Raw genomic sequence first — 52,092 nt, forward strand, 5'->3', positions numbered from 1 at the left:
TCATTTAGTACTAGGAAGTAGAGCTCACTGATCGGATGGCCCCATTCCTCTATATTGTCAGCGGTGCCGTACTTTTGGGCTTTGCGACGACGCTCTCGTTCCGCAAGAGGGTAAATGCGAAGCTCTGGGTTCTGGATGCGTTTGACCAGTGATAGCCACGGGGCTTTGGATAACATCTCATGGAAAACCATAAACGCAAGTCTAAGAAAGTGGCTTTTTCAAATGTTTTTAATCTGTCACGAAAGAACAATTTAAAGTAAATCCCGATTGCTCCCAAAGCGGGCTTTCAGAAGCTGATCCATTATGGGGAAGACGACTCGCAAGTATGGAGCAATCATAAAGGAAACCTTTATTTTCAGTTAATTAAATCTGAAAAAGCACTTGCTACTGGTGACCGTTTTTTCAAAACTCATCCACTCATTTACGGATTTAAGAGCTTAGGAAGGCTAAGCTAAACATTAAAAAATTATCGAGGAGATGTTATGGAACTTTGGATATGGTTGTGCGGCTTACTATTGACGGTAGCGGCTGTAGGTGGCGTCTTCTGGTACGCAGGGCGGGAGAAGTAGAACTAAGCGTTATCTGACTTATCCAACTCTTGCTTGAGCTGAGTGATGAGAGCTTGTTTTTCCTTTTCATTAAGCTGTTCTATTAGGCAAGCCAGCTCAGCTGAACTATCAGAGTCAGAGAAGAAAAATGCAACAGGTACACCAAGCTCCTGAGCAAGCTTTTGTAGCGTACCGATATCGGGCATATGACGCCCTTTTTCATAATGATTCATACGGCCACTCGCTGAACTTGGGTCCATGCCCAAACGGATACCAAGCTCCCTCTGGCTGATACCAACGCGATTTCTTGCCTGTTTAAGGCGCTGTGGAAATGGATTTGTTTTAGACAAGTGAGAATCATCATCAACCTACGATGCTTAGATTTTCTAAGTTTTAATTATACCTGTATACTTAGGAAAACTAAGCACAAGATGGAGACTAAGATGAAAACACTAAAAAAGTTCGCACTATTTTGCGTTTTTTGTCTTGGTGCGTTAGTGACTGTATATCAAAGCTGGGGTGTGATGTTGATGGTCTTCCCAAGCGTTATTTGGCTACATAAGTCTCTGGATGTTATCCACAAAAATAAGTACATCGCGTTGTTATTTTGGTTTGTACTCTTTTATATAAACTGGCTATTAGCTAGTGCCGCCGCCCTCACCTATTTCTTCATTCATGTCTGGCATTTGCACCAACAGAACATTTCGCTCAATAACTCGTCTTGTACCAAGCGAGCGCCTCGACACATCAACCCAAGCACTGGTTTGTTGATGAAGAACAGGCACTTTGATATCGCAGGTAATGCTTATGGTTGGAGTGACGATTAAGATGAGAAAGATCCTTCACTTCTTAAAATGTCTACCGGGTATGCTGATGATCCTTGTTGGGTTAATGATCGTCGATCCATTTTGGCAACAAGTTGTGATCACCTTTCCCATTGTTTATTGGCTCAAACGTTATCTTCTACTTATTCACAGCTTTCGTCCTCTCTCACTGATAGTTTGGTTCGGATTTGTTTATGTTGACTGGAAGCTTGCCTCGATTAGCTGGATTTCTTATATCGCATCCATAGTGATAAGTACTTGTATGGAAACTGATATGCCAATGATTAGGCCTGTAAAAAATAGACCCAACAAAAAGAAAGAACCTAGCCTATCAAGGCCATTTGCAGGATTAAGATATCAAATACTAAAGGATGATGACTAAATGAACGAAAATCTGCTATCAACAACATTAATGTCAGCGTGCATAGTACTTGTTGGCTGTGCAACAACATCAAACCCAAGCGTTTATGATGAAGGGCACAGTAAAGCTTTCAATATCGCTCAAGCTGGCGGCTTGTACGGGGTAAAAGATCACATTATTCCACGAGAGGAATATGAATCTCTGAAGTTAACTACTAGCACTGCCATCAACACCCAGCTCTTCACCTCGTCGCTCGGAGCCAATATGGATTTAAGTTCCGGACTGGGATTGGGTTTATTAACTTCAGTATTAGAGCAACCTGGAACCGCTTCACGTAATAGCATCATTGCCTGGATGCCACAAAATGAAGCCAATTCAGCTAAAGAAGCACAAGCTAAGCTAGTCAAGAAGATGAAAGATGCCATGGAAAGCACCTTGAAAGAAATGGGATTAGCTTATGAGGCCACTAACGGCAACTCGGATAGAAAAGTTGAATTTTACTTTCACAGCACCGATTTCGGCTGCCCAGAGTATCAACAAGGCATGACCAACCAAGATCTCTGTTATATCGCCACTGAAATTTTTGAGCCTCGCGAAACAATAGCACCTTCATTCACTAGCTCAGCACAAAAAACTTATGCTTTCGAATCTAATCATAAAGTGTATTACCATCGTTTCCGAATAACCCCTGGGCGTGATAGCAATGTTCCGACGGACCAGATGTATGCTTCTATCAGCAGTCAGTTACCTCAATGGGTGTACCTATACATTTCATCTGGACATATTCAGATCGAAGACACTACTGTGAAAGCACCATATTTACTGGAACGCGGTAAAGCACATCTGTTTATCCATCCAGAAAAAAGCTAATAATCAACTAAGTGAAAGCAAGGTGGAAACACGTTTCCCACCATTCCCACTTTTCCCATCCTGATCTATGATGGAAGTCATCTTGGGAAGTAAGTATTTGACCATAAATTGCAATTTGGTCCCCAATCGGTCCCCAATCGGTCCCCAAGACGTCGCGCGAGGCCAGCTATTATGGGAAACTTCACTTTCTGTATCGGGAAGTAAATAATCGAACGCGCGGTGCTGAGCTTAACTCACACCGCGTTTCTTTTTGTACGGCAAGCCATCCATGAGCTTTAGCCGTCGCATTCAATAAGGAAGAAGTATGATCCACATTATTACAGGCAGCACGTTAGGTGGCGCAGAATACGTAGGGGATCACCTGAGTGATCTACTCAACGAGAATGGATTTGAAACAACGATCCACAACCAGCCTTCCCTCAGTGATATCGAAAATCAAGGTACGTGGTTGGTGATCACCTCTACACATGGAGCTGGTGAGTATCCTGATAATATCCAACCTTTTATCGCAGCATTACAAAATACACCGCCAAAAATGACTGATGTAAAATTTGCGGTGATTGCGATTGGTGACTCTAGCTACGATACGTTCTGTGCCGCTGGTCAACACGCTTATGATTTATTAGAGGATATTGGTGCAACCCCTCTCGCAGATTGCTTTAAAATCGATGTACTGAGCCATGATGTACCAGAAGACGCCGCAGAGATGTGGTTAAAAGAGAATATCGAACGTTTTTAAACTCACGACTTTCCCTTCAACAGAGTCGAAATTCGGCTCTGTTTTCTCCCATTTGAATAACTCCCACCAAATTATTTTGTTTAACCGCTCAAAAACCAACCAAACAGACTGTGGATAACTACAATAAGATCCAGTGATTTTCCTTTAGTTATCCCAATAACAACTTTGATCAATTTTACCCCCTGTGTATAACCACCACTTTTGATCCCAGGTAATCCTCGATCTGATCCAATCATGATCACAAGATATGATCCAAAGAAGATCCATGATCTTGTTGATCATTTTTAGGTTATCCACAGAAACGGTCGATCCTAATAGTAGATCTAATAAAAGATCATATATATAGATCTTATATATATTTATCTTGAAGCTTAAAACGGATAAAACGAGAAAACGTTTTTCTCTCTGGCATAAAGCAGGTAAAATACGGCTCCTTTATCTGTCCATTAAATCCCTTTGAATACCTGAGGTCAGTTCATGCTTTATCACGAAAACTTTGACGTCATTGTTGTCGGTGGCGGACACGCAGGAACGGAAGCCGCGCTCGCATCTGCACGCACAGGACAAAAAACGCTTCTCCTTACCCATAACATCGATACATTAGGCCAGATGTCTTGTAATCCGGCGATCGGTGGTATTGGTAAAGGTCACTTAGTAAAAGAAGTAGATGCTATGGGCGGTTTGATGGCTGAAGCCATCGACCATGCAGGTATTCAGTTTCGTACACTAAATGCCTCCAAAGGTCCTGCAGTACGAGCAACTCGAGCTCAAGCCGATCGCGCTCTGTACAAAGCGTACGTTCGTAATGCATTAGAAAATGCGCCTAACTTAACGTTGTTCCAGCAATCAGTTGATGATCTGATTGTTGAACAAGATCGCGCAGTTGGTGTGGTAACTCAAATGGGACTTCGCTTCCATGCGAAAGCCGTTGTGCTAACCGTGGGTACCTTCCTTGGTGGTAAGATCCACATAGGTATGGAAAGCTCGTCTGGTGGTCGTGCCGGGGATCCACCATCGATCGCATTAGCGGATCGACTGCGTGAACTGCCGTTCCGTGTGGATCGTTTAAAAACAGGTACTCCACCGCGCATTGATGCTCGTACTGTTGATTTTTCAGTGCTAGAAGCTCAGCACGGTGATAACCCAACGCCTGTATTCTCGTTCATGGGCAAACGTGAACAGCATCCGCGTCAGATTCCATGTTTCATCACCCACACCAATGAACAAACTCACGATGTGATCCGTAGTAACTTGGATCGCAGTCCAATGTACGCAGGTGTGATTGAAGGTATTGGTCCGCGTTACTGTCCGTCTATTGAAGACAAAGTGATGCGTTTCGCTGACAAAAACAGCCACCAAATCTTCATTGAGCCAGAAGGCCTAACCACGCACGAGTTATACCCTAATGGTATCTCGACCAGCTTGCCATTTGATGTGCAAGTACAAATCGTGCGCTCAATGAAAGGGTTTGAAAATGCACACATCGTTCGCCCAGGTTATGCGATTGAATATGATTTCTTCGATCCACGTGATTTGAAGCAAACGTACGAGACGAAGTTCATCCATGGTTTGTTCTTTGCTGGCCAGATTAATGGCACGACTGGCTACGAAGAAGCCGCAGCGCAAGGCTTGATGGCCGGTCTAAATGCAAGCTTGTTTAGCCAAGACAAAGAAGGCTGGAGCCCACGTCGTGACCAAGCTTACATGGGCGTGTTGATTGACGACTTATCGACCATGGGTACCAAAGAGCCGTACCGCATGTTCACTTCTCGTGCGGAATACCGCCTGCTACTTCGTGAAGATAACGCCGATTTACGTTTAACGGAAAAAGCGCGCGAGCTAGGCTTGATTGATGATGTTCGTTGGGCTCGCTTTAACGAGAAAATCAACAATATGGAAACGGAGCGTCAGCGTTTGAAAGCAACGTGGATGAATCCGAAGTCAGAGGGTGTTGATGAGCTGAACAAGCTGCTGAAAACCCCAATGGCCCGTGAAGCGAGTGGTGAGGATCTTCTGCGTCGTCCAGAGATCACTTATTCGCAACTGACGCAACTTGAAGCGTTTGCTCCTGCACTTGAAGATCAGCAAGCGGCTGAGCAAGTTGAAATTCAAGTGAAATACGATGGTTACATCAAGCGTCAGCAGGAAGAGATCGAAAAATCACTGCGTCACGAAAATACCAAGTTACCTGCTGATTTGGATTACCGCGATGTAAAAGGTTTATCAAACGAAGTCGTTGCTAAACTGAGCGAGGCCAAACCAGAGAGCATCGGTATTGCATCACGCATTTCTGGTATTACGCCTGCTGCAATTTCTATTCTACTTGTTCACTTGAAAAAGCATGGTTTGCTGAAGAAAGGTGAGGAAGAATAATGAGCGCATTGCGAACAAAGCTGGATTCACTGATCGCGAAAACCGATTTGGAAGTGTCAGAACAGCAACGAGAGCAGTTAGTTGGTTATGTCGAACTGCTCGACAAATGGAACAAAGCGTACAATTTAACATCGGTACGTGATCCGCTTGATATGTTAGTGAAACATATTCTTGATAGTATCGTTGTAAGCGCACACCTGCCCGGTGAGCGCTTCATTGATGTTGGTACTGGTCCGGGGTTACCGGGCATCCCTTTGGCAATAATGAACCCTGAGAAAACCTTCTTTTTGCTCGACAGTCTTGGCAAACGCATTCGTTTTATCAAGCAAGTCGTGCACACATTAGGGCTGAAAAACGTGACACCAATTCAAAGTCGCGTCGAAGAATTCCAACCTGAAGAAAAATTTGATGGCGTTTTGAGTCGAGCTTTTGCTTCAATGACAGACATGGTGGAATGGTGCCACCATTTGCCGAAACAAGAGCACGGGGTGTTTCTAGCGCTGAAAGGACAGCACCCTAAAGATGAAATGGATCAGCTTCCTGAATGGTGCAGTGTGACAGAGATCATATCTTTGGCTGTTCCTGAGTTGGAAGGTGATCGTCATCTAGTAATCTTATCGCGCAAGGAAAATTAGCGAGGTAATCGTGGGTAAAATTGTAGCAATCGCCAACCAGAAAGGTGGGGTCGGCAAAACAACAACGTGCATTAACTTAGCGGCTTCGATGGCGGCAACAAAGCGCAAGGTTTTGGTGATCGATCTCGACCCGCAAGGCAATGCTACGATGGCCAGTGGCGTGGATAAGTATATGGTCGATGCCACCGCATACGATCTTTTGGTCGAAGATACACCGTTCGATCAAGTCGTTTGTACCCAAACAACAGGGAAGTATGATTTGATCGCGGCGAACGGAGACGTAACCGCGGCAGAAATCAAATTGATGGAAGTTTTCGCTCGTGAAGTGCGTCTAAAAAATGCATTGTCGTCAGTTCGCGATAACTATGATTTCATCTTTATTGATTGTCCTCCTTCTCTAAACCTTCTTACAATCAATGCGATGGCGGCAGCTGACTCTGTGCTGGTGCCGATGCAATGTGAATACTTTGCGTTAGAAGGTTTAACTGCTCTTATGGATACAATCAGCAAGTTAGCGGCTGTTGTGAATGAAAACCTAAAAATCGAAGGTTTATTGCGTACCATGTACGACCCACGCAACCGCTTATCGAATGAAGTATCCGATCAACTTAAAAAACACTTTGGGAATAAAGTTTACCGTACTGTCATTCCGCGTAATGTTCGTTTGGCTGAAGCGCCAAGTCACGGTAAGCCAGCAATGTACTACGATAAGTACTCCGCAGGTGCCAAAGCGTATCTTGCTCTAGCGGGCGAAATGCTCCGCCGCGAAGAAATCCCAGTTTAACTCTAACCTAAGGAATTCAATCCCATGTCTAAGCGTGGTCTCGGAAAAGGACTGGATGCGTTATTGTCGACCAGTTCGTTTGCTCGTGAAAAACAGCATATTGCATCGCATAGCCAAGAATTATCGGCAGACGGTGAGTTAACCGATTTAGCGATTGGTCAATTGCAGCCGGGCGTATACCAACCGCGTAAAGATATGGCGCCTGAAGCGCTAGAAGAACTAGCGGCTTCGATTCAATCACAAGGCATTATTCAACCAATCGTGGTTCGCCAGGTCGAAAATGGTCAGTTTGAGATCATCGCAGGTGAGCGCCGCTGGCGTGCTGCAAGGCAGGCGGGTTTAAAACGCGTGCCGTGTTTGGTGAAAAAAGTTGAAGATCGTGCCGCCATCGCCATGGCGTTGATTGAAAACATTCAACGTGAAGACTTGAATGTGATTGAGGAAGCCCAAGCGCTTGAACGTCTACAAGATGAATTCACGCTGACACATCAGCAAGTGGCCGATGTGATTGGTAAATCAAGAACGACGGTCAGTAACCTATTACGTCTGAATCAGTTGGAAGTTGATGTAAAAGGTCTGGTTGCAGATAAAAAATTGGAAATGGGTCATGCTCGAGCTCTGTTAGCGTTAGAAGGCGAACAGCAAGTCGAAGTAGCTCAACAAGTGGCTAAGAAGCAAATGACTGTTCGCCAAACCGAACAGTTAGTAAAAAAGTGCTTAGCCCCACAAAATGAGCAAAAAGGGCAACAAGAGGATACCGAAGCCGAGCAAATGTCGCATAAATTGAGTCAGCTGCTTGATGCAAAAGTTTCTCTTACCCGTTCTGCAAACGGAAAAGCGAAATTGACGATAAGTCTTGATGAGCCTCACAAATTGGACCAACTAATTGCCAAGCTTGAGGCCTAGATGAGATAATTGATTTAGGTCAATTAATCTAATTAATCGAATTTTGTGCGAAAGTTGTCGTTTTGTAAACAAAACTGTAAGTTTTTGATGCAATCGAATTGCTTTACGTTGAACTGAACGTATAATTTTCGCCAATTTCCCAGCACAGAGAGTTAAGTGCGAAGTGGATATTACTAGAGGTACGAATACATGGTAGCTGCGTTAGCTAGACCAGGACGAGAGCTCGCAAGGCAATTGTTAATGATCCAGTCTGGCGCGGTTATTTTTGTGGCAGCAGGAATGGCGGTAGCCATAAATCCTGACTGGGGATTTTCAGCGCTGATTGGCGGAGGCATTTTTGTTGTTGCCAATGCAGTATTCGCGCTGTGTGCTTTCATGTTTAGTGGAGCTCGCGCTGCCAAGCGCATCGCTGCTTCCTTCTATACGGGTGAAGTACTGAAAATTCTCATCACGGTTGCACTGTTCTATGTTGCCTACATGTATATGCAGGTGGAACTTGTTCCCCTCAAACTAACCTATTTGCTGGTACTAGGTATTAATATCTGTGCACCAGTGCTATTCATTAACAACAAAAAATAGGATGAGTTATGGCTGCGCCAGGTGAAGCGCTAACATCGTCCGGTTACATTGCCCACCACCTTTCTAACCTATCGCTATACAAGTTGGGTTTAGTAGGGTCGGAGACAAGTTTCTGGAACGTACATATCGATAGCCTGTTTTTTTCTTGGTTTACTGGTTTAATTTTCCTCGGAATTTTTTACAAAGTAGCAAAGAGAACAACAGCGGGTGTACCGGGTAAGCTTCAGTGTGCTGTAGAAATGATCGTTGAATTTGTCGCCGATAACGTCAAAGACACGTTCCATGGACGCAACCCACTGATCGCGCCTTTAGCACTGACTATCTTTTGTTGGGTATTTTTGATGAACGTGATGGACTTAGTTCCTATCGACTTCTTACCATACCCAGCAGAGCATTGGCTAGGTATTCCTTACCTTAAGGTTGTACCGTCTGCTGATGTGAATATCACCATGGCTATGGCTCTAGGCGTTTTTGCATTGATGATTTACTACAGCATCAAAGTAAAAGGTCTAGGTGGATTCGCAAAAGAACTTGCACTACATCCATTCAATCACCCACTGATGATTCCGTTTAACCTACTAATTGAAGTGGTATCGCTATTAGCGAAACCTCTATCACTTGGTATGCGTCTATTCGGTAACATGTTCGCGGGTGAGGTTGTATTCATTCTTTGTGCGGCAATGCTACCATGGTACTTACAATGGATGGGTTCACTACCGTGGGCAATCTTCCATATCTTGGTTATTACGATTCAAGCCTTCGTATTCATGATGTTGACAATTGTTTACCTGTCAATGGCACACGAAGATCCTGATCATTAATTTTTTTAAAGCTTTTTATTTGGGCACTAAGCCAACAACTATAAATTGGAGATAGTAATGGAAACTTTACTGAGCTTTTCTGCAATCGCCGTAGGTATTATCGTCGGTCTTGCTTCTCTTGGTACAGCGATTGGTTTCGCACTGCTAGGTGGTAAATTCCTAGAAGGTGCTGCACGTCAACCAGAAATGGCTCCTATGCTACAAGTTAAGATGTTCATCATCGCGGGTCTACTTGATGCGGTTCCAATGATCGGTATCGTAATCGCGCTACTATTCACTTTCGCAAACCCATTCGTTGGTCAACTAGGTTAATCACCTTTAACTCGGGACGGGCGATTATCGCTTGTCACTGATTAACACTAAGTCCAAATAGAGGGGTAGCTGTTGTGAACATAAACGCAACTCTGCTAGGTCAAGCAATCTCGTTCGCACTATTTGTGTGGTTCTGCATGAAGTATGTATGGCCACCATTGATGCAAGCGATCGAAGAGCGTCAGAAGAAAATTGCTGATGGTCTTCAAGCAGCAGAACGTGCTGCGAAAGACTTGGATCTAGCACAAGCCAACGCTTCTGATCAATTGAAAGAAGCGAAGCGCACAGCAACTGAGATCATCGAACAAGCGAACAAACGTAAGTCTCAAATTCTTGATGAAGCTCGCGAGGAAGCTCAGGCAGAACGCCAGAAAATCCTAGCGCAAGCAGAAGCAGAACTTGAAGCTGAACGCAATCGTGCACGCGATGAGCTGCGCAAACAAGTTGCTACTCTGGCTGTAGCTGGTGCTGAGAAAATCCTTGAGCGTTCTATCGATAAAGATGCGCAAAAAGATATTCTCGACAACATTACTGCAAAACTTTAAGTCTGGGGGCGCATATGTCTGATTTGACTACTATCGCACGCCCCTATGCTAAAGCAGCCTTCGACTTTGCTTTAGAGAAAGACCAGTTGGACCAATGGGGCCAAATGTTATCTTTTGCTGCTGAAGTGGCCAAAAACGAACAAATGAACGAACTACTAACGGGTTCGGTTTCTGCTGACAAAATGGCAGAAATTTTTGTTGCAGTTTGCGGCGAACAAGTTGATGCGCACGGTCAAAACCTTTTGAAGGTAATGGCTGAGAATGGTCGTTTAGCGGCCCTTCCTGATGTTTGCACGGAGTTTTTTACTCTGAAAAAAGAACATGAGAAAGAAATTGATGTTGAAGTAATTTCAGCAACAGAGCTTTCTGATGAACAACTTGCAAACATTGGCAGCAAACTTGAAAAGCGTCTTGAACGCAAAGTGAAGCTGAATTGCAGTGTAGATGAGACCCTACTTGGTGGGGTTATTATTCGAGCCGGAGACCTAGTCATCGATGACTCAGCGCGTGGTCGTTTGAACCGCCTGAGCGATGCATTGCAGTCTTAATGGGGATTGGAGCATGCAACTTAATTCCACGGAAATTAGCGATCTGATCAAACAACGTATCGAATCTTTCGAAGTTGTTAGTGAAGCTCGCAACGAGGGTACTATCGTATCGGTAAGCGATGGTATCATCCGCATCCACGGCCTAGCGGACGTGATGCAAGGTGAAATGATTGAATTACCGGGTGGCCGTTATGCACTGGCACTTAACCTTGAGCGTGACTCGGTTGGTGCGGTTGTAATGGGCCCATATGCTGACCTTAAGGAAGGCATGAAAGTTACAGGTACTGGCCGCATTCTTGAAGTGCCAGTTGGTCCAGAACTACTAGGCCGCGTAGTAAATACGCTGGGTGAGCCTATCGATGGTAAAGGTCCAATCGAAGCGAAAATGACTTCGCCTGTAGAAGTGATCGCACCAGGTGTAATCGACCGTAAATCGGTAGACCAACCTGTGCAAACTGGTTATAAGTCAGTTGACTCAATGATCCCAATCGGTCGTGGTCAGCGTGAGCTTATCATCGGTGACCGTCAGATTGGTAAAACAGCACTGGCGATCGACGCGATCATCAACCAGAAAGACTCTGGTATTTTCTCTATCTACGTAGCAATCGGTCAGAAAGCATCGACTATCGCTAACGTTGTTCGCAAACTAGAAGAGCACGGCGCACTACAAAATACTATCGTTGTAGTTGCATCAGCTTCTGAATCTGCAGCGCTTCAATACCTAGCGCCTTACGCAGGTTGTGCGATGGGTGAATACTTCCGCGATCGCGGTGAAGACGCACTGATTGTTTACGATGATCTATCTAAGCAAGCGGTAGCTTACCGTCAGATCTCTCTACTACTTAAACGTCCACCAGGCCGTGAGGCATTCCCAGGTGACGTATTCTACTTACACTCGCGTCTACTAGAGCGTGCAGCTCGTGTAAACGAAGAGTACGTAGAGCGTTTCACTAACGGTGAAGTGAAAGGTAAGACTGGTTCTTTGACTGCTCTTCCTATCATCGAAACTCAAGCAGGTGACGTTTCAGCATTCGTACCGACTAACGTAATCTCGATTACCGATGGTCAGATCTTCCTACAAACTGAGCTATTCAACGCTGGTGTTCGTCCTGCTGTTGACCCTGGTATCTCAGTATCTCGTGTAGGTGGTTCAGCTCAGACGAAAATCATCAAGAAACTATCAGGTGGTATCCGTACAGCACTAGCTGCATACCGTGAACTAGCGGCATTTGCTCAGTTCTCTTCTGACCTTGATGACGCAACGAAGAAACAGCTAGACCATGGTCAAAAAGTTACAGAACTAATGAAGCAGAAGCAGTACGCTCCAATGTCTGTATTTGACCAAGCCCTAACTATCTTCGCGGCAGAGCGCGGTTACCTTGATGATGTAGAACTTAACAAAGTTCTAGATTTCGAGGCGGCTCTACTATCGTACGCTCGCGGTCAATACGCTGAACTAGCAGCTGAGATCGACAAGTCTGGCGCTTACAACGATGAAATCGAAGCTCAGTTGAAGAAACTGACTGACGACTTCAAAGCAACCCAAACTTGGTAATTAGGTCGGTGGCAGTTTCTGCCACCAACTAACGGAGAGTAACGATGGCCGGCGCAAAAGAGATACGTAATAAAATCGGTAGTGTTAAAAGCACTCAGAAAATTACGAAAGCGATGGAAATGGTAGCAGCTTCAAAAATGCGTCGTTCTCAAGATGCAATGGAAGCTTCTCGTCCATACGCTGAAACAATGCGTAAAGTGATCGGTCATGTGGCTAACGCAAACCTAGAGTACCGTCATCCGTACCTAGAAGAGCGTGAAGCTAAACGTGTTGGTTACATCATCGTTTCGACAGACCGTGGTCTGTGTGGTGGTTTGAACATTAACGTGTTCAAAAAAGCCGTTACAGACATGCAAGCATGGAGAGAGAAAGGTGCTGAGATTGAGCTAGCCGTTGTTGGCTCAAAAGCAACAGCTTTCTTTAAACATGGTGGCGCAAAAGTTGCGGCACAGGTTTCTGGTCTTGGAGATAATCCAAGCCTACAAGACCTAATCGGCTCTGTTGGCGTAATGCTGAAGAAATACGATGAAGGTGAACTGGACCGTCTATATGTAGTATTCAACAAGTTTGTAAATACTATGGTTCAGCAACCAACGATCGATCAATTGCTACCTTTGCCTAAATCGGACAGCGAAGAGATGCAGCGTGAGCATTCATGGGACTACATCTATGAGCCTGAACCAAAACCTCTACTGGATACGCTATTAGTGCGTTACGTAGAGTCTCAGGTATACCAAGGTGTGGTTGAGAACCTTGCTTGTGAGCAAGCGGCTCGAATGATTGCGATGAAGGCTGCAACGGATAACGCAACCAGTTTGATTGACGATTTGGAACTTGTGTACAACAAAGCCCGTCAGGCTGCGATTACACAAGAACTATCAGAAATCGTTGGTGGTGCAGCTGCGGTTTAAGCTTAGGTAAAACGAAATAGTTTAGAGGATTAACGATGGCTACAGGTAAGATCGTACAGATCATCGGTGCGGTAGTCGACGTAGAGTTCCCACAGAGCAATGTACCTAGTGTATATGACGCTCTAAACGTAACGGACTCAAAAGAGCGTCTAGTTCTTGAAGTTCAACAACAGCTAGGCGGTGGCGTAGTTCGTTGTATCGTAATGGGTAGCTCTGATGGTTTACGTCGTGGAGTAGAAGTGGTTAACACTGGCGCTCCAATTTCAGTACCAGTAGGTACTAAAACTCTAGGTCGTATCATGAACGTCCTAGGTGACGCGATTGACGAGCGTGGTGAAGTGGGTGCGGAAGAGGTTTACTCTATCCACCGTAGTGCACCAAGCTACGAAGAGCAATCAAACGAAATTGCACTTCTAGAAACGGGCGTTAAAGTAATCGACCTAATTTGTCCATTCGCTAAGGGTGGTAAAATCGGTCTATTCGGTGGTGCTGGTGTAGGTAAGACCGTTAACATGATGGAACTTATCAACAACATCGCACTACAGCACTCAGGTCTATCAGTATTTGCTGGTGTTGGTGAGCGTACTCGTGAAGGTAACGATTTCTACTACGAGATGCAGGAAGCGGGCGTTGTAAACGTTGAGAAGCCTGAAGAATCAAAAGTAGCGATGGTTTACGGTCAGATGAACGAGCCACCAGGTAACCGTCTACGTGTTGCACTGACTGGTCTAACAATGGCAGAGCGTTTCCGTGACGAAGGTCGTGACGTACTACTGTTCATTGATAACATCTACCGTTACACACTTGCAGGTACAGAGGTATCAGCACTACTAGGTCGTATGCCTTCTGCGGTAGGTTACCAGCCAACTCTTGCAGAAGAGATGGGTGTACTTCAGGAGCGTATCACGTCAACGAAATCAGGTTCTATCACGTCTGTACAGGCGGTATACGTACCAGCGGATGACTTGACTGACCCGTCTCCAGCAACAACGTTCGCGCACTTGGATGCAACGGTTGTACTTAACCGTAACATCGCTGCAATGGGTCTATACCCTGCGATCGACCCGCTAGATTCAACATCTCGTATGCTTGATCCACTAGTCGTTGGTCAAGATCACTACGAAGTTGCTCGTGGTGTTCAGCAGACTCTTCAGCGCTACAAAGAGCTGAAAGATATCATTGCTATCCTAGGTATGGACGAGCTATCTGAAGAAGATAAGCAAGTTGTATCTCGTGCACGTAAGATTGAGCGTTTCCTAACTCAGCCTTACCACGTAGCAGAAGTATTTACAGGTGACCCTGGTATTTACGTACCTCTAAAAGAGACTCTACGTGGCTTTAAAGGTCTACTAGCTGGTGAATACGACGACATTCCTGAGCAGGCATTTATGTACTGCGGTAGCATCGACGATGCTATTGAGAATGCGAAGAAGCTATAAGGCTAACTAGGAGGCGATATGGCAGCAATAACCTTTCACCTAGACGTAGTAAGCGCTGAGAAGAAAATCTTCTCTGGTCGTGTTGAAACGTTTCAGGTGACCGGTAGCGAAGGTGAACTTGGTATTTTCCATGGTCACACACCGCTGCTGACCGCTATCAAGCCTGGTATGGTGCGTATTGTGAAACAGCACGGCCACGAAGAAATTATTTATGTTTCTGGTGGTATGGTAGAGATTCAGCCTGGTACAGCGACTGTACTAGCTGATACAGCTATCCGTGGTGAAGAGCTAGACGCAGCGAAGGCAGAAGAAGCCAAACGCCGCGCTGAGGAGCAAATCCAGAATCAGCATGGTGACATGGACTTCGCACAAGCGGCCAGTGAACTGGCTAAAGCCATTGCTCAGCTACGAGTTATCGAGCTGACAAAAAAGCGTCGCTAAGCTCAATTAGCAACGTTGCATGAAAAAAGGCGGCCAATTGGTCGCCTTTTTGATTAATTTTAGTTGGAAATTTACATCCCACCATTAACTAATCCTTCCAAGGTGTTTAAAATAACGGCCAATTAACATAAAACGTCAATAGGTTATCAATGAAATTCAGTGCTGTGATTCTTGCAGCGGGTAAAGGTACCCGTATGCATTCGAACATGCCTAAAGTGCTACACACTTTGGCAGGCAAGCCAATGGCAAAACATGTGATTGATACATGTACAGGTCTAGGTGCACAAAATATCCACTTGGTCTTTGGTCACGGTGGTGATCAAATGCAAACCACTCTTGCAGAAGAGCCTGTAAATTGGGTGCTTCAAGCGGAGCAGTTAGGGACAGGTCATGCGGTTGATCAAGCGTCTCCGAAGTTTGAAGACGATGAAAAAGTACTGGTGCTTTACGGTGATGTTCCACTGATTTCAGCTGAAACGATTGAAAACCTATTAGATGCACAGCCAACAGGCGGTATTGCACTACTAACAGTGATTCTAGATAACCCGACAGGCTACGGTCGTATTATCCGTAAGAATGGTCCTGTTGTGGCGATCGTTGAGCAAAAAGATGCAACAGAAGAACAAAAACAAATTAAAGAGATCAACACTGGCGTGATGGTTGCGACTGGTGGGGATCTTAAGCGTTGGTTGTCTGGCTTAAACAACAACAACGCACAAGGCGAATACTACCTAACTGACGTTATTGCAGCTGCACACGATGAAGGTCGTGCCGTTGAGGCAGTACACCCAGTCAATGCCATTGAGGTGGAAGGGGTCAATGACCGCGCACAGCTTGCTCGTCTAGAGCGTGCTTTCCAGTCAATGCAAGCTCAGAAGCTGCTAGAGCAAGGTGTCATGCTACGCGATCCAGCACGCTTTGATTTGCGTGGTGAGTTACAGTGCGGTATGGACTGTGAAATCGACGTGAATGTTATCGTCGAAGGTAAAGTTTCACTGGGTGATAACGTGGTTATCGGTGCGGGTTGTGTACTGAAAGATTGTGAAATCGACGACAACACCATCGTTCGCCCTTACAGTGTGATTGAAGGTGCAACGGTTGGTGAAGAATGTACGGTTGGTCCATTTACTCGCCTTCGTCCTGGTGCTGAAATGCGTAACGATTCCCATGTGGGTAACTTCGTTGAAGTGAAAAATGCGCGCATCGGAGAAGGTTCAAAAGCGAACCACCTAACTTACTTAGGTGATGCAGAGATCGGCCAACGTACTAACATCGGTGCAGGTACTATCACTTGTAACTACGATGGTGCGAACAAGTTTAAAACCATCATCGGTAATGATGTTTTTGTTGGTTCTGATAGCCAGCTGGTGGCGCCTGTCACTATCGCTGATGGCGCAACCATCGGTGCTGGCACGACACTAACAAAAGATGTTGAAGAAGGTGAGTTAGTAATTACTCGCGTCAAAGAACGCAAAATTACTGGCTGGCAGCGTCCTGTAAAACAGAAATAAGCATTACCTACACTCTGTCTCTATATTGTCAAAGCCGCTCAACAAGAGCGGCTTTGTTGTTTCTAGCTAAGGCTTCATCGCTAGTAGCTAGGAATGGCAATACGTTTTTCGAGCCAACGAACGGCTTGAGATACAAATAGGATGAGTAACAAGTACTCCAAAACGAGGAAGGTATAAATCTCTAAGGGTAAGTACTCATTCACCACCAGCTCATTAGCACGGCGAGTGAGATCGCTTAAACCAATCACGCTGACTAAAGAACTCATCTTGAGGATGTAGACAAATTGATTGCCCAGTGGTGGGAGAATTTGCCGAAATGCTTGGGGAAGAATTACCAAGCGCATCTTTTGCCAATAGCTTAAGCCCAAAGATTCAGCCGCTTCATGTTGGCCACGGCTGATAGCTTGTATCCCACCGCGAAACACTTCCGCCATAAACGCACTCTCAGCGATAGTCAGTGCAATAACACCCGCCCAAAAGTGATTGAGTGAGACATCCAATAGTGTAGGCATGCCGTAATACACCCAAAGTAGTAAGACTAAAACTGGCACTGAACGGATCACCTCGACATAAATACGGTTTATCCACTTCAGAGAGGCAGAGTCCGACAGAGCGGGTAAGGCAACGATCAGGCCCAAGCTCATCGCAAATAACATACTGAGGAGTGATACCTGAATGGTGTCATTAAACCCAGCGATTAAAAACTTTAGATTGGTGAGCCCTTGATCCGTCGAAGGGTCAAGTACATACCAGCCCCATTGATAATCAGAACAACCAGTGAGTAATAGCAGTGAAAACAGCCATAGAGTTCGAAACGTCACATTTACTCCCTGAATTAACTAAAAAACTTCCTTTGTTACTGCTATGTTATCAGTAGAGCTCTAATAAAGGTTAATTATTAAACCGTATAAGGTCATTATTTTTAAGGGAATAAAAATGAGAAAGATTTTACTAGTGCTAGGAATGTGTTTGCTTGCTGCGACTCAAGTCGCTCACGCTGAAAGCCGTCTTCAATCCATTTTAGACAATGGCGTACTCCGAGTTGGAACGACGGGAGATTGGAATCCGATGACGATGAAAGACCCCGCGACAAACAGTTATCGTGGCTTCGATATCGATGTAACAACAGAACTTGCTAAAGATCTCGGTGTAAAAGTGGAGTATGTGCCCACGGATTGGAAGACGCTAGTTAATGGCATTACCGCCAACAAATACGATATTACTGGCAGCGCATCTCTGAACATGTCGCGCGCGAAAGTAGCTGGATACAGCCAGCCGTATTTCTACCTTGCCTTTGTACCTGTGGTGCAAAAGAAAGATCTCGCCAAATTTTCTGATTGGGCGGATTTTAATAAACCAGAAGTAAAAGTCGCAGCGACGTTAGGTACGGTACAAGAAAAAATGGTGAAAGAGTTCTTCCCGTCTGCTCAGCATATTGTTATTGAAGCGCCAGCGCGCGACTTCCAAGAACTACTAGCTCGCAGGGCCGATGTATCGGTGACGTCCAATGTGGAAGCAGCGACGTTGGTGGACAAGTTTAAACAGTTGGCGATAGTGCCAGTGACCGCACCGCGTAAACCAACCCCAATTGCTATGCTGTTGCCGCAAGACGATCAAGTATGGATTAATTACATCAATCACTGGGTTGAGTTGAAAAAGACTCAAGGCTTTTTTAAGCAGACTGCCAAGAAGTGGGGGTTGAAAAGCTTATAAACAGAAAGAGCCGCATTGCGCGGCTCTTTTTATTATTTGAACGATTAAAGTTCGTCTTCACTCACGACTCGGGCGTTGTCAGGAGTCGTAAAGTGCTTGGATAATTCGCGATTCGACAGAATGTATCCCATCCACAGCCCACCCATACAGATGATGATTGCGATGCCAGTAACCATCTGAGCTTGGCTTGCCATTGCGGCTACCAATGCACTTGATAAGCTACTTACACAGATTTGCAGGCTGTTTTGCAGACCTGCTGCTGTTGCAGGGCTCTGTTGTGCGCTGGCCAGTGCACGGTTTACCACGATTGGGTACAGCGCGCCGTTAGCAACGGCAATCAAACAGAATGGCGCAAGAATAGGCCAAATCGATGACAGATCCCACTGTGAAGCAATGAAAATCATTAATGCCGCGACACTAAATAGGCCAATCAGTTGGCGCAGAACCTTTTCATCACCAAATTTTCGAACGCCTACTTTACCTAAGTAGCCACCAGCCATAAACGCGATGGTTTGTGGGATAAAGCTCAAACCAATATCTTTTGCTTCGTAGCCCAGTTGCGCCATGATTTCTGGCATCCCAGTTAGGTAAGCAAAGAATGCAGCTGAAGCCGTCGCAAACATAAACACGTTGCCAAGGTATTTTTTAGAACTCAGCAGCGCTTTGATGTCGGCAGACATACTGGTTTGTTTGATTTCTGCTTTCTCGTCTTTTTGTGCCATGGTCGCAAAGACCAAAAAGACACCAACCAGTGTTAGCGTAATAAAGATACTGTGCCAGCCGAAGTTATCTGCCAACACTACCCCTAATTGAGGTGCTAGTGCTGGTGATAGCGCGACGAGTGGCATGATTGTCGCAAAAATTTGTTGGCTACTGCTTGAGTAGCGTTTAATGACCATAGCCTGCCAGATCACGGCTGGTGCACACACACCGATAGCTTGGATAAAGCGCAGTGTGAGTAGTTGCCATACTTGATCACAGAAAGCCAAACCGAATGACGCGATAGTAAATAGCACCAACCCGGCTGCGAGTGTATTACGATGGCCAAATTTATCGGATGCCAATCCCCACATTAGCTGGCCAATCGCCATACCAACGAGGAATACCGTTAAAGAGAGCGCAATTTGCTCAGGGCCTGTTGCAAAGTCGATTTCCATCGCTTTGAATGCTGGCAGATACATATCGGTAGCAACGAAGCCAAGCATCGATAATGCTGCCAGATAAATGAGCTGTAGTTTTGAGATTTTCATGATTCAACCAGTCAAATTATTTAATCATTTTTTAATCAACATCAGTTGGCGCCAACCCTGATTTATTTACCTTATTATTCTATTTTTCGATTTTGAGAAAATAAAACGCTAAAATTGTTGGTTATCAATCAAATTTTTTGAAAGGTTAAATCATGTTCTCTAAAGCGTCTTTGGAAATGCTGGATACGGTTGCCCGTTTAGGCAGTTTCACCGCTGCGGCTGAGGTATTGCATAAAGTCCCCTCAGCCATCAGCTATGGAGTAAGGCAGGTCGAGCAAGATTTAGATGTGGTGCTGTTTCGACGTTTACCAAGGAAAGTCGAGCTAACTCCAGCGGGTGAACTTTTTATGGCCGAGGCGCGCTCTTTGCTGCGTCAAATGGAAGAGGTGAAAGCACAAACGCGGCGAGCGGCTCAAGGATGGAAAAGCACGTTAAAGCTGACCTTAGATAACGTGGTGAAGTTAGAAAAACTCAAACCTTTGGTGGAAGATTTCTATCGCGAGTTTGAATTTGCTGAATTGCAGATCAATATGGAGGTCTTCAATGGTTCTTGGGAAGCCATAGCACAAGGTCGAGCCGACATTGTCGTTGGCGCGACATCTGCGGTTCCCGTTGGGGGAGATTTTGAAGTCAAAGATATGGGCGTATTAGATTGGGCATTTGTAATGTCACCCGCTCATCCTTGCGTTCGACAACAAGTGCTTACTGAAGCGTTTGTGAGTCAATTTCCGGCGATCTGTCTTGATGATACTTCGAACGTGCTGCCAAAACGCCATACTGGCCATTATCCGCAACAGCGCCGATTATTATTGCCCAATTGGTATAGTGCGATTGAATGTTTAAAAAATGGGGTGGGCGTGGGTTACATGCCACGTCATATTGCAACACCCTTAATCAATGATGGTGTGCTGGTGGAGAAGGTCATGCCGGATGATAAACCGCTCAGTCACTGCTGCTTAGTATGGCGCAAAGATGATAATCATAAATTGATCCAGTGGATGGTGGACTATCTTGGGTCGCCTAATCAGCTACATAAAGATTGGTTACAGTCATAAAAAACACCTCGCATTAGCGAGGTGTTTTCATTGATATGTTTAAAATGTGGCGTTTTATGACAAGAAAAACTTATACGATGGGTTGTCTGTCTCGTCTTTGCATTGATAGCCAAGTTCACGTAAATGTGCAGAAAACTGAGCTAAATCGCTTTCATCTAACTCGAAACCACATAAAACACGTCCGTAGTCAGCGCCGTGGTTACGGTAGTTGAACAAGCTGATATTCCAATGAGTACCGAGTGTGCTTAAGAACTTGAGTAGCGCTCCCGGATATTCTGGGAATTCAAAGCTGTAGAGGCGCTCTTTAAGCGGCTTAGACGGCTTACCACCAATCATGTAGCGCACGTGCAGCTTCGCCATTTCATCATCAGACAAATCAACCACTGGGTAGCCACCATCACGTAAGTCGTGAATGATATGTTCTAGCTCTTCCTGACCGCCTTGCAAACGCACACCGACAAAGATATTTGCCAATGCGTCATCGTTGTAGCGGTAGTTAAACTCCGTTACGGCGCGGCCGCCAATGAGGTTACAGAACTCAAAGAAGGCACCTTGACGCTCAGGAATGGTGACGGCAAGCAAACCTTCACGTTTCTCACCAAGCTCGCAACGCTCAGAAACATAACGTAAGCCATGGAAGTTAGTGTTGGCACCAGACAGCACAGTACCTAAATTCTTACCTTGCAGTTTGTTTTGCTCAGCAAACTTCTTCAAACCCGCCAGAGCAAGCGCGCCAGAAGGCTCTGCAATCGCACGGGTGTCTTCAAAGATGTCTTTTACTGCTGCGCAGATTTCATCGCTAGAGACGGCAATATGGCCATCAATGTACTTTTGGCATAGACGGAAAGTCTCTTCGCCAATGCGTTTTACAGCGACGCCATCGGCAAACATGCTGACTTGGTCTAGTACTACTGGCTCACCAGCATCCAAAGCAGCTTTGAGGCATGACGAATCTTCTGGCTCAACTGCAATCACTTTGATTTCTGGCATGAGCTGCTTCACAAGTACCGCAACACCCGCAGCCAAACCGCCACCACCGACAGGGACGAAAATGTAATCAAGGTGACCATTTTGCTGCAGCATTTCCATGCCGATGGTGCCTTGACCTGCAATCACCAGTGGGTGATCGAAAGGAGGGACAAATGTGTACCCATGCAGATCAGAAAGGCGTTCCGCTTCCGCTTTTGCCTCATCAAAGTTGCTGCCGTGCAGCACTACATTGCCACCGAAGCCACGTACCGCATCGACTTTGATGTCTGGTGTGGTTTTAGGCATCACGATGGTGGTTTTGATGCCTAGCTTAGTACCAGAGAGCGCCATGCCTTGAGCGTGGTTACCTGCCGATGCTGCAATGACACCAGCGGCTTTTTGTGCTTCAGATAAACTCGCCACCATGTTGTATGCACCGCGCAATTTGAACGAGTGTACGGGTTGGCGATCTTCACGCTTGATCTGCACGTTATTCCCGATACGTGCAGATAAACGAGGCATTTCTTGCAGTGGCGTCACTGTTGCTACTTCATAAACAGGTGCGCGAAGGATTTGGCGCAGATAATCTGCGCCAGTTTGGTTCACTTGTTTTTCGGGTTGAGCTTCCATCATTGCTAGCCCTCTAGCTTCGACTTGTCTCGTACTGCACCCTTGTCAGCACTGGTTGCCATACTCGCGTACGCTTTGAGTGCAAATGAAACTTCACGTTGGCGGTCAACTGGTTTCCAGCCTAGTTCGTCTTGTTTTGCACGGCGCTCAGCAAGTTCTTGTTCAGACACTTGGAGTGAAATTGAACGGTTTGGAATATCAATTGCGATTATATCGCCTTCTTTTACCAGGCCAATTGCACCGCCGTTTGCTGCTTCAGGAGAGGCGTGGCCGATAGAAAGACCTGATGTGCCGCCAGAGAAACGGCCGTCAGTCAGAAGTGCACACTCTTTGCCAAGGCCCATCGATTTTAGATAAGTGGTTGGGTAAAGCATTTCTTGCATGCCCGGACCACCTTTAGGGCCTTCGTAACGGATAACAACCACGTCGCCTGCTTTTACTTTGCCACCCAAGATGCCTTCTACGGCGTCTTCTTGGCTTTCGAAAACTACGGCTGGACCAGTGAACTTATGGATGCTCTCATCAACACCAGCTGTCTTAACGATACAACCATCTAATGCGATGTTGCCTGATAGAACGGCTAGGCCACCTTCTTGGCTAAAGGCATGATCGATAGTACGAATACAACCTTCTGCTCGGTCGTCATCAAGGCGATCCCAGCGGCAGTCTTGTGAGAACGCTTGAGTGGTACGAATACCCGCAGGGCCTGCGCGGTAGAACTTAAGTACTTCTTCGTCTTCAGTTTGGATGATGTCGTATTTTGCTAGCTGCTCTTTCATCGAAAGGCCAAGTACGGTGCGCGCATCATTGTGCAGTAGACCTGCTCGGTCTAGCTCACCAAGGATAGCCATTACGCCACCAGCGCGGTGCACGTCTTCCATGTGATATTTCTGGGTAGATGGTGCCACTTTACATAGGTGTGGTACTTGGCGAGATAGGCGATCGATATCTTCCATATCAAAATCGACTTCGCCTTCTTGCGCTGCAGCCAGTAGGTGCAAAATGGTGTTGGTCGAGCCACCCATTGCAATATCCAGTGCCATTGCGTTTTCGAAGGCATCAAACGTAGCGATGTTGCGAGGCAGTGCTGATTCGTCATCTTGCTCGTAGTAACGACGAGTCAGTTCAACGATGCGACGACCTGCATTAAGGAACAGTTGTTCACGGTCAGCGTGCGTTGCCAGCATAGAACCGTTACCTGGTTGAGAAAGCCCCAGTGCTTCCGTTAGACAGTTCATTGAGTTTGCAGTGAACATGCCTGAACACGATCCACACGTTGGACATGCGCTACGTTCGATCTGCTCGCTTTGCTCATCAGACACTTTTGGATCCGCGCCTTGGATCATCGCATCTACAAGGTCTAGTTTGATGATCTGATCAGAAAGCTTGGTTTTACCCGCTTCCATTGGACCACCAGAAACAAAGATAACCGGGATGTTGAGACGCATAGATGCCATCAACATTCCCGGAGTGATTTTGTCACAGTTAGAGATACATACCATGGCATCGGCACAGTGCGCGTTTACCATGTACTCCACAGAGTCTGCGATCAGTTCGCGTGAAGGCAGTGAGTACAGCATGCCGCCGTGACCCATTGCGATACCATCATCAACCGCGATGGTGTTGAATTCTTTTGCGATGCCGCCGGCTTTTTCGATTTCACGCGCTACAAGCTGGCCCATGTCTTTCAGGTGTACGTGACCCGGAACAAATTGAGTAAACGAGTTTACAACGGCGATGATTGGTTTACCGAAGTCTTCTTCTTTCACACCCGTTGCACGCCACAGTGCTCGTGCACCCGCCATGTTACGACCATGTGTGGTGGTAGCTGATCTATATTTTGGCATTTCCTAATCCTTCTTACTTCTGTTCTGGGTACACATAGTCTAACCAGCCCCACTTATCTTCCGTGGTGCCGTCAAATAGGCCAAAGTAGGCTGCTTGTAGTTCTTTAGTGATAGGGCCGCGCTTACCAGTGCCCACTTCAATCTTGTCGATGGTTGCCACTGGTACAATCTCAGCCGCAGTACCTGTCATGAAGACTTCATCGGCAAGGTAAAGGGCTTCACGAGCAATGTTCGCCTCACGTACTTTGTAGCCTTTATCGCGTGCAATTGTCATGATCGAGTCACGAGTGATGCCCGGTAGAATCGCGCTAGTTGCTGGTGGTGTGGTGATTACGCCATCTTTGATAACGAAGATGTTTTCACCAGCCCCTTCCGATAGGTAACCATCTACGCTTAGCGCAATACCTTCGTCGTAACCGTGACGACGCGCTTCACCACCAACCAGTAGTGAAGATAGGTAGTTACCGCCTGCTTTAGCCGCAGTTGGGATGGTGTTTGGCGCAGCGCGGTTCCAGCTTGAAATCATCGCATCGACACCTTTTTCTAGCGCTTCTTCGCCTAAGTAAGAGCCCCAAGGAAATGCTGCAATGATTAGATCCATCTCAGTGCCAACTGGTGGACATACGCCTAAGCCAACATTACCGACAAAACCCAATGGACGAATGTAAGCGCTGTCGAGTTTGTTTTGGCGCAGTGTTTCGCGGGTCGCTTCCATGATTTCTTCTACAGAAAAAGGGATCGGAAAGCGGTAAATCTTGGCAGAATCTTTTAGACGTTGTGCATGCTCACGGTGACGGAAGACAATTGGGCCTTTTGGTGTGTTGTAACAGCGCACGCCTTCAAACACGGATGTACCATAGTGCATTGCGTGAGTCAGAACGTGAACGTTCGCCTCTGCCCATGGAACCATCTCACCATTAAACCAAATGAAATCTGCAGTTTTCGTTGCCATTTGTTGCCTTCCTTATGCACTTACGTGTTGTTGTAAGTTGTGATTTGGCAGTTCATCGTTGCGGATTTTTAGCACCTCAACCTTACGAACGTCCCACAACTTCTCTATTTGATTGATCAAAAACGAGATTGGTCGATCGCTGTCGACGATGATCTCGACGCTGGCTACTTTGCTTTCGTGGTTTTGCGTAGCAGCGACTTGTTTGATCACGAAACCTCGGTGACGAATCACACGTAGAACGCGCTCCAACAGTACCGGTTTGTCATCGGCTTTGATGTCGAGTAAATATCTGTCCATGCGATTGTCTCCTATGTATTTTCCAACATATCACTGTTTGATGCGCCAGGTGGCACCAATGGCCACACGTTTTCTTCTTCATCAATCAAAACGTGAAGCATGTAAGAAGTTTCACTCGCTAGCATCTCTTTGAGAGCAGGTTCGACTTCTTCTTTCTTGGTGATGGTTTTGCCCGGGATATCGAATGCTTTTGCTAACATCACGAAATCTGGGTTGTCATCAAGAATGGTTTCACTGTGGCGACCGTCAAAGAACAATGACTGCCATTGGCGAACCATGCCAAGACGTTGGTTATTAAGAAGGACAATCTTCACTGGAATCTGCCGACGCTTCAGCGTGCCCAATTCCTGAACGTTCATCATAAATGAACCGTCACCTGTAATAAGGATAGACTGATCATCAGGACGTGCGACTGCAGCGCCCATCGCTGCTGGCAAGCCAAAGCCCATGGTGCCAAGGCCAGCAGAAGTGATAAAATTTTGTGGTTCGCGTGGCTGGATATGTTGCGCTGCCCACATCTGATGCTGACCGACGTCGGTCGAGACAATTGAGCTATCTGGCATCATGTCAGACAGTTGTTTAAGCAATAGCGGTGCGTAGATTAACTCGCCTGGGTGGTCGTAACGCCACTTAAAGCCGCTGCGCAGACTTTCACTGTGATGAACCCACGGTGAGATATCTTGAGTCAGCTCTAGCTGAGGAAGAATGGTGTTGATGTCGCCACGTAATGGTGCGTTGGCGTGGCGCAGTTTATGAATCTCCGCAGCATCAATGTCGATGTGAATCACTTTCGCATTTGGTGCAAACGTATCGAGCTTACCCGTCACACGGTCATCAAAACGCGCGCCAACCACGATCAATAGATCGGCTTCTTGAACCACTAGGTTGGCGGCTTTGGTGCCATGCATACCCAACATACCAAGATAGTGGGGATCATGGCGTTCAATGGTACCGAGGCCTTTTAATGTGCTAACTGCAGGCATTGGGTTTAAGCGAAGAAATTCGCGTACTGCATCGGTTGCTTTCGCAAGTTGCACGCCACCACCAACATACAACACTGGGCGAGTAGATGCTGCCAGCACATCTTGCGCACGTTTGATATCTTCAGCGCTGACATCTTCGATTGCTGGTGCTATGTATGGAGGAAGAAGGTCTGTAGGTGCTTGAGCGAGTTGAACGTCTTTGGCGATATCGACAATGACAGGACCCGGACGACCGGTTTTTGCGACCTCAAAGGCTTCGGCAAGTGTCGGAGCTAGATCTTCAATTTCGGTCACGAGATAGCTGTGCTTAGTACAGGCTAGGGACATTCCGATCACATCCATTTCTTGGAATGCATCGGTACCGATATGAGAGCTAGCAACCTGGCCTGTGATGGCAACTAGAGGTACGGAGTCAAGGAAAGCGTCGGCAAGGCCGGTAACAAGGTTAGTGGCTCCTGGGCCAGAAGTTGCCATGCACACAGCAACGTCTTGAGTGGAACGAGCCATCCCGATAGCTGCCATAGCGGCCCCTTGCTCGTGACGGCATAGGATGTGTTCCACCCCACCGTCATACAAAGCATCATAGATTGGCATGATGGCCCCGCCGGGGTAGCCAAAAACGGTTTCGATGCCTTGCTGTCTTAAAGCGGCTACGACAAGTTGTGCACCAGTCATCGTAAACCTCCTTTGCTACGTTGTGGCTCGTAGCGATTGCCATATTTATTGCACTTCATGTGCACTCCCATTCTTCCCGTTAAACTGTCCGAGGGTTAGACAGATGACAACTTGTAGTTGTAAAAAAACCCCCGGACTTTTCAGTGCGGGGGTTTTTTGTAATTTGTGGTTACCTTTCGCCCACAATACCCCGCGCGGTGCCAATAATGACCACGATAATCAGGGCTAGCAGTGCGTTGATATGAGCGAAAAGGTTCATCTGTCTGTCGTTCTTTTTTCGTTAAAAAATGTTGTGTAATGTTCTACGAAATTGTTTGCGTCATTAGTGGTATCACACAATTCCGCTGCATGACAAGCAAAAAGTCATTCTTTTTTCACATTAACTCTCAATTGGGACGCGGTATATAACATAACCAACTAGATAAAACATTTGTTTACAGAGTGTTCAAAAAATTGAGGAACGTATGGGGCTGGCAATCATTCATAGTCGAGCAAGCGTCGGGGTGCAAGCGCCATCGGTTAGTGTAGAAGTTCATATCAGCAACGGCATGCCAGGGTTTACCTTAGTAGGCTTGCCAGAGACAACGGTAAAAGAGTCCAAAGATCGCGTACGCAGTGCGATCATTAATTCTAACTTTCAATTTCCTGCTAAGCGGATCACCGTGAACTTGGCTCCGGCAGATCTACCCAAGGAGGGAGGGCGTTTTGATCTTCCTATTGCATTGGGAATTTTGGCCGCTTCGGAGCAAATCGCGACAGATAAGCTCAAAAACTACGAATTTGTTGGTGAGTTAGCGTTATCTGGTGGTCTGAGACCTGTAAAAGGTGTGCTGCCTGCTGCGCTGGAAGCCAGTAAGATTCAACGTCATTTGGTCGTCCCACATGTGAATGGCGATCAGGCGGCGCTGGTGGGGAAGGAACAACATAAATCGGCCCAATCATTACTGGAAGTATGTGCCGAGCTTTGTGGTCAACATCGACTGAATCTTTTTCAAACGCCTAAGCGAAAAACGATCGAAAAACATGGTCGAGACTTACAAGATATTATTGGCCAACAACAAGGTAAGCGAGCACTGGAGATTGCTGCCGCTGGAAACCACAACTTACTTTTCCTTGGCCCGCCAGGTACTGGAAAAACGATGTTGGCTTCGCGTTTGTGTGACTTATTACCGGAAATGAGTGACGAAGAAGCAATGGAAACCGCTTCGGTGGCATCGTTGACTCAGAGTGAAATTAATGAGCATAACTGGAAGTCGCGTCCGTTTCGTTCGCCGCATCATTCAAGTTCAATGGCGGCATTAGTCGGCGGTGGTTCGGTACCCAGACCAGGGGAGATCTCTTTAGCCCACAACGGGTTATTGTTTCTCGATGAAATGCCCGAATTTGATCGTAAAGTTCTGGACTCGTTACGCGAACCGCTCGAATCTGGAGAGATCATTATCTCTCGAGCGCAAGGTAAAACACGCTTTCCGGCTCGTTTCCAATTAGTCGGAGCCTTGAACCCAAGCCCGACAGGATATTACGAAGGCAATCAAGCGCGCACCAATCCACAAGCTATTTTGCGCTACCTTGGTCGATTATCTGGACCACTGTTAGATCGCTTTGATATGTCTTTAGAAATCCCAGCTTTGCCCAAAGGGACATTAGCAGAAGGTGGTGATCGCGGTGAGCCGACTGCTATCGTAAAAGCGCGTGTGAGCCATGCGCGTAACAATATGCTAAACCGCAGTGGTAAGGTCAATGCACTGCTAGGTAGTCGAGAAATTGAGGCGTTTTGTCCCTTGCATAAGAGTGATGCTGAGTTTCTTGAAACCGCTTTGCATCGTTTAGGGCTCTCGATTCGTGCATATCATCGTATTATCAAAGTGGCGCGAACAATCGCCGATCTGGATGGGGCGGAGCAAATTGAACGAACGCACTTGGCCGAGGCGCTTGGGTATCGAGCGATGGACCGTTTGCTGAAACAGCTTACGGCGCAAGCGGTATAGACAGCAAAGTGTCATCGCAACAAGTGTTGTAAGCACCTTGTTGCGATGAAGGACGTTAGAAGGTGTAGTTGAGACCAAGCGACAATAGGTACTCTTTCTCCTCATAAAACGTGATATTCGAGTCAGTTTGGCTATAGCCGGCTAAAGAAATGAACGACCAGTCTTGCCAGTCAAATACGTTTTGATATTCGTAGGCCGCAAATAGGCTGATGGTGTCGTCATTTCGTGTTTTAGCAAAAGTTTGGCTAGCTGCTTGATAGTCTTTCCATGCATAACCCGCGGTGAGGGCCAATCGATGACGGTTGATAAATTTAAACCAGCTAATGTCAAATCCGTACGAATCAAATGACTCCGCCTTACCGTCGGCATCTTGATTGATGTAGGTGAAAGCGGGTTGCAACATAGATGTTTGGTTGAGTGGAATGCGATAGTCGCCTTTGACATAGTAAAGGTTAGCATCGCGAGCAAGTGAGCGGTCTGTCACTTCCTCCTGCTCGATGTCTTTATCAGCATAAGCAAGATCAAGGTTGAAGTTCTTATCAATCAACCCTTTGATCTGAAAGCGATACGCATTGCCGTCAACATCCGTCTCTTTACGTGCGGTTCCTACTTGATAAGGGTTGCGCCAAGTTTCGCCTTTGAGTACCGTCGGCAGATAGGAAACATCGAGCACGGTGCCAGATTGTAGCTCGTGTTGATAGCCCAACTGAAAAGCGAGTGTACCTACCGCGACATCTGAGCGTGTGGTACCGGCGTAAACTTGGTGGTTGAGTCGGCTACCAAAGGTGTATGTCACACTCCCTAGCGGTGCAGCGATAACGGAACTGTCACTATCGGCACGCTTATCGAGAGAATCGATGGTGTTACTATTTTCTGTATTGAAATTGGATTCTGATGATATGAATCCGGCATTCAGCGAAATTTCACCGCCAAAACCTGCGGTTTCAGCGAGTTGAGCCTGAGCAGAACTGACGACAAAGGCCAAAGGCAAGAGAAGTAGCCTTGGTTTCATTCGTTATCTCCTTGTTGTCGAATGAGTGGTGCACATATTGGTTGCGGTAACAAATCTGACCATTTCCACGCATGTTCCAATGTGGCAAAGGCGCAGTATAATTACACGCTGTTTTATTCTTCACACATTATCACTGTTGTTTGACTATCATGTTGGCATATTTGTTATTTTTTTTTAACGCTTCTTTTGTGATTCTCAATTCTGCGGTTTGTTCACTCGCAATTTGTGTTATCGCAGTATTTAAAATATTGCTTCCTGGCGTAAAGCTAAAAGCGATAGCGACCGTTTGTGCCAATAAGGTGATGTGGTTATGGGCTACCGTTAATGCGTGCATTCTGGCGGTATCTAACCGTGTTGAGTGGGATGTTCAGGGCGGTGAAGCGCTTAAAAAAGACGGGTGGTATCTGCTGATCAGTAATCATCTCAGTTGGACAGATATTGTTGTGCTTTGCTGCGTGTTTAAAGACCGTATTCCCATGCCGAAGTTTTTCCTCAAGCAACAACTGCTGTATGTGCCTTTCATCGGGATGGCGTGTTGGGCGCTCGACATGCCATTTATGCGTCGCTATTCGCGAGAGTATCTGATCCGCAATCCTCATAAGCGAGGTCAAGATTTAGAAACGACACGTCGCTCGTGCGCTAAATTCAAACACACTCCAACCACAGTGGTTAACTATGTCGAAGGAACCCGATTTACCGAAGAAAAGCAGCGTAAGAGTAAAGCAAACTATCAATATTTGCTGCAACCAAAATCGGGCGGGATTGCGTACACGTTAGCGGCGATGGGGGAACAGTTCGAGAGCATTATCGACGTTACGTTGGCGTACCCAGAAAATACGCATAAACCGTTCAAGGATTTATTGATGGGCCGCATGAGCAAGGTGGTTGTGCGTGTAAATGTGTTACCCGTTGATGAAAGAGTGCTTGGTGATTACTTCAACGATAAGCCCTATAAGCGGCAATTTCAACAATGGCTGAGTGATGTGTGGCAAGAAAAAGATCGGTTACTACAAGAGATTTACAAGTAAACAAAAGGGGAGCGACGTGCTCCCCTTTTGATTGATATCGATGTGCTTATTTTAGTGTCAGCAAGTAGTTCACCAGAGAGAAGTACTCATCCATCGTTTTGATGCTTTGTGCTTGAACTAGGTATTTGTTGTTAACGATAACCGCAGGAACGCCGGTTAGACCGCTGTTTTCAAATTGCTTGTCCATACGGCGAACCATTGAATCAACCGCGAAGCCTTTGAATGCAGAATCGAATTTTTTCGCATCTACACCTTCATCAAGGAAGATTTGACGAAGTTCTTCATCATTACGTGGTGCTTTCTTTAGATTGTGGATGCGGTTAAACATCACTGGCACCATTTTGTCTTCCACTTTTAATGCAACCATCGTTGCGTAGGCTTTGCTCATTGATGGGCCCATGTTGCCACCCATGAAAGAAACGTGGTTTTTTAATAGCTTAGTACCTTCTGGTAACTGCTTTTTCAGTTGCTGGATAACAGGTTCAAAGCTATTACAGTGCGGGCAGTAGAAAGAGAAAAACTCCGTCACAAGAGGTTTTTTTGATGCCTCAAGATCCAATACTTTGTAATGTTCACCTTCTTTGAATTGCGCTGCATGTGCCGACAGGCTTAACATCAGCATAGAAAACAGTGCGAACAGTTTTTTCATCGAAATATCTCCATTTTTGAATTTTTGGCCTGACTTACCACTGAGGCATTAAAGACAGCGGTGCTTCTTCTAAAGCGGCGATCTGCTCTTTAAATGCAAGGACCTGACCTTCCCAGTATTTTGGCTCATTAAACCATGGAAAAGCGAGAGGAAATGCAGGGTCATGCCAACGTTTTGCTAGCCATGCCATATAGTGCACCATTCGTAGACCGCGAAGTGGCTCGATTAGTTTCAATTCTGCAGGATTAAAGTCGCAAAACTCTTGGTAAGCCTCTAAAACAATATCCAACTGCATCAGTTTGTCTTGGCGTTCACCGTTCAATAGCATCCATAAGTCTTGTACTGCAGGGCCGTTACGAGCGTCATCCAAATCAACAAACATAGGGCCATCTCGCCACAAAATATTGCCTGGGTGGCAATCGCCATGCAAACGAATCATATTGAAGCCTTCTTGCCAGTGGCTTTCAATTGATTTGATCAGCATATCCAAGTCATTGAAGAAGCTGTTCTCCAAGTGCATTGGAATCATATTGGCGTTTTGCAGAATCTCTCTTGGTTGATACAGGTATTCTTGTAAGCCGATCGTAGGGCGATGTTGGAACGCTTGGCGGCTGCCGACTTTATGGATGCGGCCAAGGAAACGCCCTACACCTTCGAGCTGATCTAAATTGTCAACCTCGTATTGGCGACCACCCACGCTATCAAACAGCGCAAAAGCATAGCCTTGATAGTGATGCAGGGTTTCACCGTTGATGCGCACAGGTGGTGCGACGGGTATCTCATTGCCAATCAGCTCTAAAGTAAAGTCGTGCTCCTCTTGGATCTGTTCATTGCTCCAACGTTCAGGACGGTAAAACTTGACGACATAACGACGACGCTCTTCGTCAGTAAATTGATAAACACGGTTTTCGTAGCTATTGAGGGGAAGAAAGCCTGATTCTGCGCGAACGCCGATGCTTTCTAACGCGTACCACATAAAGTCTGGGGTAAGGGCGTCAAAGTTAAACATACTTTGGGACATATAAACAAAAAGGCTCATTACTGAGCCTTTTTCCGTTAGTCACTGAAGTAGCACTATAGTTTTTTAATAAAACGGCTTTCTACTTCAATGGTGAATTCGTTGCTCTTATCGGTGAGTATAAACTGAATTGTCGTAATCGCAGAGTTTAGCTTGTCAGGATCGGCACCAAGACTCATTGGCAGGTTTAATACCTCACCTGGCTGGACCTGAATTGTCTGCTTACCATACCAGCTTACATCGGATAGCCCTTCAACATCCAACGAGTACTCTTGCACTTGCTGAGTTTTGTTGATCACTTTGAGGGTGTAGGTGTTTTCTACTTCTCCCGAGCTATTAACGCGGAACAGTTGGTTACGGTCGCGAATAACACTCATGCCGGCTGGGTCTACCGCTGCAATTTGGGCAAAGAAAAGACCGACCATGACGAGTAGTACGGCACCATAGCCTAGCAGCTTCGGACGCATGACTTTGGTACTCTTACCCGATAAGCGATGTTCGGTGGTGTAACTAATTAGGCCTTTCTCGTAGCCCATGCGATCCATGGTGTTGTCACACGCATCAATACAGGCGCCACAGTTGATACATTCATACTGCAAGCCGTCACGAATATCGATACCTGTTGGGCACACCTGCACACACAAATCACAATCAATACAATCACCCAAACCAAGCTGCTTTGGATCGGCTTTACGCGGACGTGGGCCACGTTTTTCCCCACGTTTTGCATCGTAGCCAACGATGAAGGTGTCTTTATCAAACATGGCAGACTGGAAGCGCGCGTAAGGACACATGTGAATACACATGATGGAACGCATCCAACCAGCATTACCATAAGTACAAATGGCAAAGAACATTACCCAAAAGACGGGCCAGAAGTTGGCGTTAAAGGTGAAAAAGTCGATAACCAATTGCTTCATTGGTACGAAGTAGCCAACAAAAGTAAAACCAGTGGCGAGTGCAATGGCAAACCAAGCTATATGTTTGACGGCTTTACGCATCGCTAAATTCGCCGTCAGCTTATTGGAGTCTTGTTTACGGCGTTTATTGGCACTACCTTCGAGCTTCTCTTCAAACCAGATATACATGAAGGTCCAGACGGTTTGTGGGCAGAGATAGCCACACCAAACCCGACCTAAGAAGGTGGTAATAAAGAACAACCCAAACGCCGCGATCACAAACAGCAAGGCGAGTAGGGTAAGATCTTGTGGGTACAGGGTGGTACCGAAAAAGTTGAACTGCTGGTTGCCAATATCAAGTAAGATCGCTTGACGTTCACCGTAAGGAATCCACGGTATCAAAGCGAAGAGAAGTAGTAAGAACCAACCACCGTAACGACGTAGTTTCTGGTAAGTCCCTTTGCTTTCGCGTACATAGATGCGATTACTTGGGTTAAACCGATCCCCGTTTCCTTTATGGGTTTTGGGATTATAGGTTTTAGGAGTCACATCTTTGATATCGATCTTGTCCTGACTCATGCACTCATCCTTCTTAGGCTTTTATAATGTACGGCGTCATTTCTATTGATGTCGCTCGATGACATTGCTGCTCGTTCCGTCATAAAGATGACCGAACATAATTATTTTAGTAAATACTGATGAACGGCGATTATACAATCAATAACAATTCCGTTTCTTTAACGCAGTCAATGTTTAACAACAAAAATCAGTACAGTTAACCTGATAATTGGCTGAACAGTTATAACCAATTGTGGGACTAAAAACTTTGGTTATAAAAAAGCGACTCACAGAGAGAGTCGCTTAAAGAATACTGGCTGTTGAGCTGGTTATTTGATGATGCCACGAGCGCGTAGGATCGCCGTTTTAAAATCGTCCTCTTGGTCTTTTTTGAGTCCAGGGATCATTTCATCTTTGCTGCTATTACGCATTTTAAGGTGGTAGATCAGTACATCGTCGGTCAGATCTTCTAGCTTTCCTTTGTAGCCTGCTTCTTTTGCCAGCTTAACGATGAACTGCAAGAGGTTCAGCTCTTGATCTTTATGCCATTCAGGCTCTAGTAGCTCAAGCAGCTCTTCAATGCGATGACACTTCATTTCTTTCTCCACAGAATTTATAGGTGTAATTAGCAGTAAAGGTACCAAATTGCTTTGCGAAGACCAAATAGGAAAAACTATCTCTTTCACTGTAGTTTGTTCTAAGTCTTTGAAGCTTTATGAGTCGCGTGCAAAGAAAAAAGCGCAGCTGGCGCCGCGCTTTTGATTAAGCTGCTTTGATAACTTTGGCCGGAACACTCGACATCATTGCTGTCTTCTCAACCAATGTCATTGCTGGCGCAACTTGCTTTGCCTTTGGTGCAGTAGTAAAGCCACTGCGGCGGCGCATTGCACTAGTATTAGTGTGTGCGAACCTGACTGTTGTTGGGCGCATTAATTTACCTAACTGTCAGGCATATCCATTGCCGATGTAATGGCCTGAATCATTATGAGCTAGGCTCCAACAAGATTGAAGAATCACTCTTCTGGCTCTCGCCAATCCAGTTAATGAGTCAGGAATACCGATATGCATGCATATCAAGTGTAAGATTAGCATCCTTGTAATAATTGGTCGATAGTTGAGCAATTGAATTGTTTAGATTTTGTCATTTTGTCGCGATGTTCGAGGCAATTTTTGTTTGATCCCACGATCAGCAGTAGTAGTATGAGATCTCGATGAAGGAGGTGCCTATGTCATTTTTGAAGAAGACACTTGCCAGTTTTGGGATTGGGAGCGCGAAGGTAGACTCAATCTTAAACCAAGACGTGCTATACCCAGGTCAAAGTGTGGATGTGTCGATCCATGTATATGGTGGTGCGACTGAACAAGCGATCGACAACATTGATTTAAAACTCTGTTGCCGCTACATCGCAGAAGCCCCTGATGACCGTGGTGCGCGAGAAGGACACAGCATGCGCCGAGTACCTCAAACTCATGTGCTTGCTAAGTGGAGTCTCCCTTACGCATTTACCATCCATTCCGGCGAAGAGCGTACCTTCGATGTTAAGCTCGATGTGCCTTGGAACACGCCTGTCACCATTGGTGATGCCAAAGTATGGTTAGAAACTGGCTTAGACGTTGCTGCTGCTTTGGATCCGACTGATAAAGACATCCTCACCGTCCGACCTGATCCACTGATGGATGCGGTACTATCTGCATTTGAAGCGCAAGGTTTACGAATTCGCCAGGTGGAATGCGAGGAAGTGAAAGGATTCGATCTACCATTTGTGCAAGAGTTTGAACTGGTGCCAACCGACGGACCTTACCACGGCGTGTGGCGCGAATTAGAATTTGTTGCCCACCGCAGTGAGCAAGAGCTCAAGTTGTGGTTTGAAGTTGACCGCACACGCAAGGGGCAAGGTGGCATGCTCGCGAGCTTACTGGGTAGTGGCAAACTCAAGCGAGAGCTGACCATTCCTGCCACGACTAAGCCAGATCAAGTTGGCGAACTGGTACTCAATTATCTCGATCAAACTACTGCCGTTCATGAGTCTTAATTTAAGCTTACACGTGTAAGCCTAATGTGCCATACTAGAGCAAATTTCAAACTCTAGTATAGGCGCATTGATGTCCGAGCTGCAGAAACCTCAATACAGTCAACGTGAAGAACTGGCCAATACCATCACCCACGGTATAGGGATGATTTTTGGTATTGTTGGCTTGATACTGCTGTTAGTTAAAGCCATAGACCATCAAGCTGACACTTTAACGCTTACCAGTATGGCGATTTATGGTGCGAGTATTATCGTGCTATTTTTGGCCTCGACGCTCTATCATGCGATCCCTCATCCCAAAGCGAAACGTTGGCTAAAAACCTTCGACCATTGTGCTATTTATCTTTTGATAGCAGGCAGCTATACCCCTTTCTTGTTAGTCAGCTTAAGAACACCTCTAGCATTTGGGTTGATGATCGTTATTTGGAGCATTGCGTTGATCGGCATCATCATGAAAGTTGCGTTCGTCTATCGATTTAAAAAGCTTTCTTTGATGACGTATTTGGTGATGGGATGGTTATCGTTGATTGTGATTTATCAATTAGCTATTAACTTGGATGTCGGCGGACTTACACTGCTTGCCGCTGGTGGAATTGTGTATTCACTGGGGGTGATTTTCTACGTTGCGAAGCGTATTCCCTTTAACCATGCGATCTGGCACGGCTTTGTTTTGGCTGGCTGCGTGTGCCATTTCTTTGCGATTTATTACTTTGTTGAGCCTATCTAGCCGATAGGCTCAACAAAGAATATTAAACACGTATTAGCGAGTTTTTACCTCTAGCACTTTGGCAGAAAACTGGTATTGCTGTGATTGCGGTACAGCCAATTTAATGCTCTTACCTTGTTCCGCTTGCTGTGGTCTCAGGTAGGTATCCGCCATGCGCTTGATGGATTGCCAAACAGTCACGTTTTCTTTTGCCAGTTGCTGACCAGACATATCAAACACTTGCACCTCAACTTCCACTTGAATGACAGATTGAGAGCTTTGGTTAGTGATTGATGTAGGCAAAATAAGCTCACCGCTTTGATAGCTTGCTGAACCAATCAATACATCCACACCTGAATCTGATAGCTGCATGGTTGGCTTTTTGGCGTTTACCACCACGGTCGTGCCAACGGTTTTCGTTACCACTGGAATTGTCGCAATCGCAGGAGCTGCGATTGTTTCAACTACGCTTGCTGTTGTTTGTGTCTCCGTCGCTTGCTGCGCCGGTTTTTTCATGACGTATTCCCAGGTAAAGTCATCGTTCAACTTCACTTCTCGACCATCGGCTAAAGTGATGACCTCGGCGGCGTATGTGGATGAGGCGGCAAGTAGGGTCGCCAGAGTAATCCATGTTTTCATTGTTATACCTTTTAATTAGAGTCTGCTTAGCGGCGCCAAAACGCAGGAAAGAACAGTACAAGAATAGTCAGAATTTCCAAGCGGCCCATTAACATCCCAAAGCTTAAGAGCCATTTGGCAGTATCGGGCAGAGGCGCGAAGTTGCCTGTCGGGCCAATCACACTGCCCATACCAGGGCCAACATTGGCAACGGCGGTGATTGAGCCAGAAATACTGGTCACAGGGTCGAGGCCAAGTGCACTTAAACAACCCGCGATAAAGATAATGGTGATAAAAAACATCAAGCCAAATGCCACCACTGAGCGAACAATATCATCATTCACCGGTCGCTGGTTATAACGCTGTACAAACACCCCTGAAGGGTGAATCAACTTCATCATTTGTTTGTTTAGCAGCGTCATCGCAATTTGGAAGCGGAAGATTTTGATCCCGCCAGACGTTGATCCTGAGCATGCTCCCGCCATCATTAAGAATGCGAAAAGAGTTGTGGGTAATGCGCCCCATGCGGTGAAGTCTTCTAAGCCAAAGCCAGTTGTGGTGACGACAGAGACAATATTAAACATCGACACTCGCAGGGCATCCAAAATGGTGTACCCATCTCGAATCACTAGCCAAGCTGAAATCACTAAGCTTGAGAATACGAACAGGTACGCAAATCCTCTAACTTGAGCGTCGTTAACCAACACATCAATACGGCGTTTACGTAATGCGGCGATAAAGAGCAAAAACGGCAAACCACCTAAGAACATAAAGGTAGTGGCCACCCAATGTGCGCCATTAGAGAAGTGGTTCATTGACCCATCAGATGTAGAGTATCCACCCGTCGATAGCGTAGTAAAGGCATGGTTGATTGCTTCGAACAGGTTCATGCCGGTGATCAAGTAGCCCAAAATACATAGGCCCGTTAGCATCAAATAAACCACTACGATGTTTTTGGCGACCGTTTTCGCTCTTGGACTACTTTTATCCGACCAATCTGATGATTCGGTTTGGAATAGCTTCATACCACCGACATTCAGCATAGGTAACACTGCTACCGCCATCACGATAAAACCAATGCCACCAAGCCACTGTAAAATAGAGCGCCATAGCAAGATGCTCGGCGCCATGTTGTCTAGGCCACTGAGCACCGTTGAGCCCGTCGTGGTGATACCCGACATCGTTTCGAAGTAGGCGTCGGTGAAGCTGATGTGGTTGATAAACACAAATGGCAAGGCGGCAAACGCACTCGCGATGGTCCAAACCAAACTGGTGATGAGGAACATATCGCGTACGCTGAGTTTGAACTTGGCGGTTCGACCTATCGTTAGGCAGATGAAGGCGGCAAGGTGCGTGATCATAACGGCTTGGGCGAAATCGAGGAATCCCCCCGTACCGGTAAAGAAAGCGACCAAAGTCGGCACGTACATAAACAGGGCCAGTTTGGATAAAACCAGCCCGATAACAAACAGTACGGGACGTAAGTTGACCATAGGAAAATCCTAGAGGAAGAATGGACTCGGCTGGAATAGCGCTTCGACGTCTGATACGTATTTTTTGTTGACCAGGAACATCACCACATGGTCATCCTGCTCGATGACCGTACGGTCGTGGGCAATAAGGACTTCTTCGCCACGAACGATAGCACCAATGGTGGTCCCAGGTGGAAGTTTTATATCTCCAATCGCACGTCCAACCACTTTAGATGTACTTTCATCACCGTGAGCGACGGCTTCAATCGCTTCCGCAGCGCCGCGGCGAAGTGAGGACACGTTTACGATATCAGCGCGACGAACGTGCGTTAGCAAGGCTGAAATAGTGGCTTGCTGAGGTGAGATTGCTACATCAATTACGCCGCCTTGTACCAGGTCTACATAAGCGCCACGTTGGATCAGCACCATTACTTTTTTAGCGCCCATGCGTTTTGCTAACATTGCAGACATGATGTTGGTTTCATCTTCGTTGGTCAGCGCGATGAAGACGTCGACTTGGTCGATGTTCTCTTCCGAGAGAAGCTCTTGGTCTGCCGCATCACCGCAGAACACGATGGTGTTTTCTAGTTGCTCAGAGAGCTTTTCTGCACGCTGGTAGTTACGCTCAATCAGCTTCACGCTGTAAGTTGGCTCTAGGCGTTTAGCCAAGCTTGCGCCGATGTTACCCCCGCCAACAATCATGATGCGGCGGTACGGTTTTTCTAGGCGCTGTAGCTCACTCATTACAGAGCGAATGTGGTTGCTTGCAGCGACGAAGAACACTTCATCATCGGCTTCAATAATGGTGGTGCCTTGCGGACGAATCGGACGGCCTTGACGGAAAATAGCCGCCACACGGGTATCGATGTGCGGCATGTGCTCACGCAAAGCAGACAGCGCATTACCCACCAGCGGGCCACCATAGTAGGCTTTCACCGCCACTAGGCTGACTTTCTGTTCAGCAAAGCTCACCACTTGCAGCGCGCCTGGGTATTGGATCAGACGTTCGATGTAGCTCGTAACGAGTTCTTCTGGTGCGATAAGGTGATCAACAGGAATAGCGCCAGATTTAAACAGGGCTTCTTTTTCTGCCAAGTATTCTGGAGAGCGAATACGCGCAACGCGGTTTGGGGTATTGAATAGAGTGAACGCGACCTGACAGGCGGCCATGTTGGTTTCATCAGTGTTGGTTACTGCGACGAGCATATCGGCGTCTTGCGCGCCAGCTTCGTGTAGCACGTCTGGATGGCTCGCATGGCCATTGACCACACGTAGGTCGTATTTGTCCTGCAATTCACGCAGTCGGTCGGCATTATTGTCGACGATGGTGATGTCGTTGTTTTCACCCACTAGGTTTTCTGCCAGTGTGCCGCCAACCTGACCTGCACCAAGAATAATGATCTTCATACTCTTTTCTCGTATCTGAAAAAGGCGATTGAAATCACTTCAATCGCCCTATTTAGCATGCTGTTACGCGTGTGTTTTAGTTAGCACTGCGTAGTAGAAACCATCCATATCTTCTTCGCCTGGTAGAATTTGACGACCAGGCTGGTCGGGATCAGAATCCAGCAGTTGCGCATCCGCGGTACGTGCTAAAAACGCTTTTACTTGCTCCACGTTTTCTTGCGGTGTGATTGAACAAGTCGCGTAAACCATGGTGCCGCCGGGCTTCAGTTGCGTCCACATGGCATCAAAAATTTCACTTTGCAGCTCTGCTAATGCGGCGATGTCGTCTGCACGACGTAGCCATTTGATGTCTGGGTGACGACGAATCACGCCAGTCGCAGAACATGGGGCATCCAGCAAAATGCGATCAAATTGCTCGCCTTGCCACCATTCTTGTGGATTACGCGCATCACCGCAAACCACTTTTGCCTGAAGGTTGAGACGCTTCAGGTTTTCATGCACACGTTTCAAGCGTGTGTCGTCGCAGTCAATCGCGACCACTTCACTGCCCGACGTGCGCTCTAGAATGTGCGCCGTCTTGCCACCTGGCGCTGCACAGCAATCTAAAATCCGTTCGCCGTCTTGTGGTTTTAGGTAGTTGATCGAGAGCTGCGCCGCCGCATCTTGGACCGAAACCCAACCTTTTTCAAAACCAGGTAGCTTCATCACATCACATGGTGCGGCCAATTTTATGGCGTCCATTGCTTCTGTGTGTGGCGTGCTATCAATGTTTTCATTTTTGAGCAGCGCAAGGTATTCATCACGAGTGTGGTGTTGATGGTTCACACGCAGCCACATTGGTGCTTTTTGGTTGTTCGCTTCAACAATGCTTTCCCATTGCTGTGGGTAGGCCTCTTGTAGCAGTTTTAGTAACCAGCTTGGGTGACCGTACTTGCCAGCGTTGTTGCTGACGGCCATTTGGTCGAGTTCTTCTTGGTTGCGCTGGTAGTTACGCAATACAGCGTTAATCAAACCACGCAGACGAGGACCTTTCAGCTCTTTAGTGCCTTCAACCGTTTCACCAACTGCTGCGTGCGCAGGAATGCGCATGAAGCTCAGTTGGTAAATACCAACCAGAATTAGGTGATGGAATACACGTTGTTTGCCTTTGAGGGGCTTATCCATCAACTGGTTTGCGATCATTTCTAGGCGAGGGAGGTAACGTAGCGCACCGTAACAGATCTCTTGTAACAGAGCGTGGTCACGAGGTCGTACCGTTTGTTGAGCCGCTGGAAGAGCGCTTGAAAGTGAGTGGCCCTTGTCGACGACAAGATACAGGACGTTAGCAGCCGCAGCGCGAACATTCATGATGAGTACCTTAAAGTAAAGGAGGGCATCTCTGCCCTCTAAAAGTTCGTATTATTGGGGATGATAACCCCTAATATGGCTTAAACCAGCAGAGTGCCCACTTCAAACCAAGCCGCACGCGAATTCAGAATATCCTGAACTGACATGGCTTTTTTGCCAGGAACTTGCAGTTGCTCTAGCACCAGTACGCCGTTGCCTGTCGCAACATAAATACCGGTTTTATCTGCTTGCACGATGGTGCCGGCTGGCTTGTCACTGGTTTGCTCTGCGACACGGCTTTGCCATACTTTGATGCTGTTTTCTGCCGCCTCAAAGTGGCTCATTGGCCATGGGTTAAATGCACGAACGCAGCGCTCAATGTGCGCCGCATCGTCGTTCCAGTTGATGCGTGCTTCTTCTTTGCTGAGTTTTTTCGCATAGTTCGCTAACTCATCGTCTTGCTTCACTGGCACTGCTTTACCCGCAGCAATGTCTGCTAGGCAGTCAATCAGGGCTTCTGGACCAAGCTCAGCCAATTTTTCGTACATTGAAGCGCTGGTATCTGTCGCTTCGATTGGCAGAGTTGCAATCTTCAGCATATCACCAGTGTCGAGACCGATGTCCATCTGCATGATGGTCACGCCAGTTTCTGCATCGCCCGCCCAAATAGAGCGTTGGATTGGAGCCGCACCACGCCAACGAGGTAGGATAGAACCATGTACGTTGATACAACCCAGTTTAGGGGTATCAAGAACCGCTTGTGGCAGCAGCATACCGTACGCCACGACAACCATGAGGTCGGCGTTCAGATCGGCAAGTTCTTGTTTCGCTTCGTCGGACTTAAAGCTTTCAGGTTGGTAAACCGGGATATTGTGTTCTAGCGCCAGTTGTTTTACCGGTGGCGCAGCCAATTTTTTGCCACGACCCGCTGGACGATCTGGGTTTGTGTAAACCGCGATGACTTCATGCTCCGAAGACAACAACGCCGCCAAGTGACGGGCGGCGAAATCCGGAGTACCTGCAAAGACAATTCGTAAAGACTGACTCAAGGTAGACTTCCTTCTAATTGGTATGGTTCGAGATTAAGCGTTTTGCTGCTTCTCGTTAAAGCGTTTGATTTTCGCTAGCTTGTCCTGAATGCGTTTGCGTTTCAGTGGCGATAGGTAATCCACGAACAGCTTACCTTGTAGGTGATCAAGCTCGTGTTGAACACAAATCGCTAGCAGGTCGTCGGCTTCAAAGGTGAACTCTTTGCCATCACGATCCAGTGCTTTAACGGTAACTTCTGCAGCGCGAGGCACAAGTGCGCGCGCACCTGGTACCGACAGACAGCCTTCTTCGATGCCATCTTCGCCACGCTTTTCCAGAATCTCAGGGTTGATTAGCACCATCGGCTCATCGCGAGTTTCTGAAATATCAATCACTACGATACGTTTGTGGATATCAACCTGCGTTGCAGCAAGGCCAATACCTTCTTCGTCGTACATGGTTTCAATCATGTCATCGACGATTTTTTGAATCTCAGGTGTCACCGCTTCAACAGGCTTTGCGACTGTGCGCAGGCGATCATCCGGGAATGTTAATACTTGTAATACAGACATATTCACTCGAAATATTGAACTGTGCCGAAACAGCACAAACCTTGTTGGCTCAATTCTAGACATTTTATAGCCTAAATGACAGCATCCTTGCACCAATTTCCATTCTGGTTCCTGCTTAATAGACCAAGGACGAGGGTCATGAATCGAATTTTCCGCAACGTTGCCAGTGTTACGTTGCCGTTACTTTTCTCTTTCAACGCTGTAGCAAATGTGGATGCGAACCCACTGACTGTTAAAGATGATGCGCCACAAACGTATGTAGTCGTGAAGGGCGATACGCTATGGGATATTTCGGCCATGTACTTAGATAGCCCGTGGTTGTGGCCTCGTTTATGGCAAGTAAACCCGGAAATCGATAACCCTCATTTAATTTATCCCGGAGACAAGCTGTCTTTGGTGTGGATTAACGGTCAGCCCGTGTTGAGCCTAAAACCGGTTAAGAAGCTGAGCCCGAAAGCTCGCATCACAGAAAAGAAAGCCGTACCAACGGTCGCGGAAGGTTTGGTGATGCCTTACCTTAAATCGGATCGGTTGCTAGATAAAGATTCGTTGAACAGAGCAGCAAAAGTGATGGGTAGCAGCAAAGGCAGTAAGTATCTGACTGCAGAAGATGTGCTGTATATCAATGGCAATCAGACCGCGACAGGTTGGGCTATTTACCGACCAGTAGCTACCTTTTCGCGTGACGATGTGTCCGAAGAGATTACCGCGCTGCGTTTGATTGCCAAAGGCGAGCTCGTTGAAGCTTCGAGTGATTATTCAGGTTTGAAGCTTACATCGCAAATGCAAGAAATCCTACGTAACGATATCGCGTTGCCAAATCAATCGGTTGAGAATACTGACTTCACAATAACGTTCTATCCGCTGCCGTCGCCACAAGGCAGTTCTGCAAAGTTGCTAGGTAATATCGAAGGTATTCGCTTTAGTTCAACTAACCAAGTTGTGGTGATTGATAAAGGCACGTCAGACAATCTGAAGCAAGGCAGTGTGTTTGATTTAAAAGAAGACGCGCACCCAGTTTACAAAGACGGCGATGAGTTCAAGAAAGAGTTTGGCGTGCTTGATAAGAAAATTACTTTGCCTCAAAGCAAAGTTGGTGAGTTGCTGGTCATTCGTCCTTATGAGTACTTTAGCTTGGCACTGATCACTAACAGTACGAAACCCATTAACCAAGATATTTCGGTGGTGTCACCGTTGGCGGACGAATTAATCATCGATGAATCGACGAAATAACGATGATCTCGCTGCCTGGTTAAAACTGAGTTGTTTACCAGGCATTGGCGGCGTCAAAATGAATAAGCTACTGGCAAGAGACGCGCCACGTAACATCGTAAACTTCTCTCCTGAACAGCTACAACAACTTGGGTTAACAACTAAGCAAATTCAAGCTTGGGCTTCAACAGATAAAGAAGTCGATGCTTGTTTAAGTTGGCTTGAGGCTTCTACAAATCATCATATCCTGACACTGACTGACCCGCGTTATCCACCTCAACTCAAACAAATCGTTGCGCCGCCACCTCTACTTTTTGTTCAAGGAAACCCTGCTTGTCTTTCTCTGCCACAAATCGCGATGGTTGGCAGCCGAAATGCGAGTATTGATGGATTACAGCATGCACGTCAGTTCGCTGCAGAGTTTGTTCAGCACGATTTTATTGTCACCAGTGGTCTCGCTTTAGGCATTGATGGTCATGCGCATGATGGTGCGTTGCAAGCGGGTGGTAAGACGATTGCGGTGCTAGGATCTGGCTTAGCAAATATTTATCCGGCACGTCATCGTGGTTTAGCGCAACGTGTTATTGAACATGGGGCTTTGGTGTCTGAGTTTCGGCCTAATGCCAAGCCGCGCCCAGAAAACTTCCCGCGTCGTAATCGTATTATTAGTGGATTATCGCTTGGTGTACTGGTCGTCGAGGCGGCGAAAAAGAGCGGCTCGTTAATTACAGCTCGTTACGCGCTTGAGCAAGGTCGAGAAGTATTTGCGCTGCCAGCGTCAATCAATGCCCCCAATGCCTGCGGTGGAAACCAGTTGATACGTCATGGCGCTTGCCTCGTAGAAAAGACGAAAGATGTCTTAGATGAAATACAGTCCTTGCTTGATTGGTCTATTAATCAGAGTACCGATTTATTTTCTACGTTAAATGATGAAGAAGAATTGCCATTTCCTCAGCTGTTAGCTAACGTAGGAAGTGAAGCTACACCGGTTGATATTCTTGCAAACAGGACCAATATACCTGTCCAAGAAGTCATGATGCAGCTCTTAGAGTTAGAACTCTCTGGGCATGTCGTTGCGGTTTCAGGTGGCTATATTCGAAAGGGGAGGGGCTAGCTATGATGATGGATATACTGATGTATCTATTCGAAACCTACATCCATAGCGATGCAGAGTTACAGGTCGAACAAGACGAGTTGGAAGAAGAATTGCTCCGTGCAGGCTTCCAACAAAAAGATATCTACAAAGCCCTTGTCTGGTTAGAAGAGCTTGCCGCATTGCAGCAAAGTGACACCTCTTCTGCAATCTCGACTTGCATGGCTTCGTCATCAACTCGTATCTACACAGCGAAAGAGATGCAGCGTTTAGATTTGGAATGCCGAGGGTTTCTATTGTTTCTCGAGCAAATCAATGTGTTAACCACAGAAACTCGCGAAATGGTGATTGACCGAGTGATGGGATTAGAAACGAGTGAGTTTGAGCTTGAAGACCTCAAATGGATCATTCTGATGGTGCTGTTCAATGTGCCTGGTAACGAAAACGCTTACACGCTAATGGAAGAGCTGTTGTACACCAAGGAACAAGGGATTCTTCACTAACCATCTGGGCAAGTTCGAGTTTAGCTAGAATAAACGCGAGCTTGTCTTTTTGTGTGTTTTTCACGAAACGGTAAGTATGAGTAGTAAAATCGACAACACCCTTTTCTCTGCCCATGAACACGCTTTGGAACACGAGCCGTGTCCAAAATGTGGTGGTGAGCTAGCTCTCAAGCACGGAAAACATGGCCCATTTCTCGGCTGTAACCATTACCCAAGCTGTGATTACATTAAACCGCTACACAGCAATGATGGGCACATCGTGAAAGAGTTGGGTGTGCCTTGCCCTGAGTGTGGCAATGAGTTGGTACTCCGGCAAGGGCGCTACGGCATGTTTGTCGGTTGTAGTAACTACCCGGCTTGTCATCATATTGAGTCGATTAATCAACCAGAGCCAGAGGCGCAGTCACAAGAGCAACACGCTTGCCCTGAATGTGGCAAAGGACATTTGGTTGAGCGTAAAACCCGATTTGGCAAAACATTCTACGCGTGTGATAACTACCCTAAATGCAAATTTGCTGTGAACCTTGTTCCGGTCAAGGGGCGATGCGAAGAGTGTGGTTTTACTCTGTTGGTGGAGAAGAAACTTGCCAGTGGTGTGAAATTGCAATGTGCTAATCGTAAGTGTCAGCACACCCAGCAAGGGTAAATACATCAAAGGAATTAAAAAGGGTCGCATCGTGCGACCCTTTTTTGTTTTTTTGCTGCCAAACGTTAGTGTTAAGGCTGTTTAGCGAACGCTTGCACAGCAGGGAAAGCTATTGGGTCTAAGATGTCTGCCAGAGCGCACAGCCTACGGTGCAATTCTCCTGGGTAGTCGCCACACACGTTGATGTGTCCCATCTTGCGACCTGCACGTTTATCTTTGCCATACCAATGAAGGTGGCAACCATCCATTGATAACAATGCTTCTGGTAGTGTGTCTTCACCAAGAATATTGATCATTGAGGTTTCACGAACTAATTTCGTACTGCCTAATGGTAAGCCGCACACTGCGCGCAGATGATTTTCAAACTGACACGTTTCTGCACCTTGCTGTGTCCAGTGACCAGAGTTGTGCACGCGTGGAGCAATCTCATTCACTAAAAGTGCCCCATCGACATCAAAGAACTCAAGCGCTAATACGCCAACGTAATCTAGGCTATCTGCGACTGCCGTGAACATTTGCTTTGCTTGTTCCTGTAACCCTGGCGCATCAATCGCAGTAGAAAGACTCAATACACCGTTGGTGTGGACGTTCTCTGCCAGAGGGTACACTTCCACACTGCCATCTTTGCTTCGAGCACCAACCAGTGATACTTCGCGGTTAAAAGGAACAAACTCTTCAGCAACAATCGCTTGAGTTGGTGTTGCCGCGATGCACTCCGACATCTCAGTCCAAATGTCGTCGACTTGAGAAGCTTCTTTTAAGCGCCATTGACCTTTACCATCGTAACCACCCAATGCACTTTTCAGAACCATTGGCATACCAACGTGTTCAATTGCGCGGTCAAAGTCTTCACGAGTTTCAATGACGTAGTATTTCGCGTTGCGCACGCCAGCATCATCAAGCAGTGCTTTTTCAATACGGCGATCACCACCTGCTTTGATGGCTTGCGTACTTGGTAGGAACTTGCCGCTCGCTTCGCAAACCTTGAGCACGTCATGTGGAATATGCTCGAACTCGGCAGTAATCACGTCAACTTGCGTAATCGCATTTTCCAAGCCATGGCCAAGTACCTGTTGAGTTAAAGGGTGAACGACATCACCGCTGCTGACATCGTAAGCTGAAATTTGAATATTCAGTGGCGCACCAGCCAGAGACATCATACGAGCCAACTGACCCGCACCAAGAACCAGTACATGCATCTGATTAATCCTCTGCAGGGTTTGGATTTGCGAGAACTGTTTCCGTTTGCTCATTACGGAATGCTTCTACCTTCGCCATGATGTTTTCATCATGAGTGCCTAGGATTTGCGCTGCTAGGATACCGGCGTTTGCTGCGCCCGCTTCGCCAATCGCCAATGTACCAACCGCAATTCCCTTTGGCATCTGTACAATAGAAAGCAATGAATCCATACCTTTCAGTGCACGAGACTGAACGGGAACCCCAAGCACTGGCAAACTAGTAAACGCCGCCGCCATACCTGGTAGGTGGGCTGCACCACCTGCACCTGCGATGATAACTTTGATGCCGCGTTCTTTTGCGCCACTAGCGTAGTCAGCCAGTAATTGAGGAGTTCGGTGTGCTGACACGACTTTTGTTTCGTAAGGCACGCCAAATTGGTCTAGCATGTCCGCTGCTAGTTTCATGGTTGGCCAATCGGATTTAGAACCCATGATGATACCGACTTTCATCTCAAACTCCTTTAAGCTGCAAAAATTAGGTGAGCTATAAATTTGTGCGCATTATACGGGGATTTTTATCTCAAGCAAACGTTTGCGTCTTATTGTTGGCGCTATTGATACATTTTATAAAAAAATTGCTTTAGTGTCTGAGAATGAATATTTGTACACTTAGTGAAAACAACACAGTCAAACAAATAGGAAGTAATCGGTGGATAACTTTGAACAAGTGCTCAACGCACTCAAGCAAGGCGAAGTGATTGCCTATCCAACAGAAGGGGTTTTTGGTGTCGGATGTGATCCAGATAACCCAGAAGCAATTCAAAAGCTATTAGAGCTCAAGCAGCGTCCGGTAGAAAAAGGGCTGATTCTCATCGCGGCAAGTTATGATCAGCTCTTGCCTTATATTGATGAATCTCAGTTGACTGAAGAACAATTACAGACTGTTCATGCCACTTGGCCAGGCCCATACACTTGGATCATGCCAGCGAGCGATAAAGTATCCAACTGGGTTTCAGGGCAGTTTGATTCAATTGCGGTTCGTGTGACTGATCATCCTTTGGTGCAAAAAATGTGTAATGCATTCGGAAAGCCGTTAACCTCTACCAGCGCGAATCTTTCCGGCTTACCACCGTGTATGACCACGGAAGAAGTCGAAGAGCAGTTGGGTGATAAGCTGGTCGCCATTCTTCGTGGCGAGACCAGCGGTCGTGATAAACCCAGCGAGATTCGTGACGCCAAAACTTCACAAATATTAAGACAGGGTTAACCCTGCTAGCCAGCCATCATTAGGTTTCACGTAATAGGTAATAACGTATGTCAGCGATCGATAAGCACGCCGTAAAGCAGTTCTTGATGTCACTTCAGGACTCCATTTGTCAGCAGTTAGAACAAGAAGATGGAAAGGCCGTCTTTGTCGAGGATGCATGGCATCGTGAACCGGGCGAACGTCTTGGTGGCGGTGGGCGCTCACGTGTTATGCGTGATGGCCTTGTTTTCGAGCAGGGAGGCGTGAACTTCTCGCATGTGGAAGGGAGAGAAATGCCAGCATCTGCGACAGCGCATCGCCCAGAGCTAGCGGGTCGTCGTTTTGAAGCCATGGGTGTTTCTTTGGTTATTCACCCTAAAAACCCTTATGTACCGACTTCACACGCCAATGTCCGCTTCTTTATTGCAGAAAAAGATGGCGAAGACCCAATTTGGTGGTTTGGTGGTGGTTTTGACCTAACGCCGTTCTATCCATTTGAAGAAGATTGCCAATCATGGCACGACACTGCAAAACTGCTTTGTGCGCCATTTGGTGACGATGTTTACCAAGAGCATAAAGCATGGTGTGACAAATACTTCTTCCTACCACATCGTAATGAAACTCGCGGTGTTGGGGGTTTGTTCTTTGATGATCTAAACCAGTGGGAATTTGATAAGTGTTTTGCTTACATCAAAGCAGTCGGTGAAGGCTATTGCCAGGCTTATTTGCCGATCGTTTCTCGTCGTAAAGAGATCGAGTATGGTGAGCGTGAGCGTGAATTCCAACTATATCGTCGCGGCCGTTACGTAGAGTTCAACTTAGTGTATGACCGTGGCACCTTATTTGGTTTACAAAGTGGTGGGCGTACTGAGTCGATTCTGATGTCAATGCCGCCGCTCGCTCGCTGGGAGTACTGCTACGAGCCAGAAGCGGGATCGCCAGAAGCTGAACTTTACGAGCGATACCTAACGCCACGAGAGTGGTAAGCACGGAATCTCCTTTTCTATATAGATAGATAGTGATAGGGTCATCTGTAATCAGGTGGCCCTGTTTTCTCTATATCTAAGTAAGGAACAAAGGTAAGGAAATGACCCAGCAAATCGATCGCTATGCCGTGTTTGGTAATCCTATCGGACACAGTAAGTCGCCATTCATTCACACCTTGTTTGCTCGTCAAACTAATCAATCTTTGGTGTACACCGCAGAAAGTGCACCTGTTGATGGTTTTATTGACGCGGCGAAGGTGTTTTTTGCTGAAGGTGGCAAGGGGTGCAACATCACTATGCCATTTAAAGAAGATGCTTATCAATTTGCTAGTCGATTGACAGAACGGGCTCAGTTAGCAGGCGCGGTAAATACCCTCAAGAAGTTAGACGATGGTGAAATCATCGGTGACAACACTGATGGTGCAGGTTTAGTGCAAGATCTGCTTCAGCATCAGGTTGTATTGGAAGGTGCGCGAATCCTAATTATTGGCGCTGGTGGTGCAGCTCGTGGTGTTATTAAGCCACTACTCGATCAAAAGCCGACCTCTTTAACCATTACCAACCGTACCTTTAGTAAAGCACAAGAGCTCGCAGAGCTGTTTGTCTCTCATGGTCCTATCGTAGCGAGAGAGATGGAAAGTATTGATGAAGAGTATGATGTCATCATTAACTCTACCTCCGCTTCTCTTAGTGGTGAACTGCCTGCTATCTCTTCCTCTATCTTTGCCGCCAACAGCACAAGCTATGACATGATTTATGGCAAAGGAGTGACGAGCTTTAACTTATGGGCAAGAGAAAATGGTGCCGCTCATGCGTATGACGGTCTTGGAATGCTGGTTGGGCAGGCTGCAGAAAGCTTTATGCTTTGGCGTGGCTTACGTCCTGGTGCCAAACAAATTCTCAGAGAACTAAGAAAGAACCTTGAAGGTCAATAAGCGATGAATCAATCCATCTTATTCCCAGATATTCAATCATGGGATGAAGTATCACAATCGGTAAACTTTTCGGCGCAACAATCAGGCGCACTAATAGAGTGCTTTGTGACGAAACAAAAGCTAGAAAAGCTCAGTGGTTCACTGATTGAAACTGAGCAAGCGGCAATCAAAGTGTTTACTGATTACCGATTCGACCTAGAAGAAATGGCTGAAGAGCTAATAGAAGATGAAGCCTTCAACGAAGAAGGCCATATCATCATCGGTTAACAGGGCTTTAGTTCAAGTCTTTTACTTCATTTAAGTAGTCGTTTTTGTTCTGCACATAGTTGTTGGCAGACTTTTGCAAGAAAGCTCGTTCTTTTTCTGATAGAGGGCGAGCTTGTTTTACTGGGCTTCCAACATATAAGTAGCCACTTTCTAATACTTTCCCAGGTGGCACTAAACTGCCTGCTCCGATCATCACCTCTGACTCAATTACAACAGCATCTAAAACAATAGCTCCCATACCAACCAAAACACGATCGTGGATCTCACAACCGTGCAGCATCACTTTGTGGCCAATCGTAACGTCATTACCAATAATCAATGGGTAGCCGTTTGGGTTTTCGGCGTTCTTATGGGTGACATGCAAAACACTGCCATCTTGAATATTCGTTCGATCACCAATGTGAATGTGGTTTACATCGCCTCGCGCTGCTACCAATGGCCAAATGCTAGAATCATCGCCAATTCGGATATCACCGACTAAAACAGAGGTTGGGTCAACGTAAACACGCTCACCAAGTTCAGGCTTTATACCTTTGTAGCTTCTCATTGAGCTCATCTTTTTTCCTTATTCAGGGCGATTACAGGGTGTATGGAGGTAGAATAGTAGTGAAAACTCGCCTTTTAGAATAAAAAACACCCA

The 52,092-nt window shown here is 46.5% G+C and carries 55 protein-coding genes (1 of these 55 cut by a window edge); 31 read left to right on the plus strand and 24 right to left on the minus strand.

Annotated elements, in window-relative coordinates:
* Nucleotides 1–176, minus strand: partial view of a hypothetical protein gene (locus R7D93_RS21015; RefSeq protein ID WP_225497081.1) — the 5' portion only. 40 nt of this gene lie to the left of the window's left edge; 176 of the gene's 216 nt are visible here — the first part of the coding sequence; its start codon is at nucleotides 174–176; its stop codon lies off the left edge, out of view.
* A gap of 395 nt (nucleotides 177–571) precedes the next feature.
* Nucleotides 572–898, minus strand: coding sequence for a helix-turn-helix domain-containing protein (locus tag R7D93_RS21020; RefSeq protein ID WP_000047752.1), 327 nt, complete (start codon nucleotides 896–898; stop codon nucleotides 572–574).
* A gap of 93 nt (nucleotides 899–991) precedes the next feature.
* Between R7D93_RS21020 and R7D93_RS21025 the strand changes: the two genes are divergently transcribed.
* The 17 genes from R7D93_RS21025 to glmU all read left to right on the plus strand — a co-directional run bounded on the left by R7D93_RS21025 (nucleotide 992) and on the right by glmU (nucleotide 16,702).
* Nucleotides 992–1,375 carry a hypothetical protein gene (locus tag R7D93_RS21025; RefSeq protein ID WP_203346787.1) on the plus strand — a complete coding sequence of 128 codons (384 nt, stop codon included), beginning with the start codon at nucleotides 992–994 and terminating at the stop codon, nucleotides 1,373–1,375.
* Nucleotides 1,376–1,754: 379 nt separating this feature from the next.
* Nucleotides 1,755–2,603: a hypothetical protein gene (locus tag R7D93_RS21030; protein WP_203346786.1), complete on the plus strand. Its 849-nt coding sequence runs from the start codon at nucleotides 1,755–1,757 to the stop codon at nucleotides 2,601–2,603.
* Nucleotides 2,604–2,907: 304 nt separating this feature from the next.
* Nucleotides 2,908–3,342: an FMN-binding protein MioC gene (mioC, locus tag R7D93_RS21035; protein ID WP_005378900.1), complete on the plus strand. Its 435-nt coding sequence runs from the start codon at nucleotides 2,908–2,910 to the stop codon at nucleotides 3,340–3,342.
* Between the two features lie 477 nt (nucleotides 3,343–3,819).
* Entirely contained in the window at nucleotides 3,820–5,715 is a 1,896-nt protein-coding gene (gene mnmG / locus R7D93_RS21040) for a tRNA uridine-5-carboxymethylaminomethyl(34) synthesis enzyme MnmG (protein ID WP_005378901.1), read from the plus strand.
* Nucleotides 5,715–6,350 (plus strand): 16S rRNA (guanine(527)-N(7))-methyltransferase RsmG, encoded by a 636-nt coding sequence (gene rsmG / locus R7D93_RS21045; protein ID WP_005378902.1) that lies wholly within the window; start codon nucleotides 5,715–5,717, stop codon nucleotides 6,348–6,350. Before mnmG ends, rsmG begins: the two co-directional genes overlap by 1 nt.
* Nucleotides 6,351–6,360: 10 nt before the next feature.
* Nucleotides 6,361–7,134, plus strand: coding sequence for a ParA family protein (locus R7D93_RS21050; RefSeq protein ID WP_005383838.1), 774 nt, complete (start codon nucleotides 6,361–6,363; stop codon nucleotides 7,132–7,134).
* A gap of 24 nt (nucleotides 7,135–7,158) precedes the next feature.
* Entirely contained in the window at nucleotides 7,159–8,040 is an 882-nt protein-coding gene (locus R7D93_RS21055; RefSeq protein ID WP_005383840.1) for a ParB/RepB/Spo0J family partition protein, read from the plus strand.
* 189 nt (nucleotides 8,041–8,229) lie between these two features.
* A complete protein-coding gene (locus R7D93_RS21060) occupies nucleotides 8,230–8,619 on the plus strand; it encodes a F0F1 ATP synthase subunit I (RefSeq protein WP_005378921.1) in 390 nt (129 codons plus the stop codon).
* Between the two features lie 8 nt (nucleotides 8,620–8,627).
* Complete coding sequence (atpB, locus tag R7D93_RS21065; protein WP_005378922.1) at nucleotides 8,628–9,440, plus strand: F0F1 ATP synthase subunit A; 813 nt, start codon at nucleotides 8,628–8,630, stop codon at nucleotides 9,438–9,440.
* A gap of 57 nt (nucleotides 9,441–9,497) precedes the next feature.
* On the plus strand, nucleotides 9,498–9,752 hold the full coding sequence (gene atpE / locus R7D93_RS21070) for a F0F1 ATP synthase subunit C (RefSeq protein ID WP_002540812.1): 255 nt from the start codon (nucleotides 9,498–9,500) through the stop codon (nucleotides 9,750–9,752).
* Between the two features lie 74 nt (nucleotides 9,753–9,826).
* A complete protein-coding gene (gene atpF, locus R7D93_RS21075) occupies nucleotides 9,827–10,297 on the plus strand; it encodes a F0F1 ATP synthase subunit B (RefSeq protein ID WP_005378929.1) in 471 nt (156 codons plus the stop codon).
* Between the two features lie 14 nt (nucleotides 10,298–10,311).
* Nucleotides 10,312–10,845, plus strand: coding sequence for a F0F1 ATP synthase subunit delta (atpH, locus tag R7D93_RS21080; protein ID WP_017635596.1), 534 nt, complete (start codon nucleotides 10,312–10,314; stop codon nucleotides 10,843–10,845).
* Between the two features lie 13 nt (nucleotides 10,846–10,858).
* Nucleotides 10,859–12,400: a F0F1 ATP synthase subunit alpha gene (gene atpA / locus R7D93_RS21085; RefSeq protein ID WP_005378931.1), complete on the plus strand. Its 1,542-nt coding sequence runs from the start codon at nucleotides 10,859–10,861 to the stop codon at nucleotides 12,398–12,400.
* A gap of 44 nt (nucleotides 12,401–12,444) precedes the next feature.
* Nucleotides 12,445–13,311: a F0F1 ATP synthase subunit gamma gene (gene atpG, locus R7D93_RS21090; protein WP_005378932.1), complete on the plus strand. Its 867-nt coding sequence runs from the start codon at nucleotides 12,445–12,447 to the stop codon at nucleotides 13,309–13,311.
* A gap of 35 nt (nucleotides 13,312–13,346) precedes the next feature.
* Nucleotides 13,347–14,750 (plus strand): F0F1 ATP synthase subunit beta, encoded by a 1,404-nt coding sequence (gene atpD, locus R7D93_RS21095; RefSeq protein ID WP_005383849.1) that lies wholly within the window; start codon nucleotides 13,347–13,349, stop codon nucleotides 14,748–14,750.
* Nucleotides 14,751–14,768: 18 nt separating this feature from the next.
* A complete protein-coding gene (locus tag R7D93_RS21100) occupies nucleotides 14,769–15,191 on the plus strand; it encodes a F0F1 ATP synthase subunit epsilon (RefSeq protein ID WP_005378937.1) in 423 nt (140 codons plus the stop codon).
* Between the two features lie 149 nt (nucleotides 15,192–15,340).
* Entirely contained in the window at nucleotides 15,341–16,702 is a 1,362-nt protein-coding gene (gene glmU / locus R7D93_RS21105) for a bifunctional UDP-N-acetylglucosamine diphosphorylase/glucosamine-1-phosphate N-acetyltransferase GlmU (protein ID WP_047102566.1), read from the plus strand.
* Between the two features lie 80 nt (nucleotides 16,703–16,782).
* On the opposite strand, the gene R7D93_RS21110 is transcribed toward glmU, so the two are convergent.
* Entirely contained in the window at nucleotides 16,783–17,523 is a 741-nt protein-coding gene (locus R7D93_RS21110; protein ID WP_005383852.1) for an amino acid ABC transporter permease, read from the minus strand.
* Nucleotides 17,524–17,638: 115 nt separating this feature from the next.
* Here R7D93_RS21110 and R7D93_RS21115 point away from each other — a divergent pair, with 115 nt between their 5' ends.
* A complete protein-coding gene (locus R7D93_RS21115) occupies nucleotides 17,639–18,415 on the plus strand; it encodes a transporter substrate-binding domain-containing protein (RefSeq protein WP_005378944.1) in 777 nt (258 codons plus the stop codon).
* A gap of 44 nt (nucleotides 18,416–18,459) precedes the next feature.
* Here the strand turns inward: R7D93_RS21115 and punC are convergent, their stop codons facing one another.
* Nucleotides 18,460–19,665 carry a purine nucleoside transporter PunC gene (gene punC / locus R7D93_RS21120; protein ID WP_225497083.1) on the minus strand — a complete coding sequence of 402 codons (1,206 nt, stop codon included), beginning with the start codon at nucleotides 19,663–19,665 and terminating at the stop codon, nucleotides 18,460–18,462.
* 152 nt (nucleotides 19,666–19,817) lie between these two features.
* On the opposite strand from punC, the gene punR reads away from it, so the two are divergent.
* Nucleotides 19,818–20,720: a DNA-binding transcriptional activator PunR gene (gene punR, locus R7D93_RS21125; RefSeq protein ID WP_005378948.1), complete on the plus strand. Its 903-nt coding sequence runs from the start codon at nucleotides 19,818–19,820 to the stop codon at nucleotides 20,718–20,720.
* 54 nt (nucleotides 20,721–20,774) lie between these two features.
* Here punR and ilvA read toward each other — a convergent pair whose 3' ends face one another.
* The 5 genes from ilvA to ilvG are packed head-to-tail and all read right to left on the minus strand — an operon-like array spanning nucleotide 20,775 to nucleotide 27,073.
* On the minus strand, nucleotides 20,775–22,322 hold the full coding sequence (gene ilvA, locus R7D93_RS21130) for a threonine ammonia-lyase, biosynthetic (RefSeq protein WP_017635600.1): 1,548 nt from the start codon (nucleotides 22,320–22,322) through the stop codon (nucleotides 20,775–20,777).
* Nucleotides 22,323–22,324: 2 nt separating this feature from the next.
* Entirely contained in the window at nucleotides 22,325–24,166 is a 1,842-nt protein-coding gene (ilvD, locus tag R7D93_RS21135) for a dihydroxy-acid dehydratase (protein ID WP_132937262.1), read from the minus strand.
* A gap of 13 nt (nucleotides 24,167–24,179) precedes the next feature.
* Nucleotides 24,180–25,118, minus strand: coding sequence for a branched-chain-amino-acid transaminase (ilvE, locus tag R7D93_RS21140; protein ID WP_025768922.1), 939 nt, complete (start codon nucleotides 25,116–25,118; stop codon nucleotides 24,180–24,182).
* Between the two features lie 12 nt (nucleotides 25,119–25,130).
* Complete coding sequence (ilvM, locus tag R7D93_RS21145) at nucleotides 25,131–25,415, minus strand: acetolactate synthase 2 small subunit (RefSeq protein WP_005378958.1); 285 nt, start codon at nucleotides 25,413–25,415, stop codon at nucleotides 25,131–25,133.
* An 11-nt stretch (nucleotides 25,416–25,426) separates the two neighbouring features.
* On the minus strand, nucleotides 25,427–27,073 hold the full coding sequence (gene ilvG, locus R7D93_RS21150; protein ID WP_005378960.1) for an acetolactate synthase 2 catalytic subunit: 1,647 nt from the start codon (nucleotides 27,071–27,073) through the stop codon (nucleotides 25,427–25,429).
* A gap of 464 nt (nucleotides 27,074–27,537) precedes the next feature.
* Between ilvG and R7D93_RS21155 the strand changes: the two genes are divergently transcribed.
* Nucleotides 27,538–29,061 carry a YifB family Mg chelatase-like AAA ATPase gene (locus tag R7D93_RS21155; RefSeq protein WP_005383862.1) on the plus strand — a complete coding sequence of 508 codons (1,524 nt, stop codon included), beginning with the start codon at nucleotides 27,538–27,540 and terminating at the stop codon, nucleotides 29,059–29,061.
* A gap of 55 nt (nucleotides 29,062–29,116) precedes the next feature.
* Here the strand turns inward: R7D93_RS21155 and R7D93_RS21160 are convergent, their stop codons facing one another.
* On the minus strand, nucleotides 29,117–30,073 hold the full coding sequence (locus R7D93_RS21160; protein WP_005379034.1) for a DUF2860 domain-containing protein: 957 nt from the start codon (nucleotides 30,071–30,073) through the stop codon (nucleotides 29,117–29,119).
* A 149-nt stretch (nucleotides 30,074–30,222) separates the two neighbouring features.
* Between R7D93_RS21160 and R7D93_RS21165 the strand changes: the two genes are divergently transcribed.
* Complete coding sequence (locus tag R7D93_RS21165) at nucleotides 30,223–31,101, plus strand: acyltransferase (RefSeq protein ID WP_017821568.1); 879 nt, start codon at nucleotides 30,223–30,225, stop codon at nucleotides 31,099–31,101.
* A gap of 46 nt (nucleotides 31,102–31,147) precedes the next feature.
* Here R7D93_RS21165 and R7D93_RS21170 read toward each other — a convergent pair whose 3' ends face one another.
* The 5 genes from R7D93_RS21170 to R7D93_RS21190 form a co-directional block, all read right to left on the minus strand.
* Nucleotides 31,148–31,750: a thiol:disulfide interchange protein DsbA/DsbL gene (locus R7D93_RS21170; protein ID WP_005379036.1), complete on the minus strand. Its 603-nt coding sequence runs from the start codon at nucleotides 31,748–31,750 to the stop codon at nucleotides 31,148–31,150.
* A 34-nt stretch (nucleotides 31,751–31,784) separates the two neighbouring features.
* Nucleotides 31,785–32,771 (minus strand): serine/threonine protein kinase, encoded by a 987-nt coding sequence (locus R7D93_RS21175; RefSeq protein WP_005379037.1) that lies wholly within the window; start codon nucleotides 32,769–32,771, stop codon nucleotides 31,785–31,787.
* Between the two features lie 53 nt (nucleotides 32,772–32,824).
* Complete coding sequence (gene ccoG, locus R7D93_RS21180; RefSeq protein WP_005379038.1) at nucleotides 32,825–34,246, minus strand: cytochrome c oxidase accessory protein CcoG; 1,422 nt, start codon at nucleotides 34,244–34,246, stop codon at nucleotides 32,825–32,827.
* A 308-nt stretch (nucleotides 34,247–34,554) separates the two neighbouring features.
* On the minus strand, nucleotides 34,555–34,821 hold the full coding sequence (locus R7D93_RS21185; protein WP_005379040.1) for a YihD family protein: 267 nt from the start codon (nucleotides 34,819–34,821) through the stop codon (nucleotides 34,555–34,557).
* A gap of 166 nt (nucleotides 34,822–34,987) precedes the next feature.
* Nucleotides 34,988–35,155 carry a hypothetical protein gene (locus tag R7D93_RS21190; protein WP_005379043.1) on the minus strand — a complete coding sequence of 56 codons (168 nt, stop codon included), beginning with the start codon at nucleotides 35,153–35,155 and terminating at the stop codon, nucleotides 34,988–34,990.
* A gap of 296 nt (nucleotides 35,156–35,451) precedes the next feature.
* On the opposite strand from R7D93_RS21190, the gene R7D93_RS21195 reads away from it, so the two are divergent.
* Together R7D93_RS21195 and trhA are read left to right on the plus strand one after the other, a co-directional pair.
* Entirely contained in the window at nucleotides 35,452–36,258 is an 807-nt protein-coding gene (locus R7D93_RS21195) for a sporulation protein (protein ID WP_005379045.1), read from the plus strand.
* Between the two features lie 70 nt (nucleotides 36,259–36,328).
* Entirely contained in the window at nucleotides 36,329–36,982 is a 654-nt protein-coding gene (gene trhA / locus R7D93_RS21200) for a PAQR family membrane homeostasis protein TrhA (RefSeq protein ID WP_005379047.1), read from the plus strand.
* Between the two features lie 33 nt (nucleotides 36,983–37,015).
* On the opposite strand, the gene R7D93_RS21205 is transcribed toward trhA, so the two are convergent.
* The 6 genes from R7D93_RS21205 to def all read right to left on the minus strand — a co-directional run bounded on the left by R7D93_RS21205 (nucleotide 37,016) and on the right by def (nucleotide 43,385).
* Complete coding sequence (locus R7D93_RS21205) at nucleotides 37,016–37,600, minus strand: DUF3157 family protein (RefSeq protein WP_005379050.1); 585 nt, start codon at nucleotides 37,598–37,600, stop codon at nucleotides 37,016–37,018.
* Nucleotides 37,601–37,626: 26 nt separating this feature from the next.
* The gene (locus R7D93_RS21210; RefSeq protein WP_225497085.1) at nucleotides 37,627–39,072 is read right to left on the minus strand and encodes a TrkH family potassium uptake protein; all 1,446 of its coding nucleotides are present in this window, start codon (nucleotides 39,070–39,072) and stop codon (nucleotides 37,627–37,629) included.
* A 9-nt stretch (nucleotides 39,073–39,081) separates the two neighbouring features.
* Nucleotides 39,082–40,458 (minus strand): Trk system potassium transporter TrkA, encoded by a 1,377-nt coding sequence (trkA, locus tag R7D93_RS21215; protein WP_225497087.1) that lies wholly within the window; start codon nucleotides 40,456–40,458, stop codon nucleotides 39,082–39,084.
* Between the two features lie 63 nt (nucleotides 40,459–40,521).
* Nucleotides 40,522–41,805, minus strand: a complete 1,284-nt coding sequence (gene rsmB / locus R7D93_RS21220) for a 16S rRNA (cytosine(967)-C(5))-methyltransferase RsmB (protein WP_225497089.1) — start codon at nucleotides 41,803–41,805, stop codon at nucleotides 40,522–40,524.
* An 80-nt stretch (nucleotides 41,806–41,885) separates the two neighbouring features.
* On the minus strand, nucleotides 41,886–42,833 hold the full coding sequence (gene fmt / locus R7D93_RS21225) for a methionyl-tRNA formyltransferase (RefSeq protein WP_005461453.1): 948 nt from the start codon (nucleotides 42,831–42,833) through the stop codon (nucleotides 41,886–41,888).
* Between the two features lie 33 nt (nucleotides 42,834–42,866).
* Nucleotides 42,867–43,385, minus strand: a complete 519-nt coding sequence (gene def, locus R7D93_RS21230) for a peptide deformylase (RefSeq protein ID WP_005379068.1) — start codon at nucleotides 43,383–43,385, stop codon at nucleotides 42,867–42,869.
* Nucleotides 43,386–43,523: 138 nt separating this feature from the next.
* Here def and R7D93_RS21235 point away from each other — a divergent pair, with 138 nt between their 5' ends.
* The 4 genes from R7D93_RS21235 (at nucleotide 43,524) to R7D93_RS21250 (ending at nucleotide 46,839) form a co-directional block, all read left to right on the plus strand.
* Nucleotides 43,524–44,618: a LysM peptidoglycan-binding domain-containing protein gene (locus tag R7D93_RS21235; RefSeq protein WP_225497092.1), complete on the plus strand. Its 1,095-nt coding sequence runs from the start codon at nucleotides 43,524–43,526 to the stop codon at nucleotides 44,616–44,618.
* Nucleotides 44,602–45,711: a DNA-processing protein DprA gene (dprA, locus tag R7D93_RS21240; protein ID WP_225497094.1), complete on the plus strand. Its 1,110-nt coding sequence runs from the start codon at nucleotides 44,602–44,604 to the stop codon at nucleotides 45,709–45,711. The genes R7D93_RS21235 and dprA overlap by 17 nt, the downstream gene beginning before the upstream one ends.
* A gap of 2 nt (nucleotides 45,712–45,713) precedes the next feature.
* Nucleotides 45,714–46,193, plus strand: coding sequence for a DUF494 family protein (locus R7D93_RS21245; protein ID WP_005379074.1), 480 nt, complete (start codon nucleotides 45,714–45,716; stop codon nucleotides 46,191–46,193).
* A 76-nt stretch (nucleotides 46,194–46,269) separates the two neighbouring features.
* The gene (locus R7D93_RS21250; protein ID WP_225497096.1) at nucleotides 46,270–46,839 is read left to right on the plus strand and encodes a type I DNA topoisomerase; all 570 of its coding nucleotides are present in this window, start codon (nucleotides 46,270–46,272) and stop codon (nucleotides 46,837–46,839) included.
* 71 nt (nucleotides 46,840–46,910) lie between these two features.
* Here R7D93_RS21250 and R7D93_RS21255 read toward each other — a convergent pair whose 3' ends face one another.
* Nucleotides 46,911–48,038, minus strand: coding sequence for a 5-(carboxyamino)imidazole ribonucleotide synthase (locus tag R7D93_RS21255; RefSeq protein ID WP_225497098.1), 1,128 nt, complete (start codon nucleotides 48,036–48,038; stop codon nucleotides 46,911–46,913).
* A 4-nt stretch (nucleotides 48,039–48,042) separates the two neighbouring features.
* Nucleotides 48,043–48,528 (minus strand): 5-(carboxyamino)imidazole ribonucleotide mutase, encoded by a 486-nt coding sequence (gene purE / locus R7D93_RS21260; protein ID WP_005379082.1) that lies wholly within the window; start codon nucleotides 48,526–48,528, stop codon nucleotides 48,043–48,045.
* Between the two features lie 199 nt (nucleotides 48,529–48,727).
* On the opposite strand from purE, the gene R7D93_RS21265 reads away from it, so the two are divergent.
* The 4 genes from R7D93_RS21265 (at nucleotide 48,728) to R7D93_RS21280 (ending at nucleotide 51,452) form a co-directional block, all read left to right on the plus strand.
* Nucleotides 48,728–49,285: an L-threonylcarbamoyladenylate synthase gene (locus R7D93_RS21265; RefSeq protein WP_005379084.1), complete on the plus strand. Its 558-nt coding sequence runs from the start codon at nucleotides 48,728–48,730 to the stop codon at nucleotides 49,283–49,285.
* 47 nt (nucleotides 49,286–49,332) lie between these two features.
* Nucleotides 49,333–50,250 (plus strand): oxygen-dependent coproporphyrinogen oxidase, encoded by a 918-nt coding sequence (gene hemF, locus R7D93_RS21270; protein WP_213898929.1) that lies wholly within the window; start codon nucleotides 49,333–49,335, stop codon nucleotides 50,248–50,250.
* A gap of 101 nt (nucleotides 50,251–50,351) precedes the next feature.
* Nucleotides 50,352–51,185: a shikimate dehydrogenase gene (gene aroE / locus R7D93_RS21275; protein WP_042523879.1), complete on the plus strand. Its 834-nt coding sequence runs from the start codon at nucleotides 50,352–50,354 to the stop codon at nucleotides 51,183–51,185.
* 3 nt (nucleotides 51,186–51,188) lie between these two features.
* Nucleotides 51,189–51,452: a DUF1488 domain-containing protein gene (locus tag R7D93_RS21280; protein ID WP_005379090.1), complete on the plus strand. Its 264-nt coding sequence runs from the start codon at nucleotides 51,189–51,191 to the stop codon at nucleotides 51,450–51,452.
* 7 nt (nucleotides 51,453–51,459) lie between these two features.
* Here R7D93_RS21280 and R7D93_RS21285 read toward each other — a convergent pair whose 3' ends face one another.
* Complete coding sequence (locus R7D93_RS21285; protein ID WP_005379096.1) at nucleotides 51,460–52,008, minus strand: gamma carbonic anhydrase family protein; 549 nt, start codon at nucleotides 52,006–52,008, stop codon at nucleotides 51,460–51,462.
* Nucleotides 52,009–52,092 lie beyond the last annotated feature (84 nt).

It is taken from the genome of Vibrio sp. YT-15, assembly GCF_033337445.1.
Lineage (GTDB): Bacteria > Pseudomonadota > Gammaproteobacteria > Enterobacterales > Vibrionaceae > Vibrio > Vibrio alginolyticus.

Coding starts and splice junctions, on each gene's coding strand:
- R7D93_RS21030 (WP_203346786.1), top strand. CDS start 1,755: ATGAACGAAAATCTGCTATCAACAACATTAATGTCAGCGTGCATAGTA.
- def (WP_005379068.1), bottom strand. CDS start 43,385: ATGTCTGTATTACAAGTATTAACATTCCCGGATGATCGCCTGCGCACA.
- R7D93_RS21280 (WP_005379090.1), top strand. CDS start 51,189: ATGAATCAATCCATCTTATTCCCAGATATTCAATCATGGGATGAAGTA.
- R7D93_RS21255 (WP_225497098.1), bottom strand. CDS start 48,038: ATGCATGTACTGGTTCTTGGTGCGGGTCAGTTGGCTCGTATGATGTCT.
- R7D93_RS21285 (WP_005379096.1), bottom strand. CDS start 52,008: ATGAGCTCAATGAGAAGCTACAAAGGTATAAAGCCTGAACTTGGTGAG.
- dprA (WP_225497094.1), top strand. CDS start 44,602: ATGAATCGACGAAATAACGATGATCTCGCTGCCTGGTTAAAACTGAGT.
- R7D93_RS21055 (WP_005383840.1), top strand. CDS start 7,159: ATGTCTAAGCGTGGTCTCGGAAAAGGACTGGATGCGTTATTGTCGACC.
- atpG (WP_005378932.1), top strand. CDS start 12,445: ATGGCCGGCGCAAAAGAGATACGTAATAAAATCGGTAGTGTTAAAAGC.
- R7D93_RS21245 (WP_005379074.1), top strand. CDS start 45,714: ATGATGATGGATATACTGATGTATCTATTCGAAACCTACATCCATAGC.
- R7D93_RS21190 (WP_005379043.1), bottom strand. CDS start 35,155: ATGCGCCCAACAACAGTCAGGTTCGCACACACTAATACTAGTGCAATG.
- ccoG (WP_005379038.1), bottom strand. CDS start 34,246: ATGAGTCAGGACAAGATCGATATCAAAGATGTGACTCCTAAAACCTAT.
- R7D93_RS21170 (WP_005379036.1), bottom strand. CDS start 31,750: ATGAAAAAACTGTTCGCACTGTTTTCTATGCTGATGTTAAGCCTGTCG.
- atpH (WP_017635596.1), top strand. CDS start 10,312: ATGTCTGATTTGACTACTATCGCACGCCCCTATGCTAAAGCAGCCTTC.
- atpB (WP_005378922.1), top strand. CDS start 8,628: ATGGCTGCGCCAGGTGAAGCGCTAACATCGTCCGGTTACATTGCCCAC.
- R7D93_RS21025 (WP_203346787.1), top strand. CDS start 992: ATGAAAACACTAAAAAAGTTCGCACTATTTTGCGTTTTTTGTCTTGGT.
- ilvG (WP_005378960.1), bottom strand. CDS start 27,073: ATGACTGGTGCACAACTTGTCGTAGCCGCTTTAAGACAGCAAGGCATC.
- mioC (WP_005378900.1), top strand. CDS start 2,908: ATGATCCACATTATTACAGGCAGCACGTTAGGTGGCGCAGAATACGTA.
- R7D93_RS21185 (WP_005379040.1), bottom strand. CDS start 34,821: ATGAAGTGTCATCGCATTGAAGAGCTGCTTGAGCTACTAGAGCCTGAA.
- rsmB (WP_225497089.1), bottom strand. CDS start 41,805: ATGAATGTTCGCGCTGCGGCTGCTAACGTCCTGTATCTTGTCGTCGAC.
- atpD (WP_005383849.1), top strand. CDS start 13,347: ATGGCTACAGGTAAGATCGTACAGATCATCGGTGCGGTAGTCGACGTA.
- hemF (WP_213898929.1), top strand. CDS start 49,333: ATGTCAGCGATCGATAAGCACGCCGTAAAGCAGTTCTTGATGTCACTT.
- R7D93_RS21250 (WP_225497096.1), top strand. CDS start 46,270: ATGAGTAGTAAAATCGACAACACCCTTTTCTCTGCCCATGAACACGCT.
- ilvE (WP_025768922.1), bottom strand. CDS start 25,118: ATGGCAACGAAAACTGCAGATTTCATTTGGTTTAATGGTGAGATGGTT.
- aroE (WP_042523879.1), top strand. CDS start 50,352: ATGACCCAGCAAATCGATCGCTATGCCGTGTTTGGTAATCCTATCGGA.
- R7D93_RS21165 (WP_017821568.1), top strand. CDS start 30,223: ATGTTGGCATATTTGTTATTTTTTTTTAACGCTTCTTTTGTGATTCTC.
- trhA (WP_005379047.1), top strand. CDS start 36,329: ATGTCCGAGCTGCAGAAACCTCAATACAGTCAACGTGAAGAACTGGCC.
- R7D93_RS21205 (WP_005379050.1), bottom strand. CDS start 37,600: ATGAAAACATGGATTACTCTGGCGACCCTACTTGCCGCCTCATCCACA.
- mnmG (WP_005378901.1), top strand. CDS start 3,820: ATGCTTTATCACGAAAACTTTGACGTCATTGTTGTCGGTGGCGGACAC.
- rsmG (WP_005378902.1), top strand. CDS start 5,715: ATGAGCGCATTGCGAACAAAGCTGGATTCACTGATCGCGAAAACCGAT.
- ilvD (WP_132937262.1), bottom strand. CDS start 24,166: ATGCCAAAATATAGATCAGCTACCACCACACATGGTCGTAACATGGCG.
- purE (WP_005379082.1), bottom strand. CDS start 48,528: ATGAAAGTCGGTATCATCATGGGTTCTAAATCCGATTGGCCAACCATG.
- trkA (WP_225497087.1), bottom strand. CDS start 40,458: ATGAAGATCATTATTCTTGGTGCAGGTCAGGTTGGCGGCACACTGGCA.
- glmU (WP_047102566.1), top strand. CDS start 15,341: ATGAAATTCAGTGCTGTGATTCTTGCAGCGGGTAAAGGTACCCGTATG.
- R7D93_RS21100 (WP_005378937.1), top strand. CDS start 14,769: ATGGCAGCAATAACCTTTCACCTAGACGTAGTAAGCGCTGAGAAGAAA.
- punR (WP_005378948.1), top strand. CDS start 19,818: ATGTTCTCTAAAGCGTCTTTGGAAATGCTGGATACGGTTGCCCGTTTA.
- atpA (WP_005378931.1), top strand. CDS start 10,859: ATGCAACTTAATTCCACGGAAATTAGCGATCTGATCAAACAACGTATC.
- R7D93_RS21155 (WP_005383862.1), top strand. CDS start 27,538: ATGGGGCTGGCAATCATTCATAGTCGAGCAAGCGTCGGGGTGCAAGCG.
- R7D93_RS21060 (WP_005378921.1), top strand. CDS start 8,230: ATGGTAGCTGCGTTAGCTAGACCAGGACGAGAGCTCGCAAGGCAATTG.
- R7D93_RS21195 (WP_005379045.1), top strand. CDS start 35,452: ATGTCATTTTTGAAGAAGACACTTGCCAGTTTTGGGATTGGGAGCGCG.
- R7D93_RS21210 (WP_225497085.1), bottom strand. CDS start 39,072: ATGGTCAACTTACGTCCCGTACTGTTTGTTATCGGGCTGGTTTTATCC.
- R7D93_RS21175 (WP_005379037.1), bottom strand. CDS start 32,771: ATGTCCCAAAGTATGTTTAACTTTGACGCCCTTACCCCAGACTTTATG.
- atpE (WP_002540812.1), top strand. CDS start 9,498: ATGGAAACTTTACTGAGCTTTTCTGCAATCGCCGTAGGTATTATCGTC.
- ilvM (WP_005378958.1), bottom strand. CDS start 25,415: ATGGACAGATATTTACTCGACATCAAAGCCGATGACAAACCGGTACTG.
- R7D93_RS21160 (WP_005379034.1), bottom strand. CDS start 30,073: ATGAAACCAAGGCTACTTCTCTTGCCTTTGGCCTTTGTCGTCAGTTCT.
- R7D93_RS21115 (WP_005378944.1), top strand. CDS start 17,639: ATGAGAAAGATTTTACTAGTGCTAGGAATGTGTTTGCTTGCTGCGACT.
- punC (WP_225497083.1), bottom strand. CDS start 19,665: ATGAAAATCTCAAAACTACAGCTCATTTATCTGGCAGCATTATCGATG.
- R7D93_RS21235 (WP_225497092.1), top strand. CDS start 43,524: ATGAATCGAATTTTCCGCAACGTTGCCAGTGTTACGTTGCCGTTACTT.
- ilvA (WP_017635600.1), bottom strand. CDS start 22,322: ATGATGGAAGCTCAACCCGAAAAACAAGTGAACCAAACTGGCGCAGAT.